We start from the raw sequence: 57,671 nt of genomic DNA, 5'->3' as shown, positions 1-57,671 counted from the left end.
AAGTGTAAATATTTTTTACACAATGAAAAAGTAGGACATGAGCATTTATACTCATGTCCTGCACTTTATTTATGCTTTTGTAATTGCACGCGGAAATAAAATATTATTTTCTAAATGAATATGCTCAAATAAATCAGATTCAAGAGCTTCAAGGCGCTGGTAAACAAGGCGATAAGTGCCGCAAGCTCCTTCTGGTGGAGTAAAGTCATTTGTCACCTTACGAAGTTCTTTAATAATATTGCCAGCGTGGCTATGTTCATTCTCCAACTCATCTACTACTTTACGTAACTTTGCATAGTTTTCATTAGTTGGATTTTGCTCGAATTCTAAAATTAATGGAAAATCTTCCGTCTCTTCTTTAATTAAATGCTGTTCTAATTCCATCTTAAGTTCATGAAATAGCTTATGAATTTGAGCTAAATGAGGCTGACTTGCCCCATGAACGCGTAATACTTTCGTCACATATGGACTTAACTGTGGCAATTCTTCATTTAAATAGCGATGATGCTTATTTACAACATAATCAATCAATTCTTGATAAGAAGCATTTTTCCAATCAATTTCAGATTCGTTTAATAGTTTCGTTTTATGATAAAGCGTGTTTAATTCTGTGATTACCTCTGTTGCTGATAAATTTCTTTCATTAATTGCATCAATAAGTGGTCTATTTCCACCACAACAAAAATCTATTCTATATGATTTAAAAAGATCACTAGCTTTCGGAAATTGTGTAACAATCTCACCAACAATAGAAGTTTCAGTAAATGTATGTTCCATATGAATGCCTCCATAAAGTTTAAATTTAATATCTAAATCAAGAATAGCGATAAATTAAAATCAATGTGGTGATTTAAATCACTTATTATGTGTCATTTTTGAGAATAATAAAAGGAGTTTTATTTAAGTAAGAGGAAGAATAAGGCGACGTAATATAATAGTGATAAAAAAAGAAGCTTCTATTAAGCTTCTTTTTTTATCACTATTATTCGCATGCCACTCCATCGCCATCTTTATCTAGTTTCCGACTATATCCTGGTTGATCTTTATATAAAGGAGCTTTCCCAGCAGATCTAACTGCGGCACAATTTGCGTAGGATACATTACTAGTATTTCCTGTAGCTGGTTTTGTTTGAGTTTGCTGTGCTTTTTGTTGTTCCTGTTGTACGCGAGCTTGCTCAGCAGCTTGACGTTGTTGTTCTTCTTGTTGTTTGCGAGCTTGTTCAGCAGCTTGACGTTGTTGCTCTTCTTGTTGTTTGCGAGCTTGCTCAGCGGCTTGACGTTGTTGCTCTTCTTGTTGTTTACGGGCCTGTTCTTCAGCTTGACGTTTCTCATCCTCTTGCTTACGAGCTAGTTCCTCAGCTTGACGTTTCTCATCTTCTTGCTTACGAGTTTTTTCGTCCGCTTCTTTCTTTTCTAATTTCTTTTTCTTTTCGTCATCTTTTTTCTCTTCACTATTAGAAGCAACTTGTTTATTCGTTGCTGTCGTTTTTTCAGAAGAAGGACTTGAAGTACCTGATAGCGCAACAAAAATGACAAATAAAACAGCTGTAATTATAAATTGCTTTTTTGCTACACCGGTTTTCTTAATTACAGATAAGATTGCTAGAACAAGGAAAAATATAAATAGAATGAAACTTAAAGTAGAAAAAAATTCTACGACTGGGTGTTCAGATTTTGTTGAGCCAGTCATTATTAATATAATTGAAATCATAAAAAGAATAACAGTAGGACGACCATATTGTTTTGCTTTTCCATTTTTCTTAAAGAATGAAATGATACATAAGATTAAAAGAATAAAAGCTATAAAAAATAAAGCTACACCAATATTACTCAAAACTGCCATTTTCATACCTCCATTTGTAAGATTTTCTCTATTGATTATATAGGGATTTATTGGATGTTACACGGTTTATATTAATTTAGAAAATTTAATATTTTCAATAGACGTATAAACATTTATTTCGTATATAAGGAAAAATAGATATACTTACTATTACATTTTGAAAGAGATTTCATAAATTATAGTATATCGATTGAAAGGAGGAGATTTGAATGGAATTTCAATTATTAGTGAATTGCGTGTTACAAGAAGGGAATGCTTACTTTTTAGTAACAAAAGTAGACGATGTTATTACGTTGAAAGTGCCAATTACAGCAGGAGTAGCAGGTTTATTCTTAGCTTTAGGTGTACCAAGATGTTCTTAATTTAGCTTTTGATAGTAAAAGGATGAGGGACAAGCCTTCCCCTTTTACTATTACATAATTTTTTTATGTAAACTAAATAAGGCTTTTTAAGTTTTTTAATATTATTTTTGCCATAGCACGTTTAAAACGGACATGCATATACTATAATGTTTCATTGGCCTTTGATGATGAACGATAGTTTTAAAAAGTGTATCGAAAGTAGAAGTGATATTCTTTTCAATAATGAAAATAGAAGAGGTGCTAGTATATATGAAAAGACGAACGTATGATATTCCAGTCGTATTACGAAGAGAATGGTTTTTAATAGAATTAGCGCATTTAACAAAAAAATATGGGATTGAAATAGCAACTAGTAAAATAGAAGATGCACCATTTCTAAGAGATCAAGTTACAGAATTCAAAATAGGAGCGGGTTTGCAATACGATAAATATGATGATGAGTACATCATCGAGTTTTAAACAAAGAAGCTGCGTATAAAAGGTTATTAAAGAGACCTTTTATACGCAGTTTTTTCTGTAAAGAGAAAGCTTTATTGAGAAATATTCAAAACGCTTATTGTAAAAAGGAATGAAGAAATGTTGAGAGAATAACGTTTGATAAGAAAGGAATGCGGCTATTAATTTCTTATTATATTGTAACGTAAAAGTAATTGATTAAATGGAATTTAAAACAATTGGTGTTCAACGGAATGGTAGCGTTTTCTTTCAGGAGAAAAAGGGGGATGTTAATGGGAATTATGAAAAGGAGTATCGCATTATTTATTGTACTTTGTTTTATGAGTCCGCTGGTTTTTAGTGCAAATGTACACGCGGAGGTTGTAACAGAGCTTAAGACTGGCTTTCCAGATCAAGAAGTATTTACTCCTGGAGAATGGTTTTTAGGTCAGAAACCTGCTAATTATGATGAGAATAAACCACCAATTCTCTTTGTACAAGGAAGAAATGGTAATGCGGATAGTTGGTATGGAAAGACAGTATATCATGAGGTGAATGATATGTACGATTATGCTTTGAAAGCAGGCTATCAAACTGTATTTATTCAATTATATGATGCCGCGGGGAAAGGATCAGCTAGCCAATGGGACAATGGAAAATTGTTAGCACAAAAGCTTGAAGAGATTTATAATCATTTTGGCAAAAAAGTAAATATTGTAGCTCACAGTAAAGGTGGTATTGATACACAAGCTGCGTTAGTTGGATATGGAGCGAATCGATTTGTTGGAAATGTTATTACGCTTGCCACTCCGCATTACGGATCCAATTTAGCGGATTTATCATATAGTTGGTGGGCAGGATGGCTTGCCTCTATATTAGGTCAAAAAGATGATGGGACATATTCATTGCAAATAGGTGAAATGGCAAAGTTTCGTTCTACAATAGATAATAATCCTGCAGCTAAATTAAACCGTTACTATACGGCTACTGGGACAAGCTGGGGACCTGTTTTTTCAGCACTATCTATGGGTGGGTTGTATTTGTCATCATACGGTTCTAATGATGGATTGGTGAACGAATGGAGTGCTAAGTTACCATATGGAACACATTTATTTACAGATTCACGATTTGATCATGATAATATACGAAAAGGATCAGCCGTTTTCGCACGAATTGAACCATATTTACGGACAGTAAATGTACCAGTACCAGCTTTATTAGCCCCGAGTAATAGTTCAGAGGATAAGATAGAACAATTAAACACAACTTCTAATCAAGCTATTTTAGGAGGAGAGTTGTCACAAAATGAGTGGGTAGGACAAACTGTCGCAGTTGATAAAAAAGCAGAAGGGGTAGTTTCTATTTTAACAGCTTCTTCAGATGTAGAAATACAACTAATATCTCCAAAAGGAAAAGTTTATACAAATAAAGATAGTGCTGTATCTACTGGTGAAGGTGAATCTCTCTTTAAAGGAGCCACTATAAGAACATTTAAATTTGATAAAATGGAAGCAGGAGAATGGCAAGTTAAAATGATGGCGAAGCAGCCGAAAGATGCATATTTAATCGTGACCGATTACAAAAAAGATGCTCCGTTCGTCCTTCAAATGCCGGCAAAGGTTAAAGTCAATAAAGCAGAGTATAAACTCAAAAAATCACCTGCAGCTCCAGAAATGAAAGGCAATCTTTCAGTAACAGTAAGAGTAATTAATAAAGATGGAAAATTAGTTTCTGAATCAAATGAATCGCAAAATATTAATACAACTACATTCACAGGTGCTTTGAAAAATATAGAACAGCCAGGTGTATATAACGTTACAATTGATATGAAAGGGATGAATAAGGAAGGACAACCTTATAATCGTACGATAGTTAAATCGGTTTATGTAGAGAAGTAGGAAAGAAGGAATCTGTTTTAATAAAACAAGTGCCGAATTCTTGTGGTAGAAGTATTCGGTACTTGTTTTGCTTATTAGATTAATAGAACTGTAAAATGAGAGCATACGTTTTATAAGGTAGATGAATAAAAGATCTGAAGATTGTAGGAATCGAAAGGAAACGCTATTTAATAATAAAAAAAGATGCTGAAGTAGCATCTGAATATGAAGGTGAATTATTATTAGTTTAGTTTTGTAACAGTTAATTCAACTGAATTTATACCATTATCACAAGTTACAATACTTTGATGATTAAAACTACTATTATTTCTAAGTTGAAGATTATATGTAATGACTTTTGAAGAAGAAAAAGGCTGAAAACTTAGCAGATAACTCTATCCGAGGTTTTAAAATGTTGAAGTATTTAAACTTTAAGATAGTATATCACCAAAGTAAACAAGAGAAGTATTTAAAGGACAGCATTTTAGTTAAACAGAGAAATGGAAAAAGTGATGACTAAGTTTCCAACTTAGTCATCGCTTTTTATTTATACAATTGAGCAGGAAGAAGGCAAAAAATATCGAATGAATGTAATTATACAGAATTGTTTGTATTTGGTATGAATAGTAGTTAAAGATACGTTAGTTATAGTTCAAACAGTAAGAAAATAGAGATTAAATAATAGAGGGAGCAACTTACATGGAAAATATATTAAAGGTATCCTCAAAATCAAGTCCAAATTCAGTGGCAGGTGCAATAGCCGGTGTACTAAGAGCAAGTGGCAAAGTAGAAATTCAAGTAATTGGAGCGGGTTCTTTAAATCAAGCGATTAAAGCAATTGCGATTGCAAGAGGTTTTGTAGCTCCAAGTGGCATTGACTTGGTTCTTGTTCCAGCGTTTCAAGAGGTTACTATCGATAATCAAGAAAGAACAGCAATCAAATTAATTGTAGGTCCTAGAAGGAGAAGGTCTTAATAGCGAGCATCAATATAAGGGAATTTGAAAAGGCCGATAGAAATCGGCCTTTTCCTTTTTTATTTATAATTAACCATTTTTATCGTATTGTGTAACTCAAAATAGAAATCCTTATAAAGTTAAGAATATGAAAGGGTTCAGCGATTAAGACAGTCACACAAAATATAAGGCATAGATAAATAAATTATTATATGAAATTTATTTTTAATATAAAAAGTGCATAAATGCTTGTTTAACAGTCATTCGTGGCACTTTTGTATTATACAAAATATAAAAGGTCAGAACTGCTCATTCTTCTCCTAAGATTCAACGATATAGGCTTATAAACCATGTAATATCAAGGTTTATAAGCTTTGTTTTTTATCAATGCTCACATTTGGTTCACATTAGAATTTTTCGGTTTTTATTTGATGTTTTCATAGGGGTTTACAATATTCTCAAAGTTTTCTGCAGCTTGTTGTTGCATGTTTTGTGTGTTATGGCTGTACTTGTCTAAAGTCATTTGAATAGAAGAATGACCTAAGCAATCCTGAGCGATTTTAGGGTACTTACCAGCTTGAAGCATGAGTATGCCTTAAGTCGTGAACTTAAAAGATACGCTTGTTGATCTGTAAAAAAAATGCAAATTGATGTAGGTGATTTAACGGGTATTCCAACTGGTTATGACGATTTGAATAGAATGACAGCAGGGTTACAAGAAGGCGATTTAATCATTATCGGTGCCCGTCCTTCGATGGGGAAAGCAGCATTTGTATTAAACGTCGCTTTTCATGGGGCAAGTGCTCATACAGCAACAGGAGTCTTCTCGTTAGAAATGGGGGAAGAACAGTTACTTAAGCGGATGATCTCAAGTACTGGAAATATAGATGTTACGAAATTAAAGAATCCTAAAAAGCTATGTAATTTAAAAGATTGGGAAAAAATTAGTCAGGCAATGGGATTAATAAATGATTTGCCATTAGAAATTTATGATAAAGCAAATGTCACGATGCAAGAGATTTACGCTAAGACTAGGAAGCTAAAGCGTAAGTATCCTGATAAAAAGGTTTTAATCGCAATTGACTATTTGCAGCTTATTGTAGGTGACCCAAAGCACAAAGGAAATCGCATGCAAGAGATTGAAAAGTATTATATATGCTAAATAGATAATTTTGAACCTATTCAGGCAAAGATAGGTTTTATGAAATTTAAATAAAATCCTTATTTGAAAATTAAAGAGCGCCTTTCTCCCAAGGCGCTCTGACCAAAACTAATGTTGAAAAGAGATACCCAAGATATTGTATGTATGTTTTTTAGATAGGTGAAATTTGATAACAAAATCGTTATTTACTAGCAAATGAAAAGAGCACACTAATAAGTATGCTCTTTGAAAGGTTAGATTTCTATGAGTGGAGAGTCTCCATGCAATAACATATGCTTGTCTAGCTTAAATGTGACAAGTTTTTAATAAAAACGCTATTTGATATGTAAAAGTTAGAGCACTTTGGAAAGTGCTCTGTAAAGGCTATTTATTTTAAAAAGAGAGGATAGAAGATATCATATGAGGTTATTTTTAATTGAGTGTGTATCTTTTGCATAAAAAATTGCATTGTGTAGAAATGAGGAAACTAAAAAAGAGCACCATGTACAAGTGCTCTTCAAGATAGGAGGTAACTCTATGAGCTGAGTCTAGGTTAGAAGTATATGGTGTGAAAAAGAAATAAGAACAAAATTTTATAATCAGACTAATAAAAAAGAGTAGCTAGCAAAAGCTAACTACTCCATGTATAAGAAGAATACAATGGTCATTTATATTCCAACTTGGTATATCTATAGCATTAACATATATTTAGCCAGTAAACAAAGCAGTTAGCTACTTAAGCTAACTGCGATGTTCTCAGTACTGTCTTTAAAGGATATGTGATTCGGCACAATTTCATGGGAAAACTAATATGGCTGTTAACATACCTAAAATAAAAGGGAATCAATGTTACGATTCCCTTCGTTCACTATTGCCTCTGTTAGTAAACCAAATGACTGCTCTTGTTGAGCAATCGTATCCTTCTAACTGTTACTCTTCAGGCAGTGAATTAAAATTTGGGAGAGTATTTCTTAGTCCATCAAATACCTGTTGTACTTTGTCAAGTTTCTCTTCGTCTGAGAATCTTGACAAATCATCTACTGAACTAACTCGAATACATAATGGACCAATATTTAACCGAATCAATCCCAACAATACTACCGTAGTCGTACAAGGAATGTTTATACATAGTAAATCACTATCTTCACAAACAGTGCCTTCTGGACATGTAGGGCATTCTTCTGTTTGTTGTATCGCTGCATTTTCCATAGGATCTTCTCTCCTTTCTATAAAGATATTACAAGATATGAAAGAAATACCCTATCTGACATGGACAAGCATCCTTTTTTAGTTAAAGGGGTATTTGGTAGTTTATTAATTCATTCTTTAATTAACATGCAACTGTTAGTTCAATTGAATGTAAAATAATTCATATGTATAAATATATATAAATACGTTTTTAAAAAATAATTCACGAGATAATGATATTACGAAGTGTAGGAGTGAAACCCTCACTTTGGGATGAAAATTAAATTTTATAATGTAAAACCCAAAAATAGAATAGGTTTTTTATCGTATTACTTTACGTTTGAAATGCTCAATTAACATTATATTTACCCTTTTTAGGTTTGCGTTTTCTATGTTTTTCACCTAATGTTCATTGGAAGTTCCATAGTTTTCTTAATTTTTTGGTGCATCAATCTAATAAAAATAAAAGAGCAGCTAGCAATAGCTAACTGCTTAGCCCCAGGGAAGGGAGAGGAGCGATTTGTTAGGTCTAAGGTTGAAATAAGGGTTTTAGATATTAAGACCTAAATATAGTATGGATTTCAATTTAAAAGTTATGCATATAAACTGTATTCGTGCAAAAAATGGTTAACAAACAAAGCAGCTAGCTAATTAAGCCAACTGCAATGTTCTTAGTATTTTCTCTAAAGGATATGTGATTCGCACAATTTCATGGGAAAACTAAAATGGCTGTTAGCTTACCTATAGTATCTACAATTTGTGGAAATTAATTCTTGAATTTTATAATAAAGGATCAATGAAAATAAGATAGCAGACAGTTGGTAAATGAACTGCCTGCTAAATGAACGAACAAATGTGATTTGGAAAGATTGAGCTACATCTGTAATAGCTCATGAGTAGTATAGTTAGAAACTTAAAAGTTTATTCATCGGGTAAAGTGAATTGAAAAACTTCATATTGCACGACAAAGTAGCTAGCTCAATTAGCAAACTACTTGTTGTACAAAAGGAAATTAGGCCCTACAAGTAAATGATATGTAACTTTTAGTTACAGCTATAGTATAAGCAGAATTAAAAATATTATGTGGGAGTGAAAATGAGTTTAATAAAAATCTCATTTTGTAAAGTTCAAATGCATCCAAAAGGAGAATAACCGAAGGATGCATTTGAACAGTAAATTTGTTATTAGAAATTTTGGTCATGTATACACATAACTAATGTTTAGTATGGGTTTAAATATAACAAAGTATGCAAAAGAGCAGCTAGCAAAAGCTAACTGTTCTCTACAAGGAGATACAGAGAAAACTACTTTAAATGAGTTCTGGCTAACAGCCTATCTACATTATTGACGAAATATTGAGTTTTATTCAGGAGGGAGAGAAGTAGGCCATTAACATGAAGATGTGCCAATTCATATCCTGTAAGTACTAAATTAATGACGGGGTAGATTGAGAATGGATGATCCGATTAAGGAGATAGTTGGCGCTTGGTTTGTTGCAGTAGGGACAATTATTGCTGCGATTGGGAGTACACCTTTAAAAAGATTGAACAGCGAATTAAGAAAAGACTTGAACGTATGGGGGAATGTATTACAGGCAACGGGGAATGGTCTGGAAGCTGATGGACAAGGAGAAATATCCCTTGAATTGATTGGGAACGAAATCCAATCAATTGGTAATGTAACGGTTCTAACAGGACTCATTATAGAATTTGAAGATGAAACACAAAAAAAATTAGTGATTGCAGGAAATTGGATACAAGCATTAGGTGGTGTTACATCAATAGGTGGGGAATTAGAGGATAGTTCCAATATAGATGAATCGTATAACATTGTCGGGAATGTGTTACAAGCGACTGGTAATTCATTACAGGCAATAGGTGGAATAGATGAATTGAAAGCTAGTCGGGATAAAGTGGAGGGAATTTCGGAAGGCGATGAGGAGGATGGACAGCTTATAGTGATTACGGGGAGTTGGGTCCAAGCGGTCGGTTCAGTAGTTTCATTAATCGGTCAAATAAGAGAAGAAAGCCAAGAGATAGAGGAAAATAATTCATAGAAAACCTAATAAAATAATCCTTTTCTAATAAGAAAGTTACTAAAATATGAGAAAATGATATAATAATACCAATGAAACATTTAGTCCTACTGGAAGAACCAGCGGACATCAAACTATAAAGAGCATTAGTGATATTGCTCTATAGTTTGGTGTCCGCTTTTTGGTTTTTTTTAACAAAATAGATAAGGGGTGTTTATATATATGATGCAATTAACTTTCTTACCTAAAATTGACCGAAAAGCAGCACAGGTTCGTTTAGAAGAGATTTTAGAAAACGTTCGTATTTACAGACAATTTGGGATGATTAGAAACGAGATGAAGGTCACAGCCTCTGGTGAGGTAAGATATCATGGTCCAACAAACATAATAGGAAAGCCAGCTGAAGATGTTGCTTTAGCAAATGTTGCAATGAGTGAAAGAGAATTGAAATTACAACGTCTATCTTTTCAAATTGATAAAGCATTAAGTCGGTTTAGCAAAAATCAACGAGATATTATTGTAAAGCGATATTTGGAAGATGAGGAAGTCTTTGATTATATGGTTTATAACGATATTGGTATGAGTGCACGTACATATAGAAGAAATAAATCTAATGCTTTTTATAAACTAGCTTTCGCTCTTAGATTAGAAGTATATGAGACAGAAGAGCGGAATGGGAGGAAGGAACTATGAACTTTGTTCAACCTATTCGTGATCCAGAGCAAATACAACAGATTAAAGAATACCTAAAGGAAAACAATGAACGTAATTATATTTTGTTTGTGATGGGAATTAGTTGCGTATAAGTGATATCCTAAAGCTTAAAATAGGCGATTTAAAGGGTAGTCATATTTCAATGAGAGAAAAGAAAACGGGTAAACAGAAACGTATTCAATTGACACCAGCATTAAAAAGAGAATTACGTTGGTACATTGAAGAAAGAGAAGATAATGAGTATTTAATTAAGAGCCGAGAAGGAAAGAATAAACCGATTGGCCGCAGCATGGCATATAAGATACTTAGAAGTACAGCGGCAGAGTTCGGATTAGATGAGATAGGTACACATACATTACGTAAGACATTTGGATATCATATGTACATGCAAACAAAGAATATAGCCTTGTTAATGGAGATATTCAATCATTCATCCGAAAGAGTTACATTAAGATACATAGGTGTGAACCAAGATGCAATGGATAAGGCTATGATTAAATTCAAAATATAGCAAACGTCCTTTTATTTTTTTGTATTTTAATAATTACCCATTTTTTATGAGTTGTGTAACTCAAAAGGGAAAGTCTTATGAAACTATGAATATCAAGGACTTCAGCGATAGGGGCACTTACACAAAATATAAGATATGGGTAAGTGATGGAAGCTTTTTACTATAAAATAATGAGCGAATGATAATGTTAATCCAATGAACCCATTGGCTAATAGGTTAATACGATGTAACGGGAAGGAGATGAAAAAATGAATAATGGTCATTATGAATACAAAAATTCTTTTCATCAGTATTATCCAAACGAGTCTTATCCTTTTGTAATGGACAACAGAAATATAGATATGAGTAGAGGGGTAAGACCACAACAATGGCAACAATGGCAACAGCAGCAACAACCGCAACAGCAGCAACAACCGCAGCAACAGCAACAATATAAGTGTCAATGTGATGGAAACGAAGCTCTTTGTGTTTCAATTCCAGTTCCAATTACAGTTGTTCTTTTGGGAACGAAACTCCAAGTTGAATTACCGTGTATTAGAATAACTTCCGAAGAAGATATTACACCAGTATTGAAAAAGTTGATAAAGTCCCTTGGTGGTTTACTTGGCGGTTCAGGTAGCACTTCGTCTTAAAAATACAACTTTACTTATTTATTCGGATAATACTAGTTTTCGTTTAAGCGAGGCAAAGTAGACTAGAATAACAATAAGCAACTTTTGTGTGATTTGAACTATAAGTTTGCCGTTTTGGCAAGGTTATGGTTCTTTTTAATTGTGGCAAAATAATGCTCTTATTAAAATTTTCGGCCAACTTATGAGTAAAGTGACATCATTATTGATTTTAAAAAATAAAAAATCGCCTTATTAAAGGCGATTTATAACTTATTCATTTTGCATTCTTTTGATGATAAATAAATATCTTTTAAAATTAAATGCAATGTTTTACATTAACGTGTTTCTGTATCTTTGTCTTTTTTTCTAAGACCAAATAATCCTACTAGTCCCAATAAACCAAGCCAAGCCCAATTATTATTTTTATCACGATTATCATTTAAATCATTTGTCGTATTTACATTTCGAGTTCTCACATCATTATTAACTCTATTCATGTTATTGTCATTAACTCGAGTTGTAATATTATTATTGTTAACTCTATTCGTATTATATCCATCGTATTCAGCATGGACGTTTGTACCAAAAAACATAATAGTTAGTAATAGGGCACCTAAAATAGATGAAAGTTTTTTCTTCATGGTTTTCCCCTCCTTTCGTATTTAGTAATGTCTCCAGTTCCTTTAGATAATATTCGGTTGAAAATACATAAAACCATTTGAATTGAAATTATGATAGACGTCTTTAATTTTTACTATTAAAAGTACTTATAATAATGGATTAAGTTAATTGAAATAAATTTATTCTTTATAAGAATAAATTTTTGGTAACGGTACATTCTATGAGAGGTAATTACTATATTTGGGTAAGGTGTTCCTTATGAGTTATAAGAACTTATTTTCTTTAATCCAGAACATGGTTAGGAAAATTTTTTCTATAGTAAGTATTGTTGCTAAAAGTCTAATTTCTTTAAGGAGGAATATTTTTATGGGTATTTTAAGTGGAAATCCACAAAATGAACCAATGCACTACGGAGAAGTCTTTGGGATTTGGAGTTACCTTGCAGCTGCACAAGGAGCAATTGCTGGATATCAAGTTCTTATTAACCACACAGGAGACGAGGATTTAAAGAAATTTTTAGAAAACCTTGTAGAGAATGATATCCAATCAGAAGTTGAAGAATTAAAAAATATATTAAAATTGAATGGAGTTGCATTACCACCAGCACCTCCAGAAAGACCAGTTGCATCTATTGAAACGATTCCTCCTGGTGCTCGTATTAATGATGCGGAAATTGCAGCTAAAGTTTCTATGGATCTTGCTGCTGGATTAGTAGCATGTAGTCAAGCTATGGGACAATCTCTTCGAGAAGATGTTGGAATGATGTTTGGTCAATTTCATATGAAAAAAGCACAAGCTGGAGCTATATTACTTCGTCTGAATAAGAAAAAAGGTTGGATTATTCCGCCTCCATTACATGTTCTACAATCAGATCAAGCATAATACTTAAATAAAATTCAATTTGTTCTTTAGTGAACACAGTTTAATTAAAGGACTATTTTTCGCTCATATTTTGCTCACAAATGCTATAAAAATACGTGAGAAAATATGAAGTGAATTTTCATAACGAAATATAGCGCAATAAATAAAAAGTGCTATAAACGCTTATTTAATGGGCGTTTATAGCACTTTTATATTTTTGTGTTATACAAAATAAACAACCTTAAAACTGCTCATTCTTCTCCCAAGATTCTACAATATAATGCGCAATCGTAGGATTAAATCCTTTACCAACTAAAAACATAATCGCAGCAACTTCTGTTAAAGCATGTTTGTGTGATGTATGTTTCGCTTCATTTAAACCGTAATCTACCCAAGGCTTTACGAAATCAAGTACAGGTTTCTTTAAAGGTAAAAACTGTGTACCGACAACTTGTTGAATTTGTTGTTGTGTTGGTTCTGTAATAGGTCCTGGTGGTAAAATTTGTGGCTGTGTAATATCGAATGTTGGACCAGGCGGTAAAATTTGTGGTTGCGTCGGATCGATAGTTGGTGGTGCAGGTGGTGAGACACGTGCGTCGTAGCTTGGTTGATACATTTGTTGTTGGTATTGCGGTTGTTGTGGCTGAGTTGTGTATGGATTTTGTTGATATTGTTGTTCTTGGGTGCGCTGCGGTACATATGGATTTTGTTGTTCTTGAGTGTACTGAGTTGTGTATGGATTTTGCTGATATTGTTGTTCTTGAGTTGGTGGTGCTGCATATGGATTTTGAGGATATTCATAATTTGGACGTGTGTCATATGGATTTTGTTGATATTCAGTTTCTTGAGTTTGCGGTGTTGCGTATGGATTTTGTTCGTATTGAGGCTCTTGATGTTGTGTCTCTTCCTCCCCATACTGTTCAGCATATCTTTGTTCCTGATGTTGAGGGGAAAAAGGTTGTTGTGGGTAAGGCGGTTGATTATTATAGAACATGTTTATTCCTCCTTCATAATGATGCCTACCACCTAGTGTATGGGCAGACAAGAAAATATGTGATGAAAAAATGCGGGCGTGTTACAATAAGTAACTGGGTGAAGATAAAATGATAAAACAAGAAAAAATTCAAAAAACAATAACTTTCGTAAAGCATATTTTAGAAAAAGATGCGAGTGGGCATGATTGGTATCATATTGAACGCGTACATAAATTGGCGATTTCTTTATCTGAGCAAGAAGGGGGAAATCGTTTTATAATTGAAATGGCAGCATTACTTCACGATGTAGCAGATGAGAAGTTAAATGAGAGTGAAGAAGCAGGAATGAAAAAAGTTTCTGATTGGTTAGAAGAGTTACGTGTTGAAGAAGAGGAAAGTAAACATGTTCTTCATATCATCGCCAATATGTCTTATAAGGGTGGTCATGGTGGCACAGTTGAGTCACTTGAAGGTAGAATTGTTCAAGATGCGGATCGTTTAGATGCTCTTGGTGCGATTGGAATAGCTCGTACATTTGCATACGGAGGAGCGAAAGGGAGATTAATGTATGATCCAACGATCTCTCCTAGAGAAGTGATGACGAAAGATGAATATAGAAAAAATAATGATCCATCTTTAAATCATTTTTATGAAAAACTTTTAAAACTAAAAGATTTAATGAACACGAACGCTGCAAAACAAGAGGCTGAAGTTCGTCATCGTTATATGGAAGAGTTTATTGAACAATTTATGAAAGAGTGGAATGCACAAATATGAAAATGTTAACTGTGGAAAACTTATCGAAATCATATGGAGAAAAACCGTTATTTGATGGATTATCATGTAGTATTACAGAAGGACAACGTGTCGGAATTATTGGTGTAAACGGTACTGGTAAATCGACATTATTAAAAATTATTGCAGGATTAGAAACTCCTGATATAGGTGATATGACGCATTCACGTGGTTATACAATTAGTTATTTATCACAGCAACCAGAGTTTGATGAAAAACTAACAGTATTAGAGCAAGTGTTCCATGGTGATACACCTTTAATTCGTCTTCTTCGTGATTATGAACAGTCGTTATTAAATATCGAAAAAGATCCAAGTAATGAAAAAGTACAGGAACAATTATTTGCCGTACAGCAACGTATGGATGCAATGAGTGCATGGGAAGCAAATGCAAATGCGAAATCTCTTTTAACGAAATTAGGAATTACAGATTTTACTGCAACTGTTGGGAATTTATCTGGTGGACAGAAAAAACGTATCGCAATGGCACAATGTTTTATTGAAACACCTGATCTATTAATTTTAGACGAGCCTACGAACCATCTTGACCATGAGACAGTTGAATGGTTGGAAGAATATTTAGCAAGATATACAGGTGCGGTATTACTTGTAACCCATGATCGTTATTTCTTAGATCGTGTAGCAAACCGTATTTTTGAATTAGACAATGGTAAACTATATAGCTACGAAGGAAACTATAGTACATTTTTAGAAGCGAAAGCACTTCGTGAAGAGCAAGAATCGGCACAAGAATCAAAACGCCAAAATTTATATCGTCGTGAACTTGCTTGGATTCGTCGTGGTGCAAAAGCTCGCTCTACGAAACAAAAGGCGCGTATTCAGCGTTTTGATGAGCTGAAGGGACAAGAAGGACCAGCAGCGAAGCAATCAGTTGATATAGCACTAAGTGGAAGTCGTTTAGGAAAGAAAGTACTTGAATTAAAAGATGTAACGAAAAAATTTGGTGATAAAACAGTATTACATAACTTTAATCATATTGTGAAGCCTGGTGATCGTATCGGAATCATCGGAGCAAATGGAAGCGGAAAATCATCACTATTAAATATGCTTGCAGGAAAATTCTCTCCTGATAGTGGTGAAATTGAAGTAGGACAAACTGTAAAAGTTGCTTATTATACGCAAGAAAATGAAGAGATGAATTTAAACCAGCGTATGATTGAATACATTAAAGAAATTGCGGAAGTTATTCATACGACAGATGGAAAAGTAATTGGCGCATCTCAAATGCTAGAACGTTTCTTATTCCTACCGCATTCACATGGAACAACGCTTGGTAAACTATCAGGTGGCGAAAGAAGACGTTTATATTTATTGCGTATTTTAATGGGAGAACCAAACGTACTATTACTTGATGAGCCTACGAATGATTTAGACACACAAACATTAACAGTGCTGGAAGATTATTTAGAAGATTTCCCAGGTGTCGTTTTAACTGTATCGCATGACCGTTACTTCTTAGATAAAGTAGTAGATGAATTGTTCATCTTTAGTGGCGAGGGCGAAGTGCGTGAATTCCTAGGTAGTTATACGGACTATTTAGAAATGGAAAAGACGAAAGAACTTATTGAGAAGGCGGAAGTTCAAAAAGAGAAAAAAGTAGTAGAAGAAGCTCCAAAACAACAACGTAAACGTAAACTTTCATACAATGAGCAGCGTGAATGGGAAACAATTGAAGATACAATTGCTGAACTAGAAGAGAAAATTGAGTCAATTGGAGAAGAACTTGCGAAAGTTGGATCTGACTTCACAAAGGCACAAGAATTATCTGAAGCAGGGCAGAAGATAGAAGAAGAGCTAGAAAAAACGATGGAACGATGGAGCGAGTTATCTGACATCGTTGAAGGTTTAAAATAAAAACAAGCTGCATATATTGAAATGTAAAGAGAAAAACTTTACACTATTGGTAGAACCTATTTTAGGAGGGAAAAAATGAGAACATCTAATCCAATGTTGAAAAAAGAGGCATTCCGTAAAGAGGGAGCAAATACTTCTGCGATGACTATTGGCGGAACAGTAGGCAAAACGTTTATCATGCTTATCTTGCTGCTTGCAACGTCTGTCTATTCATACATACAGATGACGCAAGGTACGATGAAAATGCCAGTATTAATTGGTGCTTTAGTTATTGCGGCAATCGTTGCATTTGCATCTATCTTCTTCCCGCGTATATCACCAATTGGTGCACCGATTTATGCAGCGGTAGAAGGGGTTGTATTAGGAAGTATTTCAGCGATTTATACAATGAAATTTGGCGATACTATCGTTTTAAACGCTGTCTTACTAACAATTTCAATTCTATTTGCAATGTTAGTGTTGTATGCAACGCGCGTAGTAAAAGTAACTGATAAATTCCGTACGGGTGTAATAGCAGCGACAATGGGAATTATGGTTATGTATTTAATCGTATTCTTACTAAACATGTTCGGTGTTACTGTTCCATATATTCACCAAGGTGGAACAATCGGTATGATTATTAGTGCAGTTATTATTGTAGTTGCTGCATTAAATCTATTACTAGATTTCGATCTAATCGAAAACGGTGCACGTAGCCAAGCTCCAAAATATATGGAGTGGTACGGTGCAATGGGTCTAATGATGACTCTAGTATGGCTATACTTAGAAATTCTTCGTTTTGTTTCTTACTTTACGAAAAATGACTAATAAAAAATCCTGCATGAAATGTGCAGGTTTTTTTGTTTTCAAAGATAAATTGAAAATATGGATGTTGGCGACTTGAATTGAAGGGGGATGGAATATGATGAAAGAGAAAAAAGGGAGTATGAAAAAACTATTTTCTAAAAGTTTTTTCATAGAACTAGATGACTCTTTAACATATCCATCAGCAGAAGTCATTCGTTCAGCTATTGAAAGCTATGCGGCTGAATGTAATGAACACTTAAAATTTGAGAGTAAAGTTAAACCGATTATTTTCAACTTAGAAAATGTAATGTACCGCGCTGAAATAAAGATGGCTCGCGGGGGATATTACATATCTTGCAGTAAAGTATAATATTTTTGGAAACCTTACATGTTTAAACTATGTAGGGTTTCTTTTTTAGTTTTGTAAGATATAAAGTAAGACTTTTTATTTACAAACATGCTGTTTTGTACTTTTTACCCTTCCAACATTTTTCCTTACAATGAAGAAAAATATGTGAGGTGGTATAACTTATGATGAATCGAGTTGTATTAATCGGTAGATTGACAAAGGAGCCAGAATTATACTACACAAAACAAGGTGTCGCTTATGCACGAATATGTGTTGCGGTGAATAGAGGTTTTCGAAATAGTTTGGGTGAACAACAAGTCGATTTTATAAATTGTGTCGTATGGAGAAAATCGGCTGAAAATGTAACAGAATATTGTACGAAGGGCTCACTTGTTGGGATTACAGGGCGTATTCATACGAATAATTACGATGATGAGAAAGGAAAGAAAATATATAGAACTGAAGTTGTGATTGAGAGTATTACCTTTTTGGAGAGAAGGAGGGAGGGGGCATCGCATAAGAAATAAGGAGTATTAAAATAAAAGAGGGCTTTGTATAATCTGTACCCTTTGTAAAGGACATTTTTAAAAAAGTTAGGCAACATCAAGAAGATGATTTCTGTATCCAACAGGAGTCATCTTTTTTAAATTCCATTGATATCTATAGTGATTATAGTACGTCATATATTTCTTAATCTCTTGTTTCAACTCAGTAAAAGACTCGCAAGGTTTTATATGTGCTTCATCTTTCAGATGACCAAAAAATGATTCTTGTGGAGCGTTATCCCAACAGTTCCCTCTTCTTGACATAGATTGTCCGAGCTTTAGCTTTTTGACTAATTTTTGGTAGGTAGGGCTTGTGTAGTGGGCTCCTTGATCTGAATGAATATATGCACCTTCAGTCAATCGAATCCTCTTATTCCGTTTTAGTTTATGAAGAGTTGTTGTTACGAGGTCTAATGTCATCTGTTCTGAAACATGGTAAGCTAAAATTTCATTGGTTGAGCCATCTAAAATTGTAGATAAATAAGCTCTTTTATTCTTACCGTAAACTAAATAAGTGATATCTGTAAGAAGCGTTTTCCTGGGGTGTTTTGTTTAAATTCTCGATTTAATTGATTCGGCACTACTCGATGTTCTTTTGAAGCTTTCAGCATTCTTTTATAAGGATTTGCTTTCCGAATCGGACAGATAATCTCATATTTTTTCATGATTCTACGGATACGCTTTAAATTGTAGACAACTTGAAAATGACCCACCAATGTCATTTTTATTTGACGAGCCCCTTTCTTTCGATTTCTAAATCGAAGTGCTTTTAATATGATTTTTTTCACGATTTCATCTTGATTGTTCTTTTGTTTCCGTTGTTCTTGAGATGAAATGGAAAAATAATTATAGTATCCGAACGGGATACACCAGCTACTTTACACAAATAACTCACCATATTTCTTAAGTTATATTTTATGATGACAGAACGAATCAGGATATATTTCTGACTAGGTGATAACGTTATTTCCTTCTCATCCTCCCTTCCATAAGTTTTATTTTTTAACAATTCATTTTCTGCCTTTAGTAAGTTCCGTTCGGCTTCTAAACGAGCATACTTCTCTTCTAACGTAAGCTCTCTCTAAGAGTTCTTCCCGCGTTTTGGGTGCGTGTATCTCGCAAACCAAATACACCATTTTTTCTGTAAGCAGCACGCCACCTACTTCCTGATGACATAATTCGTTTCATTCCAATCATATCTATATCAAAACCACATTCTTCAAAAATATTTCGAGGTAGTTTTCCTTTCTCATTTTCCTCAATAAAAATACGCTTAAATTCATCTGTATAAGTGATACCTTTCTGACTTACAGATTTTATGTAGGGGTTATTTGATAGAATTTGAATGTCTCTTTCTGTAAATAGCTTTTTTGTCATTTTGAACTTTCTCCGATCCCAATTTTCTCTCATTATACAAGAAATACCCTATAGAATAGACTTTTTTTCAGTGTCTATTCTATAGGGTACATTTTAGTAGCAGAGCCTTCTTTTATTTTTGATTGATACCTTCCCAAACAATATCCAACTGTTGATTAAGTATATTTTTCGCACTTGTTTCATTAGCGTGTAATAGCGAGTGGGACATTAGTGTATAAAAATAAGTACTCATAATAGTAGAAGTGATGATATTTGTATCCCATGGACTGTGTAATTTTCCTGTCTCTTTCGCTTCTGTAATAATAGAAGACAAACTTTCTTGTAGCTGTTGTATACTTTTTAATTCATTTTCTACTAAGTAGTTAGATTTAATAATTTCAAAAACAGCATGCGTCATTAATTCTCCATGTCCAGTAAAGCGATCCAGTAAGTCTCCTAAAACAAGTTTGATTCGCTCTTTTGGATGTTCCACATTTTCATACGTTTTTAAACTTTCATTCCATAGTTCAATTTGAGAATCACCTAAAAATAATAATATGTTTTCTTTTTTCGGAAAGTAGTTGAAGAAAGTTCCTTTTGCAATCCCGCATGCAGTAGTAATATCTTGAACGGTTACATTTTCGTACCCACGTTCTTGGAAGAGTTGTACTGCTTTTAGGAATATAAGTTCTTTTAATTCTTTTTTTCTCGTTTCTCTAAGCATATAATCGACTCCTAACACAAACAATTATATCTGTTTATTAGATAATCTCAAACGGAATTGTATTTCATAAACAAATTTACTGTTTAATGAAGTTTAATACAATCATAGGAGTTTTTAGGTCGTGTTGTATTTGAACGCCCTTTGTGGATGTAGCGTTAGAGTTTTCCATTATTGTAATTGTATCGTCATCATTTACCAAAATTAATAAAGTTTTTATAGATTGATCTTCATATACAATTTCCATTTTACTTGATACGGATGCCATAGTTTGTTTAGTTAAAGAAACCTCTTTAGGTGTACCTGTTTGAATAGACTTAAGCATTTGTATAATAAACCCTTTATTATTTGTTTCGGCTTTTACTGTATTATTTCCCTTCACATTTAACAACTTTACATCTGTTATTTCATCTGTTTTCAATGCTAGTTTTGAAACTTCTTTATTTGAAGGAGAAGAAGTACATCCAAGTAAATTAATAATTAATGTAGTTGAAAGAAGGGTAGAAAGAATTCTGTTCATACTTTTCGTTATAGTTTTTTGTTATAAATGAAAACTGTATAGTTCATGAGATTGCTTTTCAGAAATCCATTTTGGGATACGTTTCATTACTTGGTTTCTTAGTATAGTTAAAGGTTTACTTTCTATTTGCGCCATTTTTCCAACTTTCCAGGCAGTGTTTGAGATTTTTATAATTCTATCTCGTCTTTTTTGTTCGTATTCTATAAATGCTTGACGATAGTGGGCGTTATTTTTGATACATTCCGCAAGAATAATAGCATCTTCAATTGCCTGACAAGCTCCTTGACCTAAATTAGGTGTAAGTGCATGGGCAGCATCCCCAATAAAGACGATGCGTTTGTCAAAAAATTGTTTCATTGGAGTGATGTCTACAATATCACGATGAATCATAGTAACGTCTGATGCATTGTTTAAAATATCTGGGATAGGACTATGGTAACTTTTGAAATGATTATATAAATCTGCTGTTGTGTATGCTGTGTATTTTCGGTCCCTAGCTTTAGCATTTATGAGCGCATACCAATATACTTCGTTGTTTGGAAGAGGAACGATACCAAATCTACCGTTTGTTCCCCAAGTTTCAATAAAATCATTTGTTAAAGATAGATTATGAGCTGGAGTTACGCCGCGCCAACACGTATAACCGGCATAACGATAACCATCACATTGTGTTACTTGTTTTCGAACGACAGAATGAATACCATCTGCAGCAATGAGTATATTACCGAGTGCTTCACTACCATCTTGAAATAATATTTTTAAGGCGTTTTCTTCATTTTGTTCTATTTTTACGCATTCTTTTCCCCATTCGACAGTACCTTTTTGTAGTTCTGAAAGAAGCAATTGATGTAAATTTTTTCTATGAATGGAGTACATTTTTGGATAACAAGTTGGAATGGTCAATTTACTTAATATAGATCCTTTTTCTGACACAAGGTTAAAACCGTCACTTTCGTTCCCCAATTTTTTTATTTGCTTAGAAATTCCGTATGGTTCAAGTGCCTGCATTGCATTTGGGGCAATGATAATACCTGCACCAACAACAGTAGGTTCAATATTTTTGTCATACACTTTTACATCTAATCCTATTTTTTGTAAGGAGATTGCTGCGCAAAGACCAGCAATACCACCACCTATAATCATGACATTATTCATTTGTTATCCCTCCACAATTAAGTGTCTTAACTCATAAAATGACCACGGTCATTTTATGAGTTAAGATTAATACCTTTTTTTGTTATTGTCAATTAGACTTTTAACTATAGTTCCGGAACGATTAGGTGAAAAATAGAAATAATTGAAATTCTAAAAATGTAGGAGGGGAATTAGTAAAATTAAGCATCCGAGTAGGAGTATAGAGGGATAACATGTTACAATACAGCTAAGAACACGCAATAAAGGAGAGTATTTTTACGTGAAAATTAAAGCAATCGAACCGACGCCAAGTCCGAATACAATGAAAGTTATTTTAAATGAAGTATTACCATCAGGAGCGCGTAATAATTATACAAATGAAAATAAAGAACAAGCACCAATGCAAGTGCAAGAAATTTTGAAAATTGAAGGCATTAAAGGTGTATATCATGTTGCAGACTTTTTAGCAGTGGAGCGAAATGCGAAGTTTGACTGGAAAGTTTTATTACAACAAGTTCGTGCCGTTTTTGGTGAAGAAATAGTGGAAGAAAGCGAAGAACAACAACTTTCTCATTTTGGAGAAGTGAAAGTGTTTGTTCAAATGTTCTTTACTATTCCGATGCAAGTGAAGTTAACAGATGGAACGACAGAAGAGCGTGTAGGCTTACCTGATCGTTTTAAAGAATCCATTATGAAAGTGCAAATGTCTGCACCTAACGTTGTGAAAGAGCGCAAATGGGTAGAACAAAGTACACGTTACGGTAATTTTGAAGAAATCGGGAAAGAAGTAGTAGAAGAAATTGTTGCTGCTTATTCAGAAGAACGTGTAAATGAAACGGTTAAAGAATTATTGAATCAAGCAGGTGCTGTTGAAGTAACGATTCAAAAGCGTGAGCCATATAAAGTAACAGAAGAGATGATGAAGGATTCTGACTGGAAAAAACGTTTTGCAGCTTTAGAACAAATGGATCCAACGGAAGAGGATATGACGGTATTGAAAATGGCGCTAGATGATGAGAAAGTATCTATTCGCCGCTTAGCAACAGCTTATTTAGGTATGGTAAAAGGTGATGGAGTATTGCCGTTATTATATAAAGCGTTATTAGATCGTTCTGTAAGTGTTCGCCGTACAGCAGGAGATTGCTTATCAGATGTAGGTGACCCAGCAGCGATGTTCGTTATGATTAAATCTCTGAAAGATTCAAGTAAATTAGTACGCTGGCGTGCAGCAATGTTCTTATTTGAACTTGGTGATGAAAGTGCAATTCCGGCATTAAAAGCAGCTGAAGATGATCCAGAGTTTGAAGTAGCAATGCAAGCGCGTTTAGCTTTAGAACGTATTGAAGGCGGCGAAGAAGCAAAAGGTTCTGTATGGAAGCAAATGACGGAGTCTCGTAAAGGGGAATAATATATGATTGTTTTCTATGATAGTTGGTGTCCGATGTGTACGGCAGTGGCAGAGCGGACGAAAAGGTTAGATAAAAAGGGTACAATGAAATTTGTTTCATTTCGAGATGAAGATGTAGTTGAGAAGTATGAACTATCTCAAGAATTACAAAGTAAGATGGAACAAAGACTGTATATTTTTAAAAATAATAAGTGGTATGACGGAATTCACAGCATTTACGTATTAGCAAAGGCTGTCCCACTTTATTGGTTTGCAGTTCCTTTTATAAAACTATCTATCATAGTTGGATTTGGAAGTAAAGTATACGAATATATTGCCAACAATAGAAAACTTGTCCCAGTTGGACACTGCCGTGAAGGGGTTTGTGAAATCCCTACAAAAAAATGAAATCATCGTTATCTTTCTTTTGCACCTATTAATAGCGCGTGATATGATGAAGTTGGAATGAAAGTTGAAGGGGAGATTACAAGATGTCAAATGCATATGAAGAATACATGCGTCAAATGGTAATTCCAATGCGCCAAGAATTAGTGCGTTCTGGATTTGAAGAGTTAACTACAGAAGAAGCTGTAACAGAATTTATTGAGAATGCAACAGGTACAACTTTAGTAGTTGTAAACTCTGTTTGTGGTTGTGCAGCTGGTTTAGCACGCCCATCAGCAGGTCAAGCAGTTGTACGTGCTGAAAAACAACCTGATCATCTTGTAACTGTATTTGCAGGTCAAGATAAAGATGCTACTGCGAAAATGCGTGAATACTTCGGAGAAATTCCTCCATCTTCACCATCTATGGCATTACTAAAAGGAAAAGAAGTTGTCCACTTCATTCACCGTCATGAAATTGAAGGCGCAACAATGGACGAAATTATTACAAACTTAGAGCAAGCTTTCGAAAAGAATTGCTAAAGTAGGGGGAGAGTAAATCTCCCTCTTTTCTTTATATAGAGGTGAAAAAATGATAGTAACAACAGCAGGAAGAACAAATAAAGAAATGACAGCTTATGGAAATAAGGTAGCAGAAGAATTAAATTGTTCTTTCGTTTTACGTAATGATATACCTGTGCACAAACTGCATGAGCAGTATGAACAAGATGTGCTGATTGTAGGGAAAAACCGATTAGCTATTTATCCAAAGGGTACGGAAGAGTCGTTTTTCTTTCATCCAAACTCAGCAATGTTTCGTGTGAAAAGGTTAATGCGCGGAGAACATGATCCGTTTATACAAGCTACCAAATTAGAGAGCGGAATGACAGTATTAGATTGTACGCTCGGTATGGCATCAGATAGTATTGTAGCTAGTTATATTGTTGGTGAGAACGGAAAAGTAACAGGGATTGAAGGAAACGAATATATGGCTTACATCATGGGAAAAGGCTTGCAAACATGGTCTTCATCTGTTTCTGAAATCGATGAGGCAATGCAAAGCATTGATGTAAAGCAAACAGAGCATTTCGCATTTTTAACGCAATGTGAAGATAATAGTTATGATGTTGTTTATCTTGATCCGATGTTTGAAGAAACTATCATCGAATCAGATGGAATTAAAGGATTAAAACACTTCGCTTTGTATCATGATATTACTGATGAAACAATTGCGGAAGCGAAGCGTGTGGCGAGAAAACGTGTCGTTCTGAAAGATCATTTCCGTAGTTCTAGATTTGAAAAACACAATTTTTATGTATACAAAAGAAAAAGCGCTAAGTTTCATTTTGGTGTAATTGACCCTTGCTAATTGTTTGAAAAGATGTATAATAAGCAATAATTAATTAAATATACTGTCTGTGATGAAGAGAGTAATCTTTTTCAGAAGGAAAGCGAGCTAGGGATGGTGTGAGCCTAGTGCAGAAGAAAAAGATGAAGCGCACTTCGGAGACGCTTCTTGAACGAATAGTAGAGTAAGCCGAGGCCCCCTGTCCTCGTTATAAACGGGAAAGTGGTTCGAAATGAACAACAAGGGTGGTACCACGGGTTAAAACTCGTCTCTTTTTTAGAGACGAGTTTTTTGTGTTTCAAAAAATAAGGAGGTTATAGTATGAATTATAAAACGCAGTTTGCGAAAAGTTTATCGAATATTTTTACGAATGAATTAACACAAAATCAAATTTTAGATTTAATCGAAACACCAAAACAAGATGAATTCGGAGATGCAGCGTTCCCATGCTTTTCACTAGCGAAGCAATATAAAAAATCACCAGCTATTATAGCGAAGGAATTGGCGGAGAAATTAAATGATCCGTTCTTTACGAAAGTAGAGGCTGTTGGTCCTTATGTAAATGTATTTTTTAATCGTGAAACAGTAAGTGATGAAGTATTAAAAACAATTTTAGCGGAGAAAGAAGAGTACGGTCAAAATCACTTTGGATGTGAAAAAACGGTAGTTATCGATTATTCCTCTCCTAATATCGCGAAACCTTTTTCAATGGGGCATTTACGTTCTACAATGATTGGTAATTCGCTGAAACATATCGCCGAAAAATGTGGGTATGAAGTTGTCGGAATCAATTATATTGGCGATTGGGGCACGCAGTTTGGAAAGTTAATTACCGCATATAAAAAATGGGGAAATGAAGAGGTAGTTAAAGAGGATCCGATACGTGAGTTATTTAAGTTATATGTTCAGTTTCATGAAGAAGCAAAAGAGAACAAAGAACTAGAAGAAGAAGGACGATCATGGTTTAAAAAGCTAGAAGAAGGAAATGAAGAAGCAGTCGAACTTTGGAATTGGTTTCGTCATGAGTCTTTAAAAGAATTTTCTCGTATTTATGAACTTCTCGGTGTGGAATTTACAAACTTTCAAGGAGAAGCTTTCTATAACGATAAAATGGAAGACTTTATTGGGATTTTAGAAGAGCACGATTTACTTGAAGAATCAGAAGGCGCATTAGTCGTTAATTTAGAAAAAGAAGGTATGCCGCCTTGCCTAATTAGAAAATCAGATGGTGCAACTATTTACGCAACGCGTGATTTAACAGCGGCATTGTATCGTCAAAACACATACGAATTTGATAAAGCACTATATGTAGTTGGCCCAGAACAAAGTTTACATTTTAATCAATTTTTCACTGTATTAAAAAAGCTCGGCTACAACTGGGTTGACGGGATGGAACATGTACCGTTTGGATTCATTTTAAAAGATGGTAAGAAAATGTCGACACGTAAGGGCAGAATTATTTTATTGGAAGAAGTGCTAGAAGAAGCTGTTGCACTTGCGGAACAAAATATTGAAGAGAAAAATCCTAATTTAAAACAAAAAGAAGACGTGGCAAAACAAGTCGGTGTTGGAGCAGTTATCTTCCACGATTTAAAAAATGAGCGTATGCATAATATCGAATTCTCATTAGAAAATATGTTGAAATTTGAAGGAGAAACAGGACCATATGTGCAGTACACACATGCGCGTGCTTGTTCAATTTTAAGAAAAGAAAGTGTAGAATTTGAAACTTGTACTTTTGCATTAAAAGATGATTATAGCTGGAGTGTCGTAAAATTACTTTATAAATTCCCGCAAGTAATTGAAGCGGCCTTCAACAAAAATGAGCCATCTACTATTTCAAAATACGTATTAGATGTAGCACAAGCGTTCAATAAATATTATGGAAATGTTCGTATATTAGAAGAGAACGAAGAGAAAGAGAGTAGACTCGCATTAGCTTACGCTGTGACGGTTGTATTAAAAGAGGGATTACGTTTACTTGGGGTAGGGGCACCTGAGGAGATGTAAAATAAAAATTTTGTAACAAAAAGGCAAATCAGACGGTCATTAACCGGATTTGTCTTTTTGTATTTTCTTAAATAAATTCTTATTTATAAAGTGTTATACGCTACGAAGTGTAAGAATTCTATAATTTTGTTACGAAATCAATTAAAATATTTGTAGAGAGGATGGTCCGTATTGATTCGAAGTTTCATTTTAAACATTCCTTGTCATAGACTACCGGAAAGGAGTTTTCTTAAACTACAAAAATACATGCCTTTATGTGCGCGATGCACAGGTATGTTTATTGGTTTATGTATGTTTCCAATTTACTTTTTAATAACACCTTCGTTTAGTCTCTCATTAATGCTATCCTTTTTTGCTCAAATTCCATTATTAATTGATGGATTCACCCAAAAGTGGAAATGGCGAAGCAGCATAAATTTGCTAAGAGTAACTACTGGCTTATTAAGCGGTAATGGTATGGGATTATTTATTGCATCTAGTATTATATGGATTACATCTTAAACCACATATCAACGGAGGTAGCTACTTACATGTTTTGGATTTACATAATTCTAATTTTTATATCAGGTGGAAGTGGAATTGGTTTTATCATTCATGAAAAATATATAGAAGCAACAATAGCTTTTGTTATTTGCCTATTATTTATGGTGCTACTATATTTTTATTTAAAAAGAAGCAAAAAAAAGAGAAATTTAGATTGTGACGTAATAGATTGTACCGATTGCTCAGATTGTGATTGTACTATCTAAACTTCTATGTATTTCTTTTTTATGAAAAGGATTATATATCGTTTCAGGTATGTAATCCTTTTTATTTTTTTAAAAATTAGTTTGTCAAATAGGTGGAGAGTAAAGAACATGTACGATTTAATGCAATAATTAGAACTAAAAATCTCTAAAAATATTAGAAACATAGGAATACGTTTATTAAATGGAGAACTTTAGTTTTGTATATAAAAGGAGATGTTGGACCTGGAAGAGTATGATTGGAATAGTAAGCTAGCATATTTAAGAAATACGAGAGATTTATATTATAACGATGATTATTTAAGTTTTTTAGTAAATACAGTTTGGAAGATTTCTGAGCCAGTACATATTGTTGATTACGGTTGCGGGTATGGCTACTTAGGTTTAATTTTGTTGCCGTTACTTCCAAATGGATCAAAGTATACAGGTATTGATAGCGGGGAAGCATTAATAGCTGAAGCGAGAGAGTTGTTTCGTTCGCTTCCATATGAATCAGAATTTATTGAAGGAGATGCTACAGAAATTGAATTGGAAAATAAATATGATATAGCTGTCAGTCATGCTTTCTTATTACATATGAATTCGCCCAAAACGATGTTGCAAAAAATGATAAATTCAATTAAGGAGGGAGGAAAGATAATATGTTTTGAGCCGAATTGGATTTCTAATATGTCCTCATACACGCTAGACGGATTAATTCAATCGGAAATTATCCAGCTTGGTGTTTTGCAGAAGTTATTTGAAGAAGATGCACACAGAAGTGGTAAAGATGGCAATATTGGCATGAAAATACCAATGTATTTAAGTGAATTAGGTGTTAAAAATATTGAATGTAGAGTAAGTGATAAAGTGAATTTTTTAGATCCTAATTTAAATCAAAATGATAAGCAAGGATTATATAATTTCCTAAAAGAAGAGGGGATTGCTAGTAATCCAGGTGAAAAACAACAATTTATAGACCGTTTAATGAGTCGGGGCTTAACATTTGCTGAAGCGCTCGCTCAATATGAAGCAGAACTACGATTTTTTGAAGTGTTTCATATACATTCTGCTTTGGTATATGCCCCTAATATGAAAATTACATACGGTGAAATAAGGAGATAAATTTAATGTTAGAAAAGTAGGGATATAATGAGAATTGCTACCCTCAACATTTGGAATCATCAAACTTTGTGGTCAGAGAGATTAGAGGCTATTTGTGAGGAAGTTCAAAATGTTGCTCCTCATATTCTTGCTCTACAGGAAGTTAGAAGTTGTGTTACTTATGGACTAAAGAAAAATGTTGCGCAGTATATAGCAGATCAATCTGGATATCCGGTCTGTGTATTTAAAGAGTATCCAGATTCTCCAGATGAAGGCCTAGCTTTTTTAAGTAAAATTCCTATCTTAGCTGAAGAAGCTATTTGGGAAACAGATATAGAGGAATCGAATTATTGTGCCATTCGAATCATGTTAAAATATAAAGAGTATAAGCTCGGGATAACGAATGTTCATTTAAATTGGAAATCTAGTAGGGTAAGACAAGAGCAAATGAGTACCGTGAATAATTGGATTAAAAACAGAGTTATTGGCTATGAATTATTATGTGGTGATTTTAATGATGATCCACAGATTATGGAAAGAATACAAATTTACTAGGGGATGAAAAGCAAGGAGAACGATATGATTGGGTTATGATACAAGAAAATGGCGTGTTTGAATTCCAAAATATAGAAAATTTATCTATATTTGCGGATTCAGCATTAACCTCATCATGCGTATTCCCAAGTGATCATTACGGTGTTTTTGTGGATTTAAAATTTGATAAGTGAAACAACCTCCCTAATAGTATGAAATAGAAGATAGGATGATTGTCATTTTTGGCGGTAAATCGATGTATCTTGTCGAATCGTTGATATATTATAAGTTACGATAGATATATTCAGGAAATTGTTGATATAATTTCATCCACTGAATGAAGCCTCAAAAAAGAGGATAAAATCGATGTTCTAATAACACATGATATTTCATCAAATTAAACAAAATCCCCATAAAAATCAATGTTTTTAAGATATTTAGTTATAAACTTGAATAATATTAAATAATATCGTTCATTATATGAGGTTTTAGTTGAATGCATACTATATGATGTGTAAAATCTAAGCAAGTAGGTTAGAATACTGCTTGCAAATGGCAGTATAAATAATTATTTGAGGTGAATACATGCTAGATTTTAAACAATTAGAAATTTGTTTGAAAGAAAAGAGATTTGTAGATGGATTACATGAGATAAATAATGAAATTGCGCATATAAAAGAAACGAATAAGTTATCATACGTGAAGAACTGGCTTTCTAACGTCTCGTCCTCTAAGGAGTTTGATACATTAATTCGTCTTGCTGATGAAGGCTTGATGCATCAATATAGCTCCTTTTTAATTCGTTATACGTATAAAAAATTCCCAAATATGAGAACGCTCTCTTTATATTGTGATGAGTTAATTGATGAGCGTAAAATTCTTGATGCTGAACAATTGTTAAAAGATGCTTTGGAAGAGGTAAATGAAGAGGAAACTGATGCGGATGTTTTAACGAAAGCATATTTTACGTTAGTTAGATGTTTGTTAGATATGAAGCGAAATGAAGAGGCCTATGCCTATATGCAAAAGGCGGAAAAGTATAGTACACGTGCAGTTTTTGATAAATGGGGTTACTTATATATACAGACCGGTGAGTGGGAGAAGGCAGAGGAACAACTTTTAGCCGGTCAGCAGCATAAAGATTGTGAAGAGTTAGCTACGTACTTATTGGCGCAATTATATGCATATAAAGGTGAACAGCAGCGAGCATTACAACTCATTAATGATGCGATTGCAAAGTTCCCTCAAGTACCATATTTCTATTTTGAAAAAGTAAAATATTTATTAGATTTAGAGCGCTATGAAGAAATGTTAGCGGTAATAGATAAAATTAATCATATGCTTCCGCATCATGCATATACAACTTATTTTATACATTTACGTGCAGAAGCATTTTATAAAATGAATAATATTCACGATTTGCAAGCACTATTGAAAAGCGAAAAGAGTTTGAAAAATTCTCTATATCATCATATAGAAAAAAATCCTGATGGAAAAAAGGTTCGTTTACCGATAGTTCCGGTTGTACAAAAGGATAACTATTGCGTTCCGACAAGTTTGGAAATGATGTTAGGGGTATGGGGAGAAAAACGTACGCAAGATGAAATTGCACAATATATTTTTGATGTAACAGGTTCTAAGTTTTCAGATACAGTTACATATATAGAAGAGCAAGGTTACGAATATCGTTATTTTCAAGGGAATGAGGAAAATTATAAGAGATTACTCAATCAAGGTATTCCCGTTTTATTAAGTATAGATATTGAGCACGCTTCCCATGTACAAGTGCTTTCTGGTTATGACGATGTACTGCAAGCTTTTTATATTCAAGATCCGAATTTCTTGGAACCGATTCTTGTGGAATATGATAAGTTGCAAGAAAAATATCGTTACACAGATTGTTTGGCTATTACGTTTATACCAAAAGATAGAATAGAACAACTTTCATTTTTAAATGAGGAAGAACACATTTATTATAAAACAATCTTTTCTCTTACAGATCATTTAGCTGAGCAAGATAAAGAGGGGATTGAAAAGTTAGTACTATTTTTAAAAGAAACAAGTGAAAATCCAAACACTTGGCTATATACGATTAAACATTTAGATGCTGAAGTAGATAAAGATTTTATTCAGTTTTGTATAGAAAAATTAATGGAAAAGTTTCCGAGCTCTGACTTTGTGAAATTGCATAGTGCACAGTGTTTTATTCGTCTGCAAGATATGGAAAAAGCAGGATATATGCTTCAAAGTGTGGAGAAGAAAAATAGTCAAGCGTTGTATCATCTTATAAATGGACGTTATTCTTTTGAGCAAGATAATTATGCAGAAGCGATTGCTAGTTTTCGTTCATCATTACAATTGGATGCAGATCAACCAGTTGCGTGGAGTTTCTTAGCATTATCATACATGTATATGGATCAATCCGAAAAGGGGCTAGAGTATTCTCTAACAGCTATAGAACGTAGCCCAGAAAGGTTTACACTTGTAAATCACGGTTTAATTTTAATAGATTTAGAACGATATGAAGAAGCATATGGATTCTTTAATGATTTATTAAAAGAATATAAGTATGAAGCGCACATATGGTATGAACGTGCAAGATGTGCTCAGCATTTAGGAAAAGTGTATTTGGCGGTAAAAGGACTTAAAGTAGCAATTCAATTAGATAAAACGGCAGCGTATTTATATACGAAGCTTTCGGAAATCTATGAATCAGATTTGGATGATGGGAATAATGCGAAGGAAATTTTATTACAAGGAATTCAAAATTGTGAAGATCAGGCATCTTTATATGTTCGTTTAGGAGATGTGCATTTTCAAAATGATGAACTGGAAGAAGCGGAAACTATATATAAGCGTTCTTTAGAAGAAAATAATGAAGATGTATATGCCCATTTCGGCTTAACTCAAGTTTATATGGCAAAGGAACAATATGAGTATGCAAAAAACTATATTGTTAGTATTAATAAGCAATTTGAAGACAATCAAGATTTCCTTATGAATGCTGGCATGGTGCTATGGGATGCTGAAATTGCATTAGGTGGGGATGAAAAAGAGTTAAAACTTGCACTTTCTAAATTAGAGAACGGTATACGAAGCGTATACGCTAATATAGCGAGCGTGTTGGATGAGTATGTAAATCGAATAAAAGACACAGCTTTTGTACAACGAGGCATAGCGTTTTTAAGAACGTTAGAAAAAGAGAAAACGGAAGTAATTGAATACGGTTGTTATGCTGGTGTTTTATATGAATCTATTGGACAGTATGATCAAGCAATAAAACGGTATAATGATGCACTTAAGAAAAAACAGGATTCATTGCCGTATTTCCGAATCGGTGAAACATTCATGGCGTTAGGGCAATTTCAAGAAGCGAAGCATGCGTATGAAACATGTTTAGAAATGGATAAGAATTTCACAGGTGTACATGTGCAACTAGCAGAAATATATGAAAAAGAAGAAAATAGTTATAAAGAACAAAGTCATATGGTCCAGGCAATGAAAGAAGAGCCTTTGCATATTAATATGGAATATTTGGCACAGCTTTCAGTAGATTTGAATCTTCATGAAGAATTGCTGGTTGAACTAGAACAATTAGCAGAAGAGGTACCAGAAATATGGCGTTTAGATGCAATTGCATACGTATATGGTGCGATGAATGAGGTAAATAAAGAAAAAGAATATATTGAATGTGCAATAAAAATAGATGAAGCGCATGTGGAAGTATTATATCATTATGCGAAATTGCTAGTTAAAAAGCAGAGTGCAGAAGCAATCGAAGTTGCGCTGAAAGTAATGCATAAAGATTTGGAAAGTGAACGTATATTTGGTGTGTACGTAAAAGCAATGGAGCAACATAAAAAAGTATCGCAAATACGAGACGCACTTCATACGTTAAAGGTGAGAAAAGCAGAAAGAAGTACAGCGTTTGTGTATGCAGCTACTGCGGTTGCCGAAAGATTAGTAGAAAGGCAGCAAAATGAGCAACCGAAAAAATCTATATTTACAAGAGCATTTTATCGCATGAAAAATCGTGCGAAGGAAATTTCAATGATTACAGCTGTTATCGATTTATTTGAAATCTCCTTGAAGTTAAATCCAAAAAATAGTATGGCAGCGCAGCGTTTTGCACTATTTTACGAGAATGCAGCGATGAATAAAGAAGCGATAGAGGTATTACAAACATCGTTAGAAAATAAGTGGGATTATGATGTAGCGAAGCAACTTGTAAATCTTTTCATTGAGTGTGAGGAAGAGGATATGTTACGAGATGCTTTTGAATTAACGAAACAAATGGTTCGAGAGCTACCGGATGATTACGATACTCTTCTTTTACAAGCGAATGTATTATGTAAGCTAGGCGAAGAAAGAAAAGCCGAAAAAATTTACTTGCAATTAATTGAGAAAACGCCATTTGTAAGTAGAGGATTCCTTGCTTTAGCAGAAGTATATCAAAGTCAAGAGAGGTTTGAGGATGCGATTTATTTATTAGAAGATGCTTCTGTACATCATCCAAATGAAACGGCAATTCTTCTTGCGTTAGCATCTTCGTATCATAAAGCTGGGCAAACGACAAAGGCAGAAAAAATAACAAGTGAAATATTAGCAATTGATCCTACTGACTTGTTAGCAAGATACGATCATGCTTGTTATTTAACATTATTAAACAGAAATGAAGAGGCAAGAGATCAACTTGAAATTGTGCTTCGTGAAGATGAAACAGGATTTTTCGCTGAACTTGCAGAGGAAGATGAAGATTTAGCAGGATTGCGAGAGTTTGAAAAGTAATTGTATAAGAATAGAGAAAAAGGGTATAAATAAAAATATATTTTGAATTAGTTGACAATTAATTGCCCAATGGCATAAAATAACTTTTAATAAAGTATACAAATCTGAAGACGAGAAAGAGTAAAATAGTGAGCTGTTCTCCAGAGAGCCGGTGTATTGCTGAAAGCCGGTGTGCAGACGCTATTTGAAAATCATCTCCGAGGAGCCGTGGCTGAATAAAGTAAGCTCGGACGGATGTCTGCCGTTACAAAGAACGCGTATGTTAGTACGTTGCTAAGTGCTATTAGTGAAAAGCTAATAGAATTAGGGTGGTAACGCGGGTAAACCCGTCCCTACTTCATAGGGACGGGTTTTTTGTGTGCTTTTTAAAAAATTCAAAGGAGTGATTGTACATGAAAAAAGTAGATGTAAAAGAGTCAGCTGTAGGGAGAGAAACACGTATTCGTAAGCAGTGGAACGAACAAAGTATTTTCGAGCAATCAATTCAGAATCGAGAAGGCGCACAATCTTTTGTGTTTTATGAAGGGCCACCAACTGCGAACGGATTACCACACGTCGGCCATGCACTTGGGCGGACGATTAAAGATTTAGTAGCGAGATATAAAACGATGGCTGGATATAAAGTGTTAAGAAAAGCCGGATGGGATACACATGGATTACCTGTAGAATTGGGTGTTGAAAAACAACTTGGCATTTCAGGTAAACATGAAATCGAAGAGTACGGCATTGAACCATTTATTCAAAAGTGTAAAGAAAGTGTATTCACATATGAGAAACAGTGGCGTGAATTTACGGAGAGTATTGGATATTGGGTAGATATGGATGATCCGTACGTTACTCTAGAGAATCCATATATCGAAAGTGTATGGAATATTTTAGGGACGATTCATGAAAAAGGTTTGTTATATAAAGGGCATAGAGTTTCACCGTATTGCCCAAGCTGTCAAACATCTCTTAGTTCACATGAAGTTGCACAAGGATATAAAACAGTGAAAGATTTAAGCGCGACAGTTAAGTTTAAAGTGAAAGATAGTGAAAATGAATATTTCCTTGGATGGACGACAACACCGTGGACACTCCCAGCGAATGTTGCACTTGCCGTACATCCGAATATGGAATACGTTAAAGCGAAACAAGAAGGATATGTATACATTGTTGCGAAAGAACGTGTACAAGAAGTATTAAAAGAAAACTATGAAGTATTATCTGTTCATAAAGGCGAAGAATTATTAAACACATCGTATACAGCACCGTTTCCGATGAAGGAAGTTACAAATGGATACCACGTAATTGCAGCAGATTTTGTTACTGCAGATAGTGGTACAGGACTCGTTCATATCGCTCCAGCATATGGGGAGGAAGATTATAAAGTCGTTCAAAGTGGAGGGTTATCGTTCTTACATGTTGTAGATGAGAAAGGTGAGTATACAGAAGCAGTACCCTTCTTAAAAGGAAAGTTTGTAAAAGAATGTGACGTTGATATCGTTCGGTATTTAGCTAAAGAAGGTTTGCTATATCATAAAGAAAAATATGAGCACAGCTATCCACACTGTTGGCGCTGTGATTCACCGTTACTTTATTATGCAGGAGAAAGCTGGTTAATTCGAACAACTGAGATTAAAGAAACATTTTTACAAAATAATGATACTGTTACGTGGTATCCAGATCATATGAAACATGGACGCTTTGGGAAGTTTTTAGAGAATATGGTGGACTGGAATATTAGCCGAAATAGGTATTGGGGAACACCGTTAAACGTATGGGAATGTGAAAGCTGCGATCATCAATTCGCACCGAAAAGTATTGCTGAATTAAGAAAGCATAGTACGAAAGAAACACCTGAAGATTTAGAATTGCATAAGCCATATGTAGATGAAGTACAAGTGTGCTGTGAAAAATGCGGAAGTACAATGAATCGAACACCAGAAGTAATTGATGTTTGGTTTGATAGTGGTTCCATGCCTTTTGCGCAATATCATTACCCGTTTGAAAATAAAAAGTTGTTTGAAGAACAGTTTCCAGCAGATGTAATTGCGGAGGGAATTGATCAAACACGCGGCTGGTTTTATAGTTTATTAGCCGTATCAGCACTATATACAGGGAAAGTACCATATAAACGAGTATTATCATTAGGGCATGTTCTAGATGAAGAAGGACAGAAAATGTCTAAAAGTAAAGGGAATGCACTAGATCCTGTTGATTTAGTAGAGAAGTTTGGTGCCGACGCTCTAAGGTGGGCTCTACTCGTTGATAGTGCACCGTGGAATGCGAAACGATTTTCTGAAAGAACAGTACAAGAAGCGAAATCTAAATTTGTAGATACGTTAGTCAATGTGTATAGCTTCTACGTTTTATATGCAAGTTTAGATGAATATAATCCGAAAGAAAAGTATGAAGTTAAACGTACGAAATTAGATGAATGGGTGTTATCGAGATTGCATAGCACAACGAGAAAGGTAAGAACTGCACTTGATGATTATCAATTCACAAATGCAGCTCGTGAAATTGCTGCTCTTGTAGATGAAGTGAGTAACTGGTATGTAAGACGTTCACGCAATCGTTTTTGGGAATCTGGTATGAATCCTGAAAAAGCAGCTGCGTATGAAACACTTCATGAAGTGCTTGTAACAATTAGTAAATTAATCGCACCATTTACACCGTTTGTAGCTGAGGATATTCATCTGAATTTAGAAGAAAGCAGCGTTCATTTAGCAGATTATCCGGTTGTAAACGAATCACTTATCCAGTCAAAGTTAGAAGCGGAAATGGATGCTGTTTTACAAGTTGTTGAACTTGGAAGAAGTAATCGTAATCAACATTCATTAAAAGTAAAACAGCCGTTAGCAGAGCTTGTATTACTTGAGCATAACGAAAATGATATCGATTGGGAATCTTATCGTGATATCGTAATGGATGAGCTAAATGTTAAAGCATTCCATGTTGAACTGGATGAATCGAAATACACATCATATCAATTAAAGCTGAATTTTAAAACAGCGGGACCGAAGTTTGGTAAAAATGTGAATGCAGTAAACGGGTGGTTAAAACAATTATCACAAGAAGAAGTACAAAATTTTGTATCAACAGAAAAAGCAGTATATGAAGCAACAGCAGGGAAAGAAGTAATTGTCACGGCTGAAGATGTCTTAGTAGAGAAAGTTGCGAAATCAGGATTCTCAAATACGACTAACGGACAATATACGGTTATGTTAGATACGAATGTAACTGAGGAATTGTTACAAGAAGGAGTAGCACGTGAATTTATTCGTGCAGTTCAAGAATATCGTAAGCAGTTGAATTTACCGGTTAATTTACGAGTGGATGTAATTCTTGATACAGAAGAAGAACTACAGCAAACGTTAACGAATCATAAAGATTTATTGGAAGAGAACTTACTCGTCAAGCAATTTACATTTGGTCACTTAACGAATGAGGACGATGAACTTTCTTTAGGGGAGACAAAAGTCCGAATTAAATTAAACGCGGCTAATTAAAGAAAAAAGGAAGTTGGAATCATTCCAACTTCCTTTTTGTATGCTCGTAAAAGCCCGATTGGTGAGGGCTAATAATCAGTGGGGATGGACAAAATCCCCACTGATTAAAGTTTCACTTTATCCGGCCAATTTCCTCATAATCCATTCGATAGGGCCTCTAGAAAATTTCTTTCTCCATAAAACGCTAAATAATACACTGAAAATGAAAAATCCAGTAGCAAATAGTAAAACGAATAATAGTGTTTGATGTTCCATCCTATTTAATAGAATCAATATCCCAATACCGATAAATACATGACTTACATAATGAGTTAATGTTAATTGGCCTGTTTGTACAATGGATGTAATAAACCAATTCTTTTCATGTTTTTCAGCAATGTAGAGGCAAATTATTAATATAGCAATAGCGGATCCTGCAGCAGATGCGACGTATAATATATTTGGTAAAATAGGGCCTGTATTAAACAAAAATGTAGATGCTTCCTCACCAATGTATGGGATAAAAAGGTGAGTTAATACTTTGGACAACAGCTCTATAATTATCGTTACTGTTATACCGAGTAAGAGCAATCTATGTCTAATTTTTCTATTATGAAGATCTAATCTGCCAATTATCATACCGATTAAGAAGAAAGAAAACCATGGGAAAATAGGGTGATAGCCATTAAAAAATAAGTTGCGAAGAAAACCTTTTAAGGTCCAAAAGTCTATATAGTTTATAAATGGGATTGTGCCTCCCCATCCTTCGAAGGCGTTGAAAGTAAGTTGGAGATATTGTGCAGCAAGTAAAATAATGATAGAAATCCATATTAGTATAGTTCTTCGTACAGTAATTAGTAATGCAGCGATGAAAAGGTAAACGCCGTAGTAGTGTAAAATATCACCCGTCCATTCCATTACATACAATAATAACCCTAAAATAAATAAGAATAGTGATCGTTTCCAAATCAATATTCGGCTGGTATTGATTTTTATTTTATCTTGGCTAGCAACAGATGATTTAGTCATTAAAGTTATGCCAATCCCAGCAAGTATAACAAACAAGGCAGAAGCTCTACCTTCAAAAAGTGTCATAAAGGTTTTTAACAGAGGAGGTCCATTTCCTTCCGCCCCTGTTATCACCATGAAATTAACTAGTAACATTCCAAACATTGCCCACGCTCTAGCAAAATCTAAGCCGATAATTCGTTTTTTAGTTTTCATATGAATCACTTCTTTCGAATATGCTGTGGACAGCTTCAATCCATATTTGTTTATAATTCATATTTACATCGAACATCATGAAGTTTCCGATATTATCAAGTACTAATGCCAACATATGAGCTTTTGAAACTAGATTTTTATTTTGAATGAGTTGAAGTTCATTTGCTTTTGTTAGGAGTGATTCAAATCCGTTTAAATATTCTGTTTGTACAGTTAGTAATCGATCTTTGTACATATCGTTTCTTGAAGATAGTAATACATATTCTTGTAATACACGATTAAAATAAGGATCTTTCTGTTGTTCGTCTATCATTTTAAAGCCAAGTTCAACACATTTCTCAATGAAATTCTCTTTCGTAAATTCTTCTGTATGAAAGAATGAGGAGAACTGCATCGCTGCACATAATTCATTAAAAATACTTTCAATTAATGCATCTTTAGATTTAAAGTAATAATAAATAGATGGCTTGGCAATACCAACTTCTTCAGCAATCATTGTATAGGTCGTTTTGGCAATGCCGTGACCGGCAAATAGTCGATAACTTGCTTCGACTATGGAAGAGAGTGTTTCTTCACTTTTACTCATAATAAATCCTCCCAATAAAAAAGATTAATTAAAGTGTATCATTCATTTGGTTATTTTTCAACCTATCGTTAGGTAAAAAATAACCTATTTTTCAATACATTATTTTGGTAAAATATAGTTAATCGAAATGGGAAATAAATATATTTCTAAAGTATTGTTCTCATTTTATACATAATTATTGAGAAAATTTCACTCACCATAAATGTGAAGGTAATAGAATTGCTCGTATAGAATTACTCGTAGATTCAATTTATCTCGTTACTTGTGGACAGTAATAGCCTTAAAGGAATGGGGTAAAGGATTCAATTTATTAGGGGGAGTGGTTTTATGTTAAACAAAAAAATGGTGGCAATGGCAATGGCAATGACTGTGCCATTAGTAATGGGGACGATTTCTACGGTTTCGGCATTGGAAAAACAACAGCAAGTAAAGCTAGAAGCTTATTCACCACAGAAAAAAGCAATTGAATATTTAAAAGGAAATGCTGCGCAGTATGGATTAAAGGCAGACCTTTCAGACTTACAATATATTTCTACAACTGAAACGTCAGTAGCTTCATATGTTAGATTCCAACAAGTAGTCAATGGTGCTCCTGTATTTTCAAAACAAATAACAGTTACTATTAATGGCCAGGGACAAGGAGTACTTGCTGTTTCTGATTACCAGGCGGTTCAAAGTGTGAAAGAAATAGCTAAAAAGATTAGTGAAAAAGATGCTGAACAAAAATCAATGGCTTATGTTGGAGGAGAAAGTGAGCAAAACTTATGGGCTCCTACTGAGAAAGAATTCGGATATATGATTGAAGAGGGAATCGCTATCCCAGTATACAAAGTTGTAGTCCATTCTAATAATCCATTTGGTGCATGGGAAACATTTATTGATGCGGAAAATGGAAAGTTAATTAAAAAGGTTGATATAAACCGAAAAGCAGAAGGAACAGGGAAAGTATTTTTACCTAATCCTGTCGTATCAAGTGGTAGTTTAGCAGGGTTAAAGGATAATAATGATGCAGATTCAGCAGCTCTAACGAATCAATTGAAAACCGTTACTCTAAAAGGTTTAGACGGTAGTGGGTTTTTAATTGGAGAGTATGTAACAATTTCATCAAAGGCGAAGACGAAATCTACTAACCTACAATTTAACTTTACACGTGCAAATGATAGCTTTGAAGATGTTATGTCATATTATCATATTGATACATTACAGCGTTACATTCAAGGAATAGGCTTTAAAAATATTAATAACCGTTCGATTAAAGTGAATGTAAATGGTACAACTGATGATAACTCATTCTATTCTCCATCAACGAAGGCTTTAACTTTCGGTACTGGCGGAGTAGATGATGCAGAAGATGCTGGCATTATTGCGCATGAATATGGACATTCTATTCAAGATAATCAAGTACCTGGCTTCGGAAGTTCACCAGAAGGCGGAGCGATGGGAGAAGGATTTGGTGATTTCTTAGGCGCAACGTATGAAGATGCGGTATCAACGACAGGTTACGGAAAAGCATGCATTGGAGAATGGGATGCGGCTGCTTACTCTAGTTCAGATCCAACGTGCTTACGCCGATTAGATACGAATAAAGTATATCCGAAAGATATAACGAATGAAGTGCATAATGATGGGGAAATATGGGCTCAAGGTCAATATGAAATGGCGCAAGCTTTTGGCCGTGATGTAGCAACAAAAATTATTTTACAATCACATTGGTCATTAACGCCAAATGCTAAATTCCGTGATGGAGCGAAGGCGATTAAACAAGCAGATGCTCTTTTATACGGCGGACAACATGCGGCTGAAATTGATCGCATTTGGGCAGCGAGAGGGATTAGTACGAATTAATTAAAAAGTCGTGGCTTTTATAAGCCACGACTTTTTAATTCACATAAGAATTGGTACTAGTAAATTAAGCTATATCAATGATAGTGTGAATATATTCTCATGCCATTTACTTTTTTGTTTCTTTAAAAACAAAATGCTCTTTAAATTTTCTAGACTCAACTTTTTGACCGTTTCTCATAGAGCGGAAAGGGTGTTCTTGCCACGTAATGATAACGTCAACCTCATCTGCTTTTGTAGAAACTGGGAAGTTAGCATGTTCAAATCCAGTTTTTCCACTTGCTAGACGACCTTCTTTTCTGGAAAAGAGTTCATACTTTGTTTTCGTATTCGGTTCATTCCGAAAAACTTCAACTTGTACATTATACACTTCACTTTTCCCGAGATTTTTTACAGAGAAATGATATGTTTGAAATACACCTTTTTTAGGTTGCAACAATTTTTCACTCGTTTTTTTCACTTCATCAATATTTACTTGCCATTGATTAGAATTTTGAGAAACCGGTAAAAATTTTGGGGAATAAGCATACGCTTCATTAACTACAACTATGCATAATAATAAGAGAAAAAAATAATGGCTTTTTTCATATGTACACCTCCGCAATAAATTTGATATTAATATGCGTGAGAAGTTGGATTTGTATGTAACAAAATGGAAATTATTATGATGTATTCTAAAAGGATATAAAAGGCTAAGTTATTTCAAAATAATTGTGTAGACAGTTCGCATTATTTATATTTAGAAGAATTTAGTTTTCGGAAAAAACCAGAAAGTTTTAAAAAAGGCTTGCGTTTTATAAATTAAAGAGATAGAATACTCTGTAAATATAAAAAGTGATGATTAGGAAAAGTACATGATGCAAGGGTCTACAGAGAGCAATCGGTTGCTGGGAAGATTACGATACCGCATGATGGAAAGACACCTGTGAGTGTTGCTTTGAACGTGATAATTAGTAAAAGCAAACGGTACCTACCGTTATCAGGGCTAAGATGGTCATTATGACAATTTGGGTGGTACCGCGGAATAATCCGTCCCTATTATAGGGGCGGATTTTTGTATTCTTTGAAAGGAGGTGAGTGACCGTGGATGATGATGACGACAACAACAATAACAACAATAACGTAAATAAAAATAAAATTAATGGAGGGAAATATAATGGATCAAATAATGAAGCGTTCACTCACACGAGAATGTACGGAGCAATGCGAAAAGATTGTATTACTACAAGGGTGGGTAAAAAAGATTCGTCATCTTGGAAATGTTAGTTTTTTATTATTAAGGGACCGAACAGGAGTTATTCAATGCGTATTAGAAAATGAATTAGCTGGATACAAAGTTGATGTTGAAAGTGTCGTTCAAGTAGTTGGTGAAATTGTAGAGACTTCGAAAACAGAATTAGGGGTTGAAGTACTCGCTCATGAAGTGAAAGTATTAAATGGTGCAGAACCACTTCCGTTTGAAATAAATAAAAAGAAGTTACAAGTTGGCTTAGATCAATTATTGAATGAGCGGGTATTATCTTTAAGACATGAGCGAACCGCGGCGATTTTTAAAGTGAAAGCTACACTTGCTCAAAGTTTTAGTGAATATTTAACAGAGAACGATTTCACACGTATATTTACTCCGAAAATTGTTTCGCAAGGGGCAGAAGGAGGCGCGAATGTTTTTAAGCTTCCATACTTCCAAAAAGAAGCTTATTTAGCCCAATCACCACAATTTTATAAACAAATGATGGTAGCGGGAGGACTCGAACGTGTTTTTGAAATTGCTCCTGTGTACCGGGCGGAACATCATAACTCTTCACGACATTTAAATGAATATATATCGTTAGACGTAGAACTTGGATTTATTCATGATTTTCATGAAGTGATGCAATTAGAAACGGATGTTTTACGATATATGTTTCAACAAGTAGCAAAAAACTGTGAAAAAGAATTACAACTACTACAAATAGAAGTACCTGTCATTACTGAAATACCTAAAATCACATTGTTAGAAGCACAAGATATTTTGAAAAATAAATACCGGAAAGAATCGCCGATTGGGGATTTAGATACAGAAGGTGAAAAGTTATTAGGGAAATATGTGAAGGAAACATATAATAGTGAATTTGTCTTTATTACACATTATCCGAAAGAAGCGCGACCGATGTATACAATACCGAATAAGGAGAACGAAGCCATAACGGATTCATTTGACCTATTATATAAAGGGTTAGAAATAACGTCAGGTGCACAGAGAATTCATCATTATGATATGTTACTTGCTTCTTTTAAAGAAAAAGGTTTACATCCAGAGAAATTTCAATCTTATTTAAATACATTCCGATATGGTTGTCCACCGCATGGCGGTTTTGGGATAGGATTAGAAAGGGTTGTGTATCGACTTTTAGAATTATCCAACGTGAGGGAAGCGAGTGCTTTTCCGAGAGATTGTACTCGTCTTATACCGTAAAAAAGAATCTTCGCGATTATCGCGAAGATTCTTTTTTAATGTTCTTTTATTTTTACACTTGGTTTAAAAAGAGGGGAATATTTACTTTTTCTTTCTCTTTTTTCTTTAGCTAAAACACTTAATAAAAGCGAGTTATCTATATAATTCACATCTTTTTCTAGTGCGCTTTGTATTCCAGATAACATCATGTATACAGTTAAATTTTCTCCTTATATTTTATTTGTAAATATTTTTTATATAATCCTATAAAAATCCTTTTCGACAAAAAAAATAATATATATCTTGACAGTTATAAATATAACCGATATAATTCATATTAATTTCAAAAGGAAATATATTCTAAATATTAAAACGTGTTGAATAGGAGTAGTAAGGTCATGTATTTGTGCAGAGAGCTATGGGTTGGTGCGACATAGTCAAATGACATCCTGAACTCGCCTAGGAGCAGTAAGGTAGAACGGAATTACATTCTTAGTAAATCTTAACGGTTAACCTTCGATATTAGGTTTGTAATCAAACGATTACTACTAAGGTGGATTCATAATGGAATCAATAAGGGTGGTACCGCGTTAAGCAAATGGCTTAGCGTCTCTTTATATAAAGAGATGCTGGGCCATTTTTTATTTTATAGAAAAAGAAATGGAGGGTTTATTTGGATAGGTTTATAAAATTCATTTATTTATATAAAAAGATTTAACTAGGAGGAAAATAGGATGAAACAGACGGAGCAATGGACTTCGAAATTAGGTTTTATAATGGCAGCAGCAGGATCAGCAATTGGACTTGGCGCAATATGGAAGTTTCCTTATATCGCTGGAAAGAGCGGGGGAGGGGCATTCTTTTTAATCTTTATATTATTTACTGTATTAATTGGACTACCGCTACTTATAGCTGAATTTATGATTGGACGCAGTACACAGAAACAAGCAGTTGGAGCATTTAAAAGTATCGCACCAAATACAGGATGGCACTGGATTGGCCGTCTGGGCGTTGGAACTTGTTTTATATTGCTATCGTTTTATAGCGTTGTAGGTGGTTGGGTTTTAATTTATTTATTCCGGGGAATAACAGGACAACTTATTACCCCAGGACAAAATTATAGTGCATTATTCACAGAGACAATTGGAAATCCTACTTGGGCCATTATCGGTCATTTTGCATTTATGTTCATTACGATATGGGTTGTATCAAAAGGTGTACAAAATGGAATTGAAAAAGCAAGTAAATATATGCTACCAGCATTGTTCGTATTATTTGTCGCTCTTATTATTCGTTCATTAACACTGGATAATGCGATGCAAGGTGTGAAGTTTTTCTTACAACCAGATTTCTCAAAGATTACTTCAGAAAGTATTTTGTTCGCAATGGGCCAATCATTCTTTGCGATTAGTATCGGAATATCAATTATGGTTACGTATAGTTCCTATTTAAATGAAAAAGAAAGTTTACCAAAATCAGCAATAACAATTGTTGGATTGAATTTATTCGTCTCTTTATTTGCAGGGCTTGCCATTTTCCCAGCAGTATTTTCATTAGGAATGGAGCCGACGGAAGGGCCTGGATTACTATTTATCGTATTACCATCTGTATTTAGTCAAATTCCATTCGGTGGATTGTTCTTAACAGTATTTCTTGCGCTATTTACATTTGCCACATTAACATCGGCATTTTCTCTACTAGAGACGGTTGTTTCAGCATTAGCAAATGGTGAACAAGAAAGAAGAACTAAACTATCATGGATCATTGGTTTCTGTATTTTCTTAGTAGGTATACCATCTGCGTTATCATTTGGAGTATGGAGTGATATTACGATTTTTGGAAAGAATATTTTTGATGCGGTAGACTTTTTATCTAGTAATATATTAATGCCACTTGGAGCGTTATTTATTAGTATCTTCGTATCATTCAAAATGGAAAAGAAAGTGTTAGAAGCAGAATTTTTTGTAGGCGGAAATTACGGAAAAAAAGTATTCACTTGTTGGGCATTTTTACTTCGATTTATAGCACCACTTGCCATAATCATCGTCTTTTTAAATGTAATAGGGATTATATAAGAATAAATGTTATAATATTCAGTAAAAAGAGAGGTGATGATCATAAAAACGAACTTGATTGAAGAAAAGAAACACATGAACATTCGAGGGAAAAAGCTATATGTTGAAACACATGGAAATCCTAAAAATAAACCGGTATTATATTTGCACGGTGGTCCAGGAGAGAGCTGTTATAATTTTTCATTTCATCAAGCAGTACGATTAAAAGATTCCTTATATGTAATTATGATAGATCAAAGAGGAGTTTGTCGATCAGAAGGAATTACTGAGGAAGAACCTTTTGGATTAAATGATTTAGTTGAAGACTGTGAGGAAATAAGAAAACTATTACAAATTGAGAAATGGTCTGTAATCGGGCACTCTTTCGGTGGATATTTAGCGTTGTTATATGCGTCGATGTATCCAAATTCAATAGAGAAAATAATATTTGAAGGTCCGACTTTCGATTTTGCATTAACAAGTAGGGCCTTACTACAAAAGACAGGAACTTTATTAAAAAAGTATGGAAAAGAATTAGCGGCAGAAGACTGTTTTGCTTATTTATCTAATAATGCTAGTTCAGAAGAGTTGTTAGAAGCTTATATAAGAGTAAGCGCTGAATTAGAAGAAAAAAGAATGGAGATTTACAATTATAAGGAAGATGAGACAGACGATAGTTTATATAGTGATGAAGTGTGGGAAGTATTTTCAAATCGTTCCAAAATCCATTTTGATAGATTAAAATCAGAGGGAGCATGTCATACGTCATTATTATCAAAATTAAAGGAAGTAAACAATCCGATGTTATTAATTGTAGGAAAACACGATGTAGTAACGTGTGAAAAACAAATTGAAACATTTAATAATGATGCGCCAAATGGGAAGTATATTGTATTTGAAGAAAGTGGTCATACACCACATTATGAGGAAGCAGATCGATTTGCTGAAACAGTTATTCGTTTTTTGAAATAAAAAAGAAAGGGTGCTTCGTATAATTCGAAGCACCCTTTTTAAATTTCGGGATAAGTGATTGTAATGTTAGGCCATTTACTTTGCCAATTCTTTTTATTAACCCTATTTTTATACATATGTATTCGTTCTTTCGCTTCAAGAAAATGGGCTGTAGGCTTCACTTGTAATGAAAGTACATCTTCAATTCCGCACGGGGATGTTAATATGACATTGTTTTGCTCGTCAAGCGTAACTCCTAAAGCGGTTGCTGTTTCAGGAAATTTAGAAATAGCATCAACAGAAGAAGAGTATGGTGGCATTCCATTCACTACATGCATGCGAGTTTGATTTTTTACTGACCAAGGGATAGTAGCATCCATATTCATTAGTTTCGTTTCTAACGATTGTTCGCACACCTCATCTTTATGTAATGGATCATAATAAATGACATCGACATCTGGTGTAGCCGTTCTTATTTCGTAGTTATGCAAAGTATCCCAAATTTTAGAACGGACAAACCCGGCACAAATCCACCAATCAGGTAGCTCTAGTGATTTCGCCATTTGTAATACATTCATCATCCACGGATCATTTTGTATCAATTGGATAATATCTTGTTCGGTTTTAATAGTCATTTGATAGTACACCTACTTTTTTAGAGAGTGAATTAATGCATAAGCTCAATAATCCATAAAATCCAGTAAGCACCAGGTACAAATAAAAGCTGAGCTAATAATGTACCGAGAAGTCTAGAAATCATAAGCCAGCCATACATTTTACTCATTGCTTCAGCACCCTTTTCTGATTGTAAAGCTCGCTCTGTTAAAAGAGCAATGCGTGGATCGAGTAGCACTGTTAATAAAATGGTAGCAAAACCATTAACAAGGCCAGAAGCTGTACTTGCATTTGTTGCGTAATCTGGGTTTAAAAAGGAAGCGTAAAGGGCTGAAAGGACACCCGCTGTATAAATTGCAGTTGCAAACATGTTGATAAGCATAATACGCTTTGGGATGCCACCGATCCGCATTCGATGAATCATTTCGAATTTTGGAAAGCGTACATATTTTTTTGTGTATTTTAATTTTTGAATGTTATTCGTCTTCATCATTCGAATGAATGAACCATTCGTTTCAAAGTTTTGAATAACGTATCCAAATAGCTTTGTCAAAGTTGGATAGAGTATAATCGCGAGCAATGTACCGACAGAAGCAGATAATAGAACGAGCCGTATAATATGCTCTAAATCAATAGAAGAATCTAGCTTTGCTTCATCGACAATACCACCAATTAAAAAAGCTTGTAGTAAGTTAGATGTTCTTGAAATAAGTAGTACCATTCCTACGATGGATAAGGCAACGACAATCTTTTTTAAACGGACACCAGCTAATCGAATACTATAAGAGCTAGTTTCAACTGCATGGATAACAATTGTGAAAGCCATTATAAAAATTAACGTAATTGACATGTGTTTCACCAGTTTCTATTAAATTAATTATAACTTTTTCACTTTATCATATCTTTTATATTTTGTAATTGAAAGTATGGGAGACAGAAAAAGTGATTTTCTGAAAAGGTGGATAATGATGTTATAGTAAAGATGCAAGTAGGAGAATGCCTTTAATGGGTTATATATAAAATAAGTGGGGGAAAGAAATATGTATACGACATTTCTTTTTGATTTGGATGGAACATTAACTGATCCGAAAGAAGGGATTATAAATTCTGTTCTATACGCGTTAGAAAAAATCGGGATTGAAGAAGTAAATATAAGCGAGTTAGATTCATTTATCGGCCCACCAATACAACAATCTTTTGTAGATAGATATAATATGAATGAAATAGAAGTAGAACGTGCGGTGTTTTATTTTCGGGAATATTTAAAGCGAAGTGGTTTATTAGAGAATAAAGTATACGATGGAATTCCAATCCTATTGCAAGAATTAAAGGATGCTGGCAATCGTTTGTTTGTAGCAACTTCAAAGCCTACTGTATTTGCGAAACAAGTAATAGAGCACTTTCAGTTAACATCTTTTTTTGAAGAGATTGTTGGGAGCAATTTAGATGGGACAAGAATAAAAAAGGAAGAAATAATTGCTCATATTTTACAAACAAATGAAGAACTTCAAAAAGAAGAAATGGTGATGATTGGTGATAGAAAGCATGACGTAATCGGTGCGAACAGTAACGGAATTGCTTCAATAGGTGTATTGTATGGATATGGTAATGAGAATGAATTGAGTGATGCTGGGGCGAGTCATATAGTGAAAGATGTCGAAGAGTTACAAAGATTTTGTATAGAGAATAGTACGATAAAACTATAGAAATAGAACCTAGAAATCCCTTTATAACATATGACGATGAAATCGTTTTTGTTTAAAGGGATTTTTCATATGTAATCGAATACTTATAATTAGACATTTTTAGCATGAAAAATTTGTAATAAAAAGAGGAGGAATGTCATGACATAAAAGGGTTCGAAATACTAGTGAAAGTTCGTTGTTAAAAGATTGAATTTTCAGTTTAAAAGGAGGGTTATAATTGGAGCTAGTTATTATTTTATTAGCACTTAGTTTACTCATGTTTGTAGCATATAAAGGATTTTCTGTAATATTATTCGCACCGATTTTTGCATTATTTGCGGTATTTTTGACAGAGCCTAGTTTTGTATTACCTTTCTTTTCAAATATTTTCATGGAGAAAATGGTAGGATTTATTAAATTATATTTCCCTGTGTTTTTACTTGGAGCAATATTTGGAAAAGTAGTAGAAATGTCAGGAATCGCTGATTCCATCGCAAAGACGATTGTAGAGTTAGTTGGGGAAAAACGTACAATTTTAGCGATTGTTTTAATGGGAGCTATTTTAACGTATAGCGGTGTTAGTGTGTATGTAGTGGTATTCGCTATATTTCCGTTTGCGGCGAAGTTGTTTCGACAAGCGGATATTCCAAAGCGTTTAATCCCTGGCACAATCGTTCTTGGAGCAGCAACATTTACAATGGATGCGCTTCCTGGATCGCCACAAATTCAAAACGTAATACCTACAACATTTTTTAAAACGGATATTTATGCAGCACCGATACTAGGTATTTTAGGAGCAATCTTTGTTTTAACGTTAGGTTTACTATATTTAGAAAGTAGACGTAAGAAGGCAAAAGCAGCAGGAGAAGGGTATTTTGGTTTTAACGATGGAAATTCTGAAATGGCAGCATCTTTGCAATTAGAACAAAAGGATATACCGATATTAAGCAGTATTGAAATCACAAGAGTACAGCAAGTAATTGCGTTTGTACCACTTATTTTAGTAGGTGTAATGAATAAAGTTTTCACAATCATGATACCAAAGTGGTATCCAAATGGCTTTGATTTCTCAGCTATTGGTATGAAAGCATTTGGAAAAGTTGAATTAAGTGCGGTAGTTGGGATCTGGTCTGTGGAATTGGCACTTATTATAGGGATTTTATCAACGCTTTTATTATATTGGAAACGAGTAGTAACTGGATTTCAAGCTGGATTGAATACAAGTATTGGTGGAGCGCTACTTGCAACAATGAATACAGGCGCGGAGTTTGGATTTGGTGGTGTTATTGCAGCACTTCCAGGTTTTGCAATTATGAGAGATAGCATCTCTGCAACTTTCACGAATCCATTAGTGAATGGGGCAGTAACGACGAATATTTTAGCTGGAATTACTGGGTCAGCATCAGGCGGAATGGGAATTGTTTTAAGTGCGATGGGAGATAAATTTATTGCAGCGGCCAATCAATATGATATTCCGTTAGAAGTTATGCACCGCATTGTATCAATGGCATCAGGTGGAATGGATACATTACCGCATAATGGTGCAATTATTACTATTCTAACAGTAACAGGTTTAACACATAAACAGTCATATAAAGATATATTTGCTATTACAATTTTGAAAACGGTCGCTGTATTTGCAGTCATCGCGTTCTATACTTTAACAGGAATCTATTAATACTAGTTAGTATATGAAAAGAAAAGATTTATCAGATTGATATTTTACATAATAAAATATTTATTGTAACTACTCAGTCACTCTATGAAAAACAGGCAGAAAAGCATTTTTTTAGTTGATTGAGAGAGGACCTGGCTATGTATAGGAGCGGTCAGGGCCTTTTCCTGCCACGCGCAAAGTTTTAAAACAAAGAAGGTAGCAAGGTGTAGGGCCATTTTTATCTTCATGGCAACAATCTATATGCTGAAAAATAAAAATAACTTTCTATAGTTAATAAGGAGCTTATTTCAGCTGGAATAATACTCTTTATTAAACTTCTAAATGAAATGTATGGCTGAGTAGTTGCAAATATTTATTATAGATAGAAGGGGTGGAGTACTTGCAAGAAGTTGCTGAGTTTCGTATGCCGAAGTCTGTATTATATGGGAGAAATTCGTTTGAAAAACTAGGGGATCAATCAAGAAAGTTAGGGAAAAGGGCTTTTATTGTAAGTGATACAATTATGGAGAAGTTGGGTTATGTTGAAAGATGTGTGGATCACTTAAATGCGAAAGGGATTACTGTTATTACGTACAATGAAGTAAATACTGAGCCTACAAATTTACATGTATTAGAAGCGTTATCTATTTGTAAAGAAGGAAAATGCGATTTTATCATAGGTATTGGCGGAGGAAGTTGTATTGATGTTGCGAAAGCAGTAGCAGTGTTATATACAAATGGTGGAGAAATTGAAGATTACGTCCAAAAGGATATAGAAATAGAATACAATCCACTACCGCTAATCGCAATCCCAACAACTTCTGGTACTGGATCGGAAGTAACAAGTGTAGCAGTAATTACGAATAAAAAAACAGATGTGAAAATGATGATAAAACATCCAAGCTTTACCCCTCATGTTGCGATAATAGACCCGATTTTTACAAGTTCGGTACCACCTCATATTACTGCAGCAACGGGAGTAGATGCATTATGCCATGCAATTGAAGCTTATATTTCTAAAGTTTCACAACCTCTTACAGATGTTCTTGCTCTTTCAGCTATTGAAAGTATTATGAAATATTTACGTATCGCATATGGAGATGGAGATAATATGGAAGCAAGGGAAGCAATGATGATTGCTTCATTACAAGCGGGGATAGCTTTTTCAAATGCATCTGTTACATTAGTTCATGGTATGTCCCGTCCAGTGGGAGCAATATTCCATGTACCACATGGAATATCGAATGCAATACTATTACCTACAGTTTTAGAGTTTACAAAAATGAGTGCAGTACAAAGGTTAGCGGAAGTAGGACGTAGCTTAAACAAAGATTTGTATTCCCATTCTGATGAAGAAGTAGCGAATTATACCATTGCTGAAATTAAGAAACTTTGTTTTGATCTTTGTATTCCTAATTTAAGAGAATACGGAATTGATGAAGTTGAATTTGAAAATGCTATTTCTAAAATGGCGAAAGATGCTATCGGAAGTGGGAGTCCAAGTAACAATCCACGAGTTCCATCTTATGATGAAATAAAAGAGCTCTATCGAAAATGCTTTGATTATAAATATGAGGTTACTGTAAGGTTAATTTTCTGAATATTCATTAATTATTTCCGTGGAAATGAAAAGTAACTTTTAATAAATGGTTATAAAACTATTTATTATATTTCAGTAGAACATTATTTATTGTGTATAAATTATAGTATGAATTACACGTTTTAAAATATTATTTTGAAGGAGAATATATGAAATTAATAGGTCTTATTGGCGGAATGAGCTGTGAGTCATCTACTGAGTATTACAAAAAGATATATAATTTTATTATGTAAACAAAAACGTGTAAGTGGAAAACATTCAGAAAATACTCTATAATGTAAGTGGTTACATTTAAGGGGGAATGCGGATGCTTTCAGTTCAACCAATCGCATTTGTACATAATGAAAGAATGGAAATAAAAGATGATGAGTGGGGAGATGTAAGATCCTGTATTACTTTAACTGATATGTATACAGAGGAAAGTATACAAGGGATCGAAGAGTTTTCTCATATTGAAGTTATTTTCTATTTTCATAAAGCAACAGATGAACAAATTCAATATTCTGCTAGACACCCTAGAAATAATAGTAATTATCCAAAAGTAGGGATTTTTGCACAGCGTGGAAAAAATCGTCCGAACCGAATAGGAGCGACAATTGTTAAATTGATAAGAAGAGATGGAAAAACAATTGTTGTTGAAGGATTAGACGCAATCGATGGTACACCTATATTGGATATTAAGCCTGTTATGAAAGAATTTATACCGAGAGAAGAAATAAAGCAGCCTAAATGGGCAACAGATATTATGAAACAGTATTGGAAGGGGAACGGAGTAAAATGAGAATATATGAAGCAACAATTGCAGATTTAGATGGACTAGCATCTGTTTTTAATAACTATCGCGTATTTTATCGACAAGATTCCGATATTGAAGGAGCAAAATTATTTTTACGAAATCGATTTGAGCGAAAAGAGTCAGTCATTTTCGTGGCTGTTGAAAACGGAGAATATATTGGATTCACGCAATTATATCCTTCATTTTCTTCCATTTCGATGAAAGAATTATGGATTTTAAATGATCTGTTTGTACAAGAGGCAAAGCGTGGAGCCGGAACAGGTAAAAAATTATTAGAAGCTGCTAAAGAATTCGCCTTAGAAAATGGCGCAAAAGGTGTAAAATTACAAACAGAGATTGATAATTTATCAGCTCAGCGATTATACGCTGAAAATGGATACTTGAGAGATAATCGTTATTTTCATTATGAATTAACTTTTTGAAATATATATAGTTAAATGAGACGTTTTCAAAGTGAAGACGTCTCATTTAATTTTTTTATTGATGATTTAAAATCCAATTTGTAGCGTCTTCAAAGTTTTCTGCAATGTAATTCGGCTCAATATGTGCCCATTTGTCTCGGAACGTATGTAAAGCATCATATCCAGCACCAGTTCGAACTAATATTGTTGTTGCATTTACTTTTGCACCAGCAACAACATCAGTCCAGCGATCACCGATTACAGCGCATTTTGTTAAATCAAGCCTATGTTTTTCTGCTGCTTGCAGGAGCATACCTGTGCTCGGTTTGCGGCATTCACATCCATCACCATGTTTATGAGGACAAAGGTAAATATCATCAAAACCAAACTCTTTTAATTCTTGAACAAAATCATTCACAGTTGCTTTTCCATCCGCGATACCTGGTTGATTCGTAAAAGAGAATAGTTTAATATTTTGAGCTTTTAACTTTTGTAAAGATTCCTTTGTAAAAGGAAATAATGTGAAAGAACCTGGATAATGTATTGTAGTATCACCGCCAATTGTTCCGTCACGATCAATGAAAATAGCTTCAATGTTTTTCATAGTTACAGTCCTTTCAATTTAAATTAAAAACTACAAATATTAAATATTCTCTTGAAATATGCTTTTTCCTGCTACCGAAACAAATATATCAGAAGTGATATAATACTAAATTAAGAGGGATATGTTATCATTTTCCTTGATTGTAATGTAATTGGAAAGAAGGTAAGTATTATGTTAGAGGTGAATATCCGCTCAGCCGGATATGAAATTGGTGAAAAGACAGTTCATGATATTGCATTTGCAATTGAAAAAGGCGAGTTAGTGGCTCTTATTGGTGCAAATGGCGCAGGAAAGAGTACGACAATTAAATCGATACTCGGTTTGCTTGTCAATATGGATGGTGAAATCTCGTTTGGTGAAAAGAAAAATCCATATGCATATGTACCGGAGCATCCCACTTATTATGATTATTTAACTCTGTGGGAGCATATTGAATTATTAATGGCGGCTTGTGGAAATGAAGTGGGAAATTGGGAGGACAAAGCAAGGGAATTATTACATACGTTTCGAATGGAAAAACATATACACGAATACATATCAAAATTTTCAAAAGGTATGAAACAAAAATCGATGCTAATATTAGCATTTTTAACAGAGCCAGATTTCTATATTATTGATGAGCCTTTTATCGGTTCAGTAGCCACGAAAGACTTTTTGAATTACTTATATAAAGAAAAAGAGCGAGGAGCAGGTATATTACTTTGTACGCACGTGCTGGATACAGCTGAAAGAATTTGTGAAAGATTTTTACTCATTTCGCAAGGTACATTAGTAGCAGATGGGCATTTAGAGGCGATCCAATCGTTAGCAGAAATGCCAGGAAGTACACTGTTAGATTGTTTCGATGCAATTGTAAGGCGGGAACAGCATGATTAAACAACAGTTTAATAAAAGGTTACGTCATGAATTGCAAAGAAAATGGAAGTCGATTCGTTCTGTAACAGATTGGACAGTCGCATTATATATTATTATTCCAGCACTTATATTTGCGGGGATCTACTATCGTTCACTATGGATGAAAGAATTATCAATGGAAGAGACCGTTTATTTTGGATTAGGTTTACTTGCATTTTACTTTGTTACATTTTCAAGAGGAGTGCGCTCATTTTTTGAACAAGCAGATAGCTTATTTTTAATTTCGTACCCAAATCATATGCGAAGATTAATGAAGCTTGGCATGATATATACGTTAATTCGGATTGCAATAACGAACGCAATTGTAGTATTCATTATGTTGCCTATATTGATGAAAAGTATGGGAGCGACAATTATACAAATCGTACTGCTTTGGATTTTCTTTACTGTTTTTCGATTTATGCTATCTTTGTTGACGAGATTCATAAATGTACGTGTGGGGAAACGATGGGTTGTATTGATTATAAAAGATGTTATATTTTCTTTTAGTTTGATTTTTTTTGGAATCAGTGTATTTTTTATTTATAAAAATCCATTGTATTCCATATTGTTTATCGGTCTAGCAGCTTTATTTACTATAGTCTTGGTAAAAGAAAAGATGAATTATAAAAAATTCTTTTTTAAAGAAGTTGAGAAAGAAAAAGAAGAAAGTATGCGTTGGACGGTAGGGATTATGCAAGTTGGTGGCCATGCTGCGAAGCCAAGTAGTTCGAATAAAAAACCGTGGATGTTCCCTCGTTCTAAAAAGATATTAGGAAAAAAATCTGATTCGCGTATTGTAGAAGCTTTTTTAAAAGAATTTTTGCGTACAAGTAGTGCTTTAATATTTTATGTTCAAATTGTATGTATAAGTACTGTAAGTATTATCGTGACTCCGCAGTGGATAACAGCTATTATTCTTGTATTTGCTATAGTTGCTATTTCTCGCTATGCGCGTGATTATTGGAATGAATTTACGAAGAAAATGTTTCTACATTTATATTGTGATGAAGGAGAATTACTATTATTAAGGTGGAAGGCGGATCGTTATTTGCTCCTTCCAGTCGTATTTATGTACGCAACAGTCATCCTCTCACAGTTTTATTTATTGCCAGCAGTAATTATTGGAGTTATTTTTATAGTATTCATTGGTTGGATTGTATTTTTACCATAGAAAAAGAGCCGGAAATGGCTCTTTTTCTAGTCTGTAACACACTGATAAATAAAATATACTAAAAGGAGTATGCTTGCGGCGGAATACACGACATCTAAAGTCATCTGATCGCCTCCTCATTGTTGTTGTATTTCTAGTGTATGAAATCTTACAATTTCATATTCAAGTGAAAAAAATGTGAACGTTAACAAATTTGTAAAGTGCAAAAATTACAATCATTTTGTATAATAGAAGAAACAACCGTTATATAAAATATAATGAGTGAAAGGGGAGGGAACATAAATGCCAAATTGGTTTAGAAAAACCTTAGTCGCATTAATTACCGTATTTACGTTTGGTTTAGTGACGCCTCCTTCCATATTACTTGATAATGCCAAAGCTGCGGACAAGCCTACGAGCACAGCTGGGCAACAAAATTTGGAGAGTACGTCCTATACATATGAAGAAACGAATGATAGGTTAACCACCGATACTTTTGTTAACTATGCGATGCAAGAAGCAGAGAAGCAATCTATGCAAAAATTCGGCTCTAAAATTGGGCCTGTAATTGAAGATGAATTTAAAGATGTTGTATTACCTAAAATTGAAGAGGCAATCGCGGAACTTGCAAATGATGTGCCAGAAGAATCGTTACAATCATTAGCAATTTCTCAAAGACCAGCTGGCGGAAATAATGAAAAGATTTTTCATGTTTATGACACGAAATCAGGAAATGACTTACTGCGATTTCATGTAAGGAGAGATCATCCACCGCAAGATGGATATTATTTTAATTTCCACTATCATCGTTTTGATGATGGATACTCAGGACACCATGAGTTAGGAAATATTTATTGGAATACGAATGTACCGCCGAAATGGTTGTCTTAATGAAGAACAAGAGAAAATCTTGTTCTTTTTTTATGTGTATGAAAGGGTAAGACATTTATGTTGTTGAATAACATAGGTTTAGGAAAAAAACAAAGGGAGTCTGGGAATGCAAAAATACATTGTTTTTGACTTTGATGGCACATTAGTAGATTCACAAAAGATATTTGTACCAATTTATAATCAACTTGCTGAAAAGCATGGATATAAGACAGTTAGTGAGGAAGAGATTGAGCCTTTACGAAAACTGACTATTGCTGAAAGATGTAAAAAACTCGATGTGCCACTGTATAAACTTCCTATATTGGCGCTAGAGTTTTATAAATTA

50 protein-coding genes, 6 pseudogenes and 4 other annotated features (1 of these 60 only partly in view) are annotated in these 57,671 nt (G+C 34.1%); of the genes and pseudogenes, 39 read left to right on the top strand and 17 right to left on the bottom strand.

The window, feature by feature from the left end; translation table 11 throughout:
* Positions 1 to 69: 69 nt before the first annotated feature.
* Both ric and ACE38F_RS17600 read right to left on the bottom strand, forming a co-directional pair.
* Positions 70 to 777: an iron-sulfur cluster repair di-iron protein gene (gene ric / locus ACE38F_RS17605; RefSeq protein WP_375370738.1), complete on the bottom strand. Its 708-nt coding sequence runs from the start codon at positions 775 to 777 to the stop codon at positions 70 to 72.
* Between the two features lie 205 nt (positions 778 to 982).
* On the bottom strand, positions 983 to 1,843 hold the full coding sequence (locus tag ACE38F_RS17600) for an excalibur calcium-binding domain-containing protein (protein ID WP_375370739.1): 861 nt from the start codon (positions 1,841 to 1,843) through the stop codon (positions 983 to 985).
* Between the two features lie 209 nt (positions 1,844 to 2,052).
* On the opposite strand from ACE38F_RS17600, the gene exsG reads away from it, so the two are divergent.
* The 3 genes from exsG to ACE38F_RS17585 all read left to right on the top strand — a co-directional run bounded on the left by exsG (position 2,053) and on the right by ACE38F_RS17585 (position 4,538).
* Entirely contained in the window at positions 2,053 to 2,205 is a 153-nt protein-coding gene (exsG, locus tag ACE38F_RS17595) for an exosporium protein ExsG (protein WP_000395676.1), read from the top strand.
* 249 nt (positions 2,206 to 2,454) lie between these two features.
* On the top strand, positions 2,455 to 2,664 hold the full coding sequence (locus ACE38F_RS17590; protein ID WP_002085943.1) for a hypothetical protein: 210 nt from the start codon (positions 2,455 to 2,457) through the stop codon (positions 2,662 to 2,664).
* Between the two features lie 263 nt (positions 2,665 to 2,927).
* Entirely contained in the window at positions 2,928 to 4,538 is a 1,611-nt protein-coding gene (locus ACE38F_RS17585) for an esterase/lipase family protein (RefSeq protein WP_375370740.1), read from the top strand.
* Positions 4,539 to 4,759: 221 nt separating this feature from the next.
* On the opposite strand, the pseudogene ACE38F_RS17580 reads toward ACE38F_RS17585, so the two are convergent.
* Positions 4,760 to 4,858 (bottom strand): annotated as a pseudogene (locus ACE38F_RS17580) (preprotein translocase); the annotation flags it as partial.
* Positions 4,859 to 5,216: 358 nt separating this feature from the next.
* Between ACE38F_RS17580 and ACE38F_RS17575 the strand changes: the two are divergent.
* Positions 5,217 to 5,492 carry a stage V sporulation protein S gene (locus ACE38F_RS17575; RefSeq protein ID WP_002035358.1) on the top strand — a complete coding sequence of 92 codons (276 nt, stop codon included), beginning with the start codon at positions 5,217 to 5,219 and terminating at the stop codon, positions 5,490 to 5,492.
* A gap of 403 nt (positions 5,493 to 5,895) precedes the next feature.
* Here the strand turns inward: ACE38F_RS17575 and ACE38F_RS17570 are convergent.
* A pseudogene (locus ACE38F_RS17570) lies at positions 5,896 to 6,079 on the bottom strand (site-specific integrase); the annotation flags it as partial.
* On the opposite strand from ACE38F_RS17570, the pseudogene ACE38F_RS17565 reads away from it, so the two are divergent.
* Positions 6,077 to 6,612: pseudogene (locus tag ACE38F_RS17565) on the top strand (DnaB-like helicase C-terminal domain-containing protein); the annotation flags it as partial. The pseudogenes ACE38F_RS17570 and ACE38F_RS17565 sit on opposite strands and share 3 nt — an antisense overlap.
* Before the next feature lie 930 nt (positions 6,613 to 7,542).
* On the opposite strand, the gene ACE38F_RS17560 reads toward ACE38F_RS17565, so the two are convergent.
* A complete protein-coding gene (locus ACE38F_RS17560) occupies positions 7,543 to 7,821 on the bottom strand; it encodes a hypothetical protein (protein ID WP_016104693.1) in 279 nt (92 codons plus the stop codon).
* A 1,432-nt stretch (positions 7,822 to 9,253) separates the two neighbouring features.
* Here ACE38F_RS17560 and ACE38F_RS17555 point away from each other — a divergent pair.
* From ACE38F_RS17555 to ACE38F_RS17540, 4 genes and pseudogenes are all read left to right on the top strand, one after another.
* Complete coding sequence (locus ACE38F_RS17555; protein WP_367631562.1) at positions 9,254 to 9,856, top strand: DUF6944 family repetitive protein; 603 nt, start codon at positions 9,254 to 9,256, stop codon at positions 9,854 to 9,856.
* Between the two features lie 201 nt (positions 9,857 to 10,057).
* Entirely contained in the window at positions 10,058 to 10,528 is a 471-nt protein-coding gene (locus ACE38F_RS17550; protein WP_375370741.1) for an ArpU family phage packaging/lysis transcriptional regulator, read from the top strand.
* Positions 10,525 to 11,060, top strand: a pseudogene (locus ACE38F_RS17545) (site-specific integrase). Before ACE38F_RS17550 ends, ACE38F_RS17545 begins: the two are co-directional and overlap by 4 nt.
* A gap of 248 nt (positions 11,061 to 11,308) precedes the next feature.
* Complete coding sequence (locus ACE38F_RS17540) at positions 11,309 to 11,692, top strand: hypothetical protein (protein WP_375370742.1); 384 nt, start codon at positions 11,309 to 11,311, stop codon at positions 11,690 to 11,692.
* 314 nt (positions 11,693 to 12,006) lie between these two features.
* Here the strand turns inward: ACE38F_RS17540 and ACE38F_RS17535 are convergent, their stop codons facing one another.
* On the bottom strand, positions 12,007 to 12,312 hold the full coding sequence (locus tag ACE38F_RS17535; RefSeq protein WP_375370743.1) for a WGxxGxxG family protein: 306 nt from the start codon (positions 12,310 to 12,312) through the stop codon (positions 12,007 to 12,009).
* 346 nt (positions 12,313 to 12,658) lie between these two features.
* On the opposite strand from ACE38F_RS17535, the gene ACE38F_RS17530 reads away from it, so the two are divergent.
* The gene (locus ACE38F_RS17530; protein WP_000512143.1) at positions 12,659 to 13,174 is read left to right on the top strand and encodes a DUF3231 family protein; all 516 of its coding nucleotides are present in this window, start codon (positions 12,659 to 12,661) and stop codon (positions 13,172 to 13,174) included.
* Positions 13,175 to 13,394: 220 nt separating this feature from the next.
* Here the strand turns inward: ACE38F_RS17530 and ACE38F_RS17525 are convergent, their stop codons facing one another.
* Entirely contained in the window at positions 13,395 to 14,147 is a 753-nt protein-coding gene (locus ACE38F_RS17525; RefSeq protein WP_002202191.1) for a hypothetical protein, read from the bottom strand.
* A 109-nt stretch (positions 14,148 to 14,256) separates the two neighbouring features.
* Between ACE38F_RS17525 and ACE38F_RS17520 the strand changes: the two genes are divergently transcribed.
* From ACE38F_RS17520 to ACE38F_RS17500, 5 genes are all read left to right on the top strand, one after another.
* The gene (locus ACE38F_RS17520; RefSeq protein WP_375370744.1) at positions 14,257 to 14,904 is read left to right on the top strand and encodes an HD domain-containing protein; all 648 of its coding nucleotides are present in this window, start codon (positions 14,257 to 14,259) and stop codon (positions 14,902 to 14,904) included.
* Positions 14,901 to 16,796, top strand: coding sequence for an ABC-F family ATP-binding cassette domain-containing protein (locus ACE38F_RS17515; RefSeq protein ID WP_215556176.1), 1,896 nt, complete (start codon positions 14,901 to 14,903; stop codon positions 16,794 to 16,796). Before ACE38F_RS17520 ends, ACE38F_RS17515 begins: the two co-directional genes overlap by 4 nt.
* Positions 16,797 to 16,871: 75 nt before the next feature.
* A complete protein-coding gene (locus tag ACE38F_RS17510) occupies positions 16,872 to 17,603 on the top strand; it encodes a Bax inhibitor-1/YccA family protein (protein ID WP_215556177.1) in 732 nt (243 codons plus the stop codon).
* A 94-nt stretch (positions 17,604 to 17,697) separates the two neighbouring features.
* Positions 17,698 to 17,952 (top strand): DUF4318 domain-containing protein, encoded by a 255-nt coding sequence (locus ACE38F_RS17505; RefSeq protein WP_375370745.1) that lies wholly within the window; start codon positions 17,698 to 17,700, stop codon positions 17,950 to 17,952.
* Between the two features lie 161 nt (positions 17,953 to 18,113).
* Entirely contained in the window at positions 18,114 to 18,458 is a 345-nt protein-coding gene (locus ACE38F_RS17500) for a single-stranded DNA-binding protein (RefSeq protein WP_375370746.1), read from the top strand.
* 66 nt (positions 18,459 to 18,524) lie between these two features.
* On the opposite strand, the pseudogene ACE38F_RS17495 reads toward ACE38F_RS17500, so the two are convergent.
* From ACE38F_RS17495 to ACE38F_RS17480, 4 genes and pseudogenes are all read right to left on the bottom strand, one after another.
* A pseudogene (locus ACE38F_RS17495) lies at positions 18,525 to 19,853 on the bottom strand (IS3 family transposase).
* A 112-nt stretch (positions 19,854 to 19,965) separates the two neighbouring features.
* On the bottom strand, positions 19,966 to 20,556 hold the full coding sequence (locus tag ACE38F_RS17490) for a TetR/AcrR family transcriptional regulator (RefSeq protein WP_215556180.1): 591 nt from the start codon (positions 20,554 to 20,556) through the stop codon (positions 19,966 to 19,968).
* A 76-nt stretch (positions 20,557 to 20,632) separates the two neighbouring features.
* A complete protein-coding gene (locus tag ACE38F_RS17485; RefSeq protein ID WP_375369338.1) occupies positions 20,633 to 21,073 on the bottom strand; it encodes a hypothetical protein in 441 nt (146 codons plus the stop codon).
* A gap of 21 nt (positions 21,074 to 21,094) precedes the next feature.
* Entirely contained in the window at positions 21,095 to 22,228 is a 1,134-nt protein-coding gene (locus ACE38F_RS17480) for an FAD-dependent monooxygenase (protein WP_375369336.1), read from the bottom strand.
* A 259-nt stretch (positions 22,229 to 22,487) separates the two neighbouring features.
* Here ACE38F_RS17480 and ACE38F_RS17475 point away from each other — a divergent pair, with 259 nt between their 5' ends.
* From ACE38F_RS17475 to ileS, 11 genes are all read left to right on the top strand, one after another.
* Complete coding sequence (locus tag ACE38F_RS17475; protein ID WP_215556182.1) at positions 22,488 to 23,615, top strand: conserved virulence factor C family protein; 1,128 nt, start codon at positions 22,488 to 22,490, stop codon at positions 23,613 to 23,615.
* A 3-nt stretch (positions 23,616 to 23,618) separates the two neighbouring features.
* On the top strand, positions 23,619 to 24,002 hold the full coding sequence (locus tag ACE38F_RS17470) for a thiol-disulfide oxidoreductase DCC family protein (RefSeq protein WP_215556183.1): 384 nt from the start codon (positions 23,619 to 23,621) through the stop codon (positions 24,000 to 24,002).
* A gap of 83 nt (positions 24,003 to 24,085) precedes the next feature.
* A complete protein-coding gene (locus tag ACE38F_RS17465) occupies positions 24,086 to 24,520 on the top strand; it encodes a BrxA/BrxB family bacilliredoxin (protein WP_002065140.1) in 435 nt (144 codons plus the stop codon).
* A 49-nt stretch (positions 24,521 to 24,569) separates the two neighbouring features.
* Positions 24,570 to 25,346 (top strand): class I SAM-dependent methyltransferase, encoded by a 777-nt coding sequence (locus ACE38F_RS17460; protein ID WP_375369335.1) that lies wholly within the window; start codon positions 24,570 to 24,572, stop codon positions 25,344 to 25,346.
* A gap of 40 nt (positions 25,347 to 25,386) precedes the next feature.
* Positions 25,387 to 25,601: a binding site (T-box leader), on the top strand.
* Between the two features lie 45 nt (positions 25,602 to 25,646).
* Entirely contained in the window at positions 25,647 to 27,335 is a 1,689-nt protein-coding gene (gene argS / locus ACE38F_RS17455) for an arginine--tRNA ligase (RefSeq protein ID WP_375369333.1), read from the top strand.
* A gap of 171 nt (positions 27,336 to 27,506) precedes the next feature.
* Positions 27,507 to 27,836, top strand: coding sequence for a DUF2085 domain-containing protein (locus ACE38F_RS17450; RefSeq protein ID WP_375369332.1), 330 nt, complete (start codon positions 27,507 to 27,509; stop codon positions 27,834 to 27,836).
* A gap of 29 nt (positions 27,837 to 27,865) precedes the next feature.
* Entirely contained in the window at positions 27,866 to 28,084 is a 219-nt protein-coding gene (locus ACE38F_RS17445) for a hypothetical protein (RefSeq protein ID WP_016102108.1), read from the top strand.
* A gap of 222 nt (positions 28,085 to 28,306) precedes the next feature.
* On the top strand, positions 28,307 to 29,185 hold the full coding sequence (locus ACE38F_RS17440; protein WP_375369357.1) for a class I SAM-dependent methyltransferase: 879 nt from the start codon (positions 28,307 to 28,309) through the stop codon (positions 29,183 to 29,185).
* Positions 29,186 to 29,212: 27 nt separating this feature from the next.
* Complete coding sequence (locus ACE38F_RS17435; protein WP_375369330.1) at positions 29,213 to 29,719, top strand: endonuclease/exonuclease/phosphatase family protein; 507 nt, start codon at positions 29,213 to 29,215, stop codon at positions 29,717 to 29,719.
* Positions 29,720 to 30,283: 564 nt separating this feature from the next.
* A complete protein-coding gene (locus ACE38F_RS17430) occupies positions 30,284 to 34,486 on the top strand; it encodes a tetratricopeptide repeat protein (RefSeq protein WP_375369329.1) in 4,203 nt (1,400 codons plus the stop codon).
* Positions 34,487 to 34,584: 98 nt separating this feature from the next.
* Positions 34,585 to 34,823: a binding site (T-box leader), on the top strand.
* Between the two features lie 55 nt (positions 34,824 to 34,878).
* The gene (gene ileS / locus ACE38F_RS17425; protein ID WP_375369328.1) at positions 34,879 to 37,980 is read left to right on the top strand and encodes an isoleucine--tRNA ligase; all 3,102 of its coding nucleotides are present in this window, start codon (positions 34,879 to 34,881) and stop codon (positions 37,978 to 37,980) included.
* Positions 37,981 to 38,097: 117 nt separating this feature from the next.
* Here the strand turns inward: ileS and ACE38F_RS17420 are convergent, their stop codons facing one another.
* Complete coding sequence (locus ACE38F_RS17420; RefSeq protein WP_375369326.1) at positions 38,098 to 39,183, bottom strand: DUF418 domain-containing protein; 1,086 nt, start codon at positions 39,181 to 39,183, stop codon at positions 38,098 to 38,100.
* Positions 39,173 to 39,769, bottom strand: a complete 597-nt coding sequence (locus ACE38F_RS17415) for a TetR/AcrR family transcriptional regulator (protein WP_375369325.1) — start codon at positions 39,767 to 39,769, stop codon at positions 39,173 to 39,175. The genes ACE38F_RS17420 and ACE38F_RS17415 overlap by 11 nt, the downstream gene beginning before the upstream one ends.
* A gap of 327 nt (positions 39,770 to 40,096) precedes the next feature.
* Here ACE38F_RS17415 and ACE38F_RS17410 point away from each other — a divergent pair, with 327 nt between their 5' ends.
* Entirely contained in the window at positions 40,097 to 41,614 is a 1,518-nt protein-coding gene (locus ACE38F_RS17410) for a M36 family metallopeptidase (RefSeq protein WP_375369324.1), read from the top strand.
* Positions 41,615 to 41,720: 106 nt separating this feature from the next.
* On the opposite strand, the gene ACE38F_RS17405 is transcribed toward ACE38F_RS17410, so the two are convergent.
* The gene (locus ACE38F_RS17405) at positions 41,721 to 42,215 is read right to left on the bottom strand and encodes a hypothetical protein (protein WP_375369323.1); all 495 of its coding nucleotides are present in this window, start codon (positions 42,213 to 42,215) and stop codon (positions 41,721 to 41,723) included.
* Between the two features lie 224 nt (positions 42,216 to 42,439).
* Positions 42,440 to 42,651 (top strand) — a binding site (T-box leader).
* 116 nt (positions 42,652 to 42,767) lie between these two features.
* Here ACE38F_RS17405 and aspS point away from each other — a divergent pair.
* The 3 genes from aspS (at position 42,768) to ACE38F_RS17390 (ending at position 47,071) form a co-directional block, all read left to right on the top strand.
* Positions 42,768 to 44,066 (top strand): aspartate--tRNA(Asn) ligase, encoded by a 1,299-nt coding sequence (gene aspS / locus ACE38F_RS17400; protein ID WP_375369321.1) that lies wholly within the window; start codon positions 42,768 to 42,770, stop codon positions 44,064 to 44,066.
* Positions 44,067 to 44,413: 347 nt separating this feature from the next.
* Positions 44,414 to 44,662, top strand: a binding site (T-box leader).
* Positions 44,663 to 44,779: 117 nt separating this feature from the next.
* Positions 44,780 to 46,120, top strand: coding sequence for a sodium-dependent transporter (locus tag ACE38F_RS17395; RefSeq protein WP_375369320.1), 1,341 nt, complete (start codon positions 44,780 to 44,782; stop codon positions 46,118 to 46,120).
* 36 nt (positions 46,121 to 46,156) lie between these two features.
* Complete coding sequence (locus tag ACE38F_RS17390; RefSeq protein ID WP_375369319.1) at positions 46,157 to 47,071, top strand: alpha/beta fold hydrolase; 915 nt, start codon at positions 46,157 to 46,159, stop codon at positions 47,069 to 47,071.
* Between the two features lie 38 nt (positions 47,072 to 47,109).
* Here ACE38F_RS17390 and ACE38F_RS17385 read toward each other — a convergent pair whose 3' ends face one another.
* Both ACE38F_RS17385 and ACE38F_RS17380 read right to left on the bottom strand, forming a co-directional pair.
* Positions 47,110 to 47,685, bottom strand: a complete 576-nt coding sequence (locus ACE38F_RS17385; protein ID WP_375369318.1) for a nucleotidyltransferase family protein — start codon at positions 47,683 to 47,685, stop codon at positions 47,110 to 47,112.
* Positions 47,686 to 47,717: 32 nt separating this feature from the next.
* On the bottom strand, positions 47,718 to 48,515 hold the full coding sequence (locus ACE38F_RS17380; RefSeq protein WP_341306878.1) for a lipid II flippase family protein: 798 nt from the start codon (positions 48,513 to 48,515) through the stop codon (positions 47,718 to 47,720).
* A 190-nt stretch (positions 48,516 to 48,705) separates the two neighbouring features.
* On the opposite strand from ACE38F_RS17380, the gene ACE38F_RS17375 reads away from it, so the two are divergent.
* The 5 genes from ACE38F_RS17375 to ACE38F_RS17355 all read left to right on the top strand — a co-directional run bounded on the left by ACE38F_RS17375 (position 48,706) and on the right by ACE38F_RS17355 (position 53,825).
* The gene (locus ACE38F_RS17375; protein WP_375369316.1) at positions 48,706 to 49,371 is read left to right on the top strand and encodes an HAD family hydrolase; all 666 of its coding nucleotides are present in this window, start codon (positions 48,706 to 48,708) and stop codon (positions 49,369 to 49,371) included.
* Positions 49,372 to 49,588: 217 nt separating this feature from the next.
* Complete coding sequence (locus ACE38F_RS17370; RefSeq protein WP_375369315.1) at positions 49,589 to 51,028, top strand: GntP family permease; 1,440 nt, start codon at positions 49,589 to 49,591, stop codon at positions 51,026 to 51,028.
* Between the two features lie 379 nt (positions 51,029 to 51,407).
* The gene (locus tag ACE38F_RS17365; RefSeq protein ID WP_215556199.1) at positions 51,408 to 52,607 is read left to right on the top strand and encodes an iron-containing alcohol dehydrogenase; all 1,200 of its coding nucleotides are present in this window, start codon (positions 51,408 to 51,410) and stop codon (positions 52,605 to 52,607) included.
* A gap of 307 nt (positions 52,608 to 52,914) precedes the next feature.
* On the top strand, positions 52,915 to 53,388 hold the full coding sequence (gene tsaA, locus ACE38F_RS17360; RefSeq protein WP_375369314.1) for a tRNA (N6-threonylcarbamoyladenosine(37)-N6)-methyltransferase TrmO: 474 nt from the start codon (positions 52,915 to 52,917) through the stop codon (positions 53,386 to 53,388).
* The gene (locus tag ACE38F_RS17355) at positions 53,385 to 53,825 is read left to right on the top strand and encodes a GNAT family N-acetyltransferase (RefSeq protein WP_341306873.1); all 441 of its coding nucleotides are present in this window, start codon (positions 53,385 to 53,387) and stop codon (positions 53,823 to 53,825) included. The genes tsaA and ACE38F_RS17355 overlap by 4 nt, the downstream gene beginning before the upstream one ends.
* A 55-nt stretch (positions 53,826 to 53,880) precedes the next feature.
* Here ACE38F_RS17355 and ACE38F_RS17350 read toward each other — a convergent pair whose 3' ends face one another.
* Positions 53,881 to 54,408: an HAD-IIIA family hydrolase gene (locus ACE38F_RS17350; RefSeq protein ID WP_375369312.1), complete on the bottom strand. Its 528-nt coding sequence runs from the start codon at positions 54,406 to 54,408 to the stop codon at positions 53,881 to 53,883.
* A 171-nt stretch (positions 54,409 to 54,579) separates the two neighbouring features.
* Between ACE38F_RS17350 and ACE38F_RS17345 the strand changes: the two genes are divergently transcribed.
* The 4 genes and pseudogenes from ACE38F_RS17345 to ACE38F_RS17330 form a co-directional block, all read left to right on the top strand.
* The gene (locus tag ACE38F_RS17345; RefSeq protein ID WP_375369311.1) at positions 54,580 to 55,284 is read left to right on the top strand and encodes an ABC transporter ATP-binding protein; all 705 of its coding nucleotides are present in this window, start codon (positions 54,580 to 54,582) and stop codon (positions 55,282 to 55,284) included.
* Positions 55,277 to 56,476, top strand: a complete 1,200-nt coding sequence (locus ACE38F_RS17340; RefSeq protein ID WP_375369310.1) for an ABC transporter permease — start codon at positions 55,277 to 55,279, stop codon at positions 56,474 to 56,476. Before ACE38F_RS17345 ends, ACE38F_RS17340 begins: the two co-directional genes overlap by 8 nt.
* A 282-nt stretch (positions 56,477 to 56,758) precedes the next feature.
* The gene (locus ACE38F_RS17335) at positions 56,759 to 57,346 is read left to right on the top strand and encodes a YpjP family protein (protein WP_002031682.1); all 588 of its coding nucleotides are present in this window, start codon (positions 56,759 to 56,761) and stop codon (positions 57,344 to 57,346) included.
* Between the two features lie 106 nt (positions 57,347 to 57,452).
* Positions 57,453 to 57,671, top strand: a pseudogene (locus tag ACE38F_RS17330) (HAD family hydrolase) (it continues 416 nt past the right edge of the window).

Origin of the sequence: Bacillus altaicus (assembly GCF_042136375.2) — a bacterium.
GTDB classification, from domain to species: domain Bacteria; phylum Bacillota; class Bacilli; order Bacillales; family Bacillaceae_G; genus Bacillus_A; species Bacillus_A cereus_U.
Note: the sequence above shows the minus strand (reverse complement) of the source record. Positions and strands in the feature narration are given on the sequence as shown.

Excerpts from the sequence above, each read along its gene's own strand:
- ric (WP_375370738.1), bottom strand. The coding sequence starts at position 777 with ATGGAACATACATTTACTGAAACTTCTATTGTTGGTGAGATTGTTACA.
- ACE38F_RS17600 (WP_375370739.1), bottom strand. The coding sequence starts at position 1,843 with ATGGCAGTTTTGAGTAATATTGGTGTAGCTTTATTTTTTATAGCTTTT.
- exsG (WP_000395676.1), top strand. The coding sequence starts at position 2,053 with ATGGAATTTCAATTATTAGTGAATTGCGTGTTACAAGAAGGGAATGCT.
- ACE38F_RS17590 (WP_002085943.1), top strand. The coding sequence starts at position 2,455 with ATGAAAAGACGAACGTATGATATTCCAGTCGTATTACGAAGAGAATGG.
- ACE38F_RS17585 (WP_375370740.1), top strand. The coding sequence starts at position 2,928 with ATGTTAATGGGAATTATGAAAAGGAGTATCGCATTATTTATTGTACTT.
- ACE38F_RS17575 (WP_002035358.1), top strand. The coding sequence starts at position 5,217 with ATGGAAAATATATTAAAGGTATCCTCAAAATCAAGTCCAAATTCAGTG.
- ACE38F_RS17560 (WP_016104693.1), bottom strand. The coding sequence starts at position 7,821 with ATGGAAAATGCAGCGATACAACAAACAGAAGAATGCCCTACATGTCCA.
- ACE38F_RS17555 (WP_367631562.1), top strand. The coding sequence starts at position 9,254 with ATGGATGATCCGATTAAGGAGATAGTTGGCGCTTGGTTTGTTGCAGTA.
- ACE38F_RS17550 (WP_375370741.1), top strand. The coding sequence starts at position 10,058 with ATGATGCAATTAACTTTCTTACCTAAAATTGACCGAAAAGCAGCACAG.
- ACE38F_RS17540 (WP_375370742.1), top strand. The coding sequence starts at position 11,309 with ATGAATAATGGTCATTATGAATACAAAAATTCTTTTCATCAGTATTAT.
- ACE38F_RS17535 (WP_375370743.1), bottom strand. The coding sequence starts at position 12,312 with ATGAAGAAAAAACTTTCATCTATTTTAGGTGCCCTATTACTAACTATT.
- ACE38F_RS17530 (WP_000512143.1), top strand. The coding sequence starts at position 12,659 with ATGGGTATTTTAAGTGGAAATCCACAAAATGAACCAATGCACTACGGA.
- ACE38F_RS17525 (WP_002202191.1), bottom strand. The coding sequence starts at position 14,147 with ATGTTCTATAATAATCAACCGCCTTACCCACAACAACCTTTTTCCCCT.
- ACE38F_RS17520 (WP_375370744.1), top strand. The coding sequence starts at position 14,257 with ATGATAAAACAAGAAAAAATTCAAAAAACAATAACTTTCGTAAAGCAT.
- ACE38F_RS17515 (WP_215556176.1), top strand. The coding sequence starts at position 14,901 with ATGAAAATGTTAACTGTGGAAAACTTATCGAAATCATATGGAGAAAAA.
- ACE38F_RS17510 (WP_215556177.1), top strand. The coding sequence starts at position 16,872 with ATGAGAACATCTAATCCAATGTTGAAAAAAGAGGCATTCCGTAAAGAG.
- ACE38F_RS17505 (WP_375370745.1), top strand. The coding sequence starts at position 17,698 with ATGATGAAAGAGAAAAAAGGGAGTATGAAAAAACTATTTTCTAAAAGT.
- ACE38F_RS17500 (WP_375370746.1), top strand. The coding sequence starts at position 18,114 with ATGATGAATCGAGTTGTATTAATCGGTAGATTGACAAAGGAGCCAGAA.
- ACE38F_RS17490 (WP_215556180.1), bottom strand. The coding sequence starts at position 20,556 with ATGCTTAGAGAAACGAGAAAAAAAGAATTAAAAGAACTTATATTCCTA.
- ACE38F_RS17485 (WP_375369338.1), bottom strand. The coding sequence starts at position 21,073 with ATGAACAGAATTCTTTCTACCCTTCTTTCAACTACATTAATTATTAAT.
- ACE38F_RS17480 (WP_375369336.1), bottom strand. The coding sequence starts at position 22,228 with ATGAATAATGTCATGATTATAGGTGGTGGTATTGCTGGTCTTTGCGCA.
- ACE38F_RS17470 (WP_215556183.1), top strand. The coding sequence starts at position 23,619 with ATGATTGTTTTCTATGATAGTTGGTGTCCGATGTGTACGGCAGTGGCA.
- ACE38F_RS17465 (WP_002065140.1), top strand. The coding sequence starts at position 24,086 with ATGTCAAATGCATATGAAGAATACATGCGTCAAATGGTAATTCCAATG.
- ACE38F_RS17460 (WP_375369335.1), top strand. The coding sequence starts at position 24,570 with ATGATAGTAACAACAGCAGGAAGAACAAATAAAGAAATGACAGCTTAT.
- argS (WP_375369333.1), top strand. The coding sequence starts at position 25,647 with ATGAATTATAAAACGCAGTTTGCGAAAAGTTTATCGAATATTTTTACG.
- ACE38F_RS17445 (WP_016102108.1), top strand. The coding sequence starts at position 27,866 with ATGTTTTGGATTTACATAATTCTAATTTTTATATCAGGTGGAAGTGGA.
- ACE38F_RS17435 (WP_375369330.1), top strand. The coding sequence starts at position 29,213 with ATGAGAATTGCTACCCTCAACATTTGGAATCATCAAACTTTGTGGTCA.
- ACE38F_RS17430 (WP_375369329.1), top strand. The coding sequence starts at position 30,284 with ATGCTAGATTTTAAACAATTAGAAATTTGTTTGAAAGAAAAGAGATTT.
- ileS (WP_375369328.1), top strand. The coding sequence starts at position 34,879 with ATGAAAAAAGTAGATGTAAAAGAGTCAGCTGTAGGGAGAGAAACACGT.
- ACE38F_RS17420 (WP_375369326.1), bottom strand. The coding sequence starts at position 39,183 with ATGAAAACTAAAAAACGAATTATCGGCTTAGATTTTGCTAGAGCGTGG.
- ACE38F_RS17415 (WP_375369325.1), bottom strand. The coding sequence starts at position 39,769 with ATGAGTAAAAGTGAAGAAACACTCTCTTCCATAGTCGAAGCAAGTTAT.
- ACE38F_RS17410 (WP_375369324.1), top strand. The coding sequence starts at position 40,097 with ATGTTAAACAAAAAAATGGTGGCAATGGCAATGGCAATGACTGTGCCA.
- aspS (WP_375369321.1), top strand. The coding sequence starts at position 42,768 with ATGGATCAAATAATGAAGCGTTCACTCACACGAGAATGTACGGAGCAA.
- ACE38F_RS17395 (WP_375369320.1), top strand. The coding sequence starts at position 44,780 with ATGAAACAGACGGAGCAATGGACTTCGAAATTAGGTTTTATAATGGCA.
- ACE38F_RS17390 (WP_375369319.1), top strand. The coding sequence starts at position 46,157 with ATGATCATAAAAACGAACTTGATTGAAGAAAAGAAACACATGAACATT.
- ACE38F_RS17385 (WP_375369318.1), bottom strand. The coding sequence starts at position 47,685 with ATGACTATTAAAACCGAACAAGATATTATCCAATTGATACAAAATGAT.
- ACE38F_RS17380 (WP_341306878.1), bottom strand. The coding sequence starts at position 48,515 with ATGTCAATTACGTTAATTTTTATAATGGCTTTCACAATTGTTATCCAT.
- ACE38F_RS17375 (WP_375369316.1), top strand. The coding sequence starts at position 48,706 with ATGTATACGACATTTCTTTTTGATTTGGATGGAACATTAACTGATCCG.
- tsaA (WP_375369314.1), top strand. The coding sequence starts at position 52,915 with ATGCTTTCAGTTCAACCAATCGCATTTGTACATAATGAAAGAATGGAA.
- ACE38F_RS17355 (WP_341306873.1), top strand. The coding sequence starts at position 53,385 with ATGAGAATATATGAAGCAACAATTGCAGATTTAGATGGACTAGCATCT.
- ACE38F_RS17350 (WP_375369312.1), bottom strand. The coding sequence starts at position 54,408 with ATGAAAAACATTGAAGCTATTTTCATTGATCGTGACGGAACAATTGGC.
- ACE38F_RS17345 (WP_375369311.1), top strand. The coding sequence starts at position 54,580 with ATGTTAGAGGTGAATATCCGCTCAGCCGGATATGAAATTGGTGAAAAG.
- ACE38F_RS17340 (WP_375369310.1), top strand. The coding sequence starts at position 55,277 with ATGATTAAACAACAGTTTAATAAAAGGTTACGTCATGAATTGCAAAGA.
- ACE38F_RS17335 (WP_002031682.1), top strand. The coding sequence starts at position 56,759 with ATGCCAAATTGGTTTAGAAAAACCTTAGTCGCATTAATTACCGTATTT.